Raw genomic sequence first — 56260 nt, 5'->3', positions numbered from 1 at the left:
TTCTTCCCGGTATGGAGCCGCCTGGGCAGGCTCGACGAGGACAAGCTGAAGAACGCCAACATGGGCGCCGTGTTCGGCCAGATGATCGTGGGCAACGTGATCGGCGTGATCGGGCTGGCGTTCCTGATGGCGGCGATCGGCGCCTCGGGCGTGCTGTCAGGACTGGTGCTCGGCCTCATCGTCGGGCTCGCGTTCCGTGCCGGCGCGCACATGGTGCACAACGGCTTCGCGCAGCGGGCGGGAGGGATCACCCTGATCGACTCCGCCCACGACACGATCGCGCTGATGATCGCAGGCCTGGTGCTCGGCCTGTTCATGTGACGATCGCACGGCACCGCGACCATGCGGGTCGTGCGGAAATGTTCATCGCTCGCCGACTGTTGACGCCGTCATGACAGTCAACACAGACTCCGCGATGACGCTCGGCTCCTTGGACCTCTCGAACGCGCCCCTGGCACTCGGCGGCAACGTCTTCGGCTGGACGTCGGACCGGGCGGACTCGTTCGCCGTGCTCGACGGCTTCGTCGGCGGGGGAGGCGTGCTCATCGACACCGCCGACTCGTACTCGGCCTGGGTGCCGGGCCACAGCGGCGGCGAGTCCGAGACGATGATCGGGGAATGGCTCGCGGCTCGAGGCCGTCGGGACGATGTCCTGATCGCCACCAAGGTGTCCCAGCATCCCGAGTTCACGGGCCTCGCAGCGGCGAACGTGCGCGCCGCGGCGGAGGCGTCGCTCCGCCGCCTGGGCGTCGACACGATCGACCTCTACTACGCCCACTTCGACCATGGCGACCCGATCGAGGAGACCGCGGAGGCATTCTCCGCCCTCGTCGACGACGGCCTGGTGCGCGAGATCGCCATCTCGAACCTCACCGCCGAGCGCATCGACGCATGGATGGCCGTCGCTGACGCCGAGGGCCTCCACGAGCCTGTGGCGCTGCAGCCGCACTACAACCTCATGGAGCGCACCTTCGAGGGCGACCTCCGCGACGCTGCGACCAGGCACGGGCTGGGAGTGCTCCCGTACTGGGGCCTGGCCAAGGGCTTCCTGACCGGCAAGTACCGCGAGGCCGACGGTGCCGTGGACAGCCCGCGCGCGTCCCAGGCCCTCGCATACCTGGACGACCGTGGCCGCCGAGTGTTGTCCGCACTGGACCGTGTAGCGATCGAGCACGAGGCAGACGTGGCCGCCGTCGCGCTCGCATGGCTCAAGGCGCAGCCGACCGTGGTGGCGCCCATCGCGTCGGCACGCAACGCGGCCCAGCTGGAGACCCTGCTCGCGTCCATGCGGCTCGAGCTCAACCCGAGCGACCTCCAGGCGCTCACGGAGGCATCCGCTCTCTGACCGCGGCTCGTCGACGAAGGGCCTTGCACCCATGGTGCGAGGCCCTTCTGCGTGGGACGATGCGTGCACCATGGGTGACACTCACTTCGCCGCCTGGAACGAGGCGACCGCCGCACGGATCGCGCGAGACATGTTCGGCATCGACGTGGCCTCGGTGCGTCTGCTCGGCTCGAACGAGGACCTCAACGCACGCATCGAGATGGCCGACAGCGTGCCGCTCGTGCTGAAGGTCACCCATCCAGGGATCTCACGCGACGCGCTCGAGGCGCAGGTGGCCGCCGCCGATCACCTGACGGCGGCCGGCCTCGGGCTCGTGGTCCCGCGCACGCACCCGACAGTCCAGGGTGACCCGATCGGCGCCGTCGAGTGGTCGGACGGCACGCGCCTGGTGCGCCTGCTCGACTTCGTCCCTGGCGGCAGCCCCACGGAGGCGGCGAGGCCTCCCGCAGGAGCCGCCGATCGCCTCGGCGCTGCCGCCGGCGCTCTCACCGCCGCGCTCACCGGCTTCACGCATCCCGGCCTGCTGGGCGGCGGCGACTGGGACCTGCGCGAGGCAGGTCGGATCGTCGCCGCGTCGCGCCTTCACCTCGACCCCGACGTCGTGACCCAGGTGGACCTGGCCATGCGCCTGGCAGAGGAGCGCCTCGGCCCGTTGCGGGACACGCTTCGAGTACAGGCGACCCACGGGGACCTCACCGGCGACAACCTGCTGTGCGACGCCTCCGGCGCGATCGTCGGCGTCATCGACTTCGGTGATCTAGGACTCGGGTGGGTCGCGGCAGAGGCCGCGGTGACCGCATCGTCCCTCCTCCAGCACGATGGTGACGCGCTCGCGCTCGCGTTCGACGCGATCGCCGCCTTCGATGCGCGGCTGCCGCTGACCGAGCCCGAGATCGCGGCGCTGTGGCCCGCGATCCTGATGCGCGCAGCGGTGCTCGTCGCCTCCGCGGGTCGGGTGCTCGCGGCCGATCCCAGCAACGAGTACGCGGCCGCGCGCATGCCGCTCGAGAGGCGCATCCTCGCGCGTGCGCTCGAGCTCGAGCTGGACGAGGCCGAAGCGTTGCTCCGGCACGCGCTCGGTCGCGTGCCCGCCCTGCCGTCCGTCCTCGGGCTCATGGTCGACGGGCTCGCCGACGCCCCCTGCCTGGACCTCACGGTGACGTCGCAGGTCCACGACTCAGGCTCCTGGACCGATCCCGACGCGTCCGTCCAGGCCCTGCTGGCGCTCGCGCGCGCCTCCGGCTCCGCCGTGACGGCCTACGGTGAGCGACGCCTCACGGCGTCGGCTGCCGCGGGCGATCCGCCGCGCTCGCTGGCGCTCGGCATCGACCTCGCTGTCCCGGTCGGCACCCGCGTCGTCGCTCCCGCCGCGGGCACCGTCGCCGTCGGCGAGGTGCTTACGCTCGCATTCGACGAGGGCGGCGCCGTCCTGGTGCACGGCACTTCCGCGTCGGTCACGCACGGGGAGCGGGTCGTTGCGGGTCAGGAGCTCGGCGTCGCCGTCCGTCCCGACGACATGGCCGTCCTGCACGTCCAGCTGGCGGCCTGCGCATCCCTCACGCCGCCGCCGCTCGCCCGCCCCGCGCAGGAGCGGGCCTGGCGCGAGCTCTGCCCCGACCCGTCGTCCCTGATCGGGCGGACCTCCGTGGCCGTGCAGGACGCCGACGCCGACAGGCTCGCGCGGCGACGTGACGACGTGGTCGCACGGGTCCAGGAGCACTACTACGCGCAGCCGCCCCGGATCGAGCGCGGCTGGCGGCATCACCTGATCGACGTCGACGGTCGCGCCTACCTGGACATGGTCAACAACGTCGCGATCCTGGGCCACGGAGAACCGCGCCTGGCCCACGCCGTCGACGCGCAGATGCGAAGGCTCAACACCAACTCCCGCTTCCATTACGGCGCCATCGTGGAGCTGTCCGAGCGGTTGGCCTCGCTCGCGCCCGACGGGCTCGACACCGTCATGCTCGTCAACTCCGGCTCCGAGGCGGTGGACCTTGCGCTCCGCATCGTGCGCGCCGTCACCGGGCGGGAGGACGTGCTCGCCCTCACCGAGGCGTATCACGGCTGGACCGTCGGCGCCGACGCCGTCTCCACGTCGCTGGGCGACAACCCTCGCGCTCTCGACACCCGTCCGTCATGGGTGCACCTGCTGGACGCGCCCAACACCTATCGCGGCACGCATCGCGGCGACGACGCGCACCGATACCTTCCGGACGCCCTTGATCGCATCGCAGCCCTGGACGACGCAGGCGTGTCGCTCGCAGGCTTCATCGCCGAGCCGCTGTTCGGCAACGGGGGAGGCATCGCGCTTCCCGACGGCTACCTGGCGGGAGTCTGGGCCGCGATCCGCGCCCGGGGAGGGCTGTGCATCTCCGACGAGGTCCAGGTCAGCTACGGCCGCCTGGGGCACCACTTCTGGGGCTTCGAGCAGCAGGGAGCGGTGCCTGACGTGATCACTGTCGCGAAGGCGATGGGCAACGGGCATCCGCTCGGAGCCGTCATCACCTCCCGCGAGGTCGCCGACGCGTTCGCCGTCGAAGGGTCGTTCTTCTCGTCCGCCGGCGGCAGCCCCGTGAGCTGCGTGGTCGGAACCGCCGTGCTCGACATCCTGGAGTCGGACGGTCTGCAGGACAACGCGCGCGTCGTCGGCGACCGGCTGGCGGACGGGCTGCGCGCGCTCGCAGGTGCCCACCCCGCGCTCGGAGCCGTCCACGGCATGGGCCTGTACCTGGGAGTCGAGGTCGTCGCGGGCGGCCCCGACGCACCCGACCCTGCCGGCGCGCGCGAGATCTGCGACGCGCTGCTCGACCAGGGCGTGATCGTCCAACCCACGGGCGACCACAAGAACGTGCTCAAGATCAAGCCGCCCATGACCATCGACGAGGCCGCCGTTGACCGGTTCCTCGCTGCGCTCGACCGCGTGCTCACCTGGCGTGAGGCGCGCAGGGCGCTCTGAGCGGTCAGTCCGAGGACAAGCCCCAGATCACCGACGTGTTGCGGCCCGACCGCTTCGCCTGAAGCATCGCGACGTCGGCGCGGGCCGCGGCGGACTCGACGGTGTCATCGCGATGTCCGTGCGTGGCACCCACCGACGCGGTGACACGGAACGGCCGCCCGTCCGCGCGGTGTCGCGTCTGGCGGATCGCGCTGCGAATCCGCATCGCAAGGTCCGCGAGCTCCTGCGCATCGAGCGCTCCGGTGAGGATCACGAACTCGTCGCCGCCCAGCCGGACCACGTCGTCATCGGCGCGCACCACATGGCGAAGCGTCTCGGCCACCGTGCGGAGAGCGTCGTCGCCCGCCTTGTGCCCAGCCGAGTCGTTGATGTACTTGAACTCGTCCAGGTCCATCATGAGCAGCGAGAAGTCGCCCCGGTCGTCCATGGCGGCGCGCCTCTCTGCGAGACGGTGCTCGAGGAACCGGCGGTTGCCCAGGCCTGTGAGCGGATCGGTCATGGCGAGCCGCTCAGCGACCTGCAGGCGCTCCTCCGCAGCGGCGGTCTGCGAGTCGTCGGTGAAGGTCTCCACCGCACCCGTGATGGCGCCGTCCGCGTCCCGCAGGGCGCTCGCGGTCACGCGCACGGGAACCATGTGGCCCGCCGCGTGATGCAGGAGCACGCGTTCGGTGCGTGTGCGACCGTCGACCATGGTGGCGAGCAGCGGGCACCCCGAACCGCAGATCGACCTGCCCTCCGCATTGACGTGGTTGAGCAGCCCATCACCGCACAGGTGCCCGAGAGTCTGCTCGCGGGTGTAGCCGGAGATCCGCTCGGCCGAAGCGTTCCAGAACGTGATGCGCCTGTCGTGGTCGACCGCGTAGACGCCGTTCGCCATCGCATCGAGAAGATGCGAGTGGTCGACTCCGGCGGGGTCGTCGGTCATGCGGGGGCTCCCGGGACTCATGCAAGGAGTCCGCGGCCGCGACCTCCAGAGTCAGAGGATCGACGGTGATTCGGGTCCGGTGATGGGACGTTGGGCCCGACAGGCCGTGAGTGGAGCGGGTGACGGGAATCGAACCCGCACCATCAGTTTGGAAGACTGAGGCTCTACCATTGAGCTACACCCGCAATGCCTGATCGTGACCTGCCTGTGGCCTGCCATGACGTCGGCGCGTACTAGAGTAGCCGAGCCTGGCGGGTGCTGGGTACCGCGCGACGCGCGGACGGGGTGTAGCGCAGCTTGGTAGCGCATCTGCTTTGGGAGCAGAGGGTCGCAGGTTCGAATCCTGTCACCCCGACGGTAAAAGTCCTGGAAACTCACGAGTTCCCAGGACTTTTCTCTTGGTGGAAACTTGACCATGTCATCGAAGTGTCATCTTTGTAACGATCAGGGTGTTTCGCCCCGGGATTCGTGCAGACCGTGGCGTGACGGGCGCCGATGATGCACTGTCGTGGTCGCCTGCATCGCCTGCATCGCCTGCATCGCCGCGAGCGGCATCTCGGTCGATTGCGCGTCGAAGCGGAGGTGCCGGCGGTTCAGGGGTCGAGGTGCCCACGCTCTTGATCGACGGAAACAGGTACAGGTATGCTTTATCTGTTCACTTTTTCGTCGGCGTGGCTGGGAGGGCGCGGGCATGGCTTCATCTGCAGATCCCACGATGCTCCACTACGAGTCGCTCGCGGATCATGGCCTGACCAGGCACCGACTCCGAGCCTTGCTAGGCGCGGGGGAGTACGAGCGCATCGCGCCCGGCCTGTTCCTGCGCGCCGGCGAGGCTGACGACACGACGGCGGCGTGGATGGCGATCGCCGTCAAGCGTCCGCAAGCGACGCTGTGCCTGCTCTCGGCGCTCGCCTTGCATGAGCTGACCGACGAGATCCCTACGCGCTCCCACATCGCTATCCCGCGCGGGATGCAGCCGATCGAGGCGCCGACGGCTCCGATCGCATGGCACCGATTCGACGCAGCGACATTCGACATCGGGCGCGGCAAGCATGAGCTTCCCGGCGGGCTGTCGATCGGGCTGTACTCGCCGGAGCGGACGATCATCGACCTGTTCCGACTGCGGCACGACTGGGGGGGCGACCTCGCTATCGACGCACTCAAGCGATGGCTGCGCACGCGAGGAAACGGCCCTGCCTCGCTGCTGAAGATGGCCGCATCGTTCCCCAAGGCACAGCCTGCAATTCGAAACGCATTGGAGATCCTGCTGTGAGCCCGAACCCTCAGCGCGGCACGCCCGACGGGGACGCAGTCCTCGCTATCCGCAGCCTGGCGCGGGCAACGGCTGGCGACGTCCAAGAGCTCCAGACGCTGTACGTGCTTGAGGCGTTCCTCGCCCGTATCGCTGCGAGCGAGCATCGCGACGACTTCGTGCTCAAGGGTGGAGTCCTGCTCGCGGCATTCGCCCTCAGACGGCCGACGAAGGACATCGACCTGCAGGCCACGGGTCTCGCGAACGAGGCGTACGACGTCGCCGAGCGGGTCCGCGCGATCGCATCGATCGACATTGCGGACGGTGTTGTCTTCGACGCCGCGAGCGTGACAGCGACCGCGATCCGCGACGAGGACGAGTACGCAGGAGTCCGAGTCCGCCTCGTCGGACATCTCGGCCGTTCGCGAGTGACCATCGGTATCGACGTCAACTTCGGCGATCCGATCTGGCCCGCGCCCACGGTCGTGGAGGTTCCCCGGCTGCTCCAGCTCGGGCAGACCGACATCAGGCTGCTCGGCTATCCGCTGACGATGGTGCTTGCCGAGAAGATCATCACCATGCTCGACCGCGGCGAGGCGAACACCCGCTGGCGGGATTTCGCCGACGTCTACACGCTCACGCGCTCCAGAGACGTGGACGCGAGCGAGCTTCGCGCATCGTTCGAAACTGTCGCTCGCCACCGCGGCGTCGAACTGGGGCCGATCCGGCCCGCGCTCGCCGAAATGCCACCACTCGCGCAAGCCAAGTGGGCCGCCTGGCGAAAGCGCACCGGAAGGCTCGATGACCTCCCTGAAGCATTCGACCACGTGCTCGACGCCGTCTCCGAGTTCGCCGACCCAGTCCTCGGATCCCAGCGCGTGCGTGACTGGGATCCCGTGGCGCGGCGCTGGGGCTGAGTTCAACCCGCGGCGTCTACTCGAACGATCTACTCGAACGTTCTGTTGAGACTAGTTCGAGTTCTTGGTTGCCAGGACGAGGCTGGTGTCGACCGGCCTCACCGGGGCCGGCTGAGCTTCGCGAACCTGCGGGCCTTGCTCTCCTCGGAACCAAGCCGGTGCTTCCACGCGTTGCGTCGGGTCCGTGCACGACCTCCGACGACGTGGTCCTCGCCCTCGAAGAGAGCCTCGACGCCGAGCCGTGCGACGAGCGCGGGGTCGGTCTTGCGGGAGTTGTCGCCGAAGGCGGTGTTCTGCATGCCCGCTCGGTCGTGGAACTCGGTCGCGGTCGCGCCGGGCAGGAGGGCGGTGACGTTGACGCCGTGTTCGCGCATCTCTTCGCGCAGGCCTTGCGCGAAGGAGTACATGAATGCGCGGGTGGGTCCGTAGATGGACTCGTACGGTGTCGGCGTCAGCGCGGATAGGGACGAGGTGATGAGGATGTTGCCGGAGTGGTTGTCGGCCATGTGGCGGGCGGCGTGCTTGGCTAGTTGTAGTGCCCAGGCAGGTTGTTCAACCTCGTGATGGGTGGGACCTTGCCGATGGCTGAGTGTTGCCGGTGGTGGTTGTAGAAGTGCAGTGAATCGGCCTGAGTTTCGTTCCGCTCAGTTTCCTTGTCCGACAGACGCCGTTTGGGCGGCTGCGAGGTCAGCGTAGTACTCGGCTTCGACCTCCTCGGGAGTGCGCATGCCGAGCTCGCCGTGGAGTCGCTGGTGGTTCCACCACCACACGTACTCGAGGGTCGCGAGCTCGACCTGCTCGACTGTCCGCCACGGTCCTCGCTGGCGGATCAGCTCGGTCTTGTAGAGAGTTGCCCACCGCCTCGGCGAGGGCATTGTCATACGAATCGCCGACGGTTCCCGTCGACGGCTTCGCGCCGAGTTCGACGACGCGGTCTGTGTAGACCATCGACTGATAGTTCGACCCGTGATCGGCGTGATGGATCAGTCCGTCGAGGTCGCCGCCGGCGTCCCAGGCCGCCATGTCGAGAGCCTGCAGCGGCAGGATCTCGGCCTTGAGCGTCGAAGCGACGTTCCAGCCCACGATCCTGCGGGAGAACACGTCGGTGAGTGATGAGCGACGTAAGCGAAGCCAGACCACGTCGCGTGCGTCACGTGATGTCGCACACCCACAGCCGGCGAGGGGCGTCTGCCTGGAAGTGGCGTTTCACGAGATCCTTCGGCAGCGCCGCCTTTGGATCGCTCTTCGTCGTGAAGACCCGCTTGGACTTCTTCACCCCGCGCACGCCCGCGAGTCTCATGAGTCGCTCGGTCTGATCACGTCCGATGTCCCAGCCCTGCCGGCGCATCAGCGCATGCATCTTCCGCCGTCCGTAGACGCCGTAGTTCTCCGCATGCAGCCGCGCGACCTCAGGAACGAGCAGGTCATCACGCAGCGCACGAGCCGAGGGTGTTCTGGTCTTCGCAGCGCGATAGCCGCGCGACGTGAGGAATCCCTGGACTGCCGGCCGTAAGACTCGGCAGATGGGCTCGACCCCGAAACGATCCAAGGGACACATCGATGAAGCGAATCATCTCGGTCAGGGCCGGTCGAGCTCCTTGGCGAAAAACACGCTCGCAGCCTTCAATATCTCGTTGGCCTTGCGAAGCTCGGCGTTCTCGCGCTTCAGGCGCTTGATCTCCGCCGTAGCCTCGCTGACGTTCGCGACCTTGCCGCCCGCGTTGGCCTCCATCTGCCGCTGCCACAGGCGAAGGGTCTCCGGGCTCATCCCGAGCATCCCCGCCACGTGCCGCGTCGCGGAGGTCAGGTTCGGGTGATCCGGCAGCGCCTCGGCGAGCATCCGCAGGGCGCGCTCACGCATCTCCGGCGTGTATCGAGTCATGGGTTCCATCCTTGTCGATCAGACGGAACGAAACCCAGGCCGATTCAGACTGACGACTGGCGGGCTTGCCGGCGTGATCGTCACCTGCGGTCGCGGCCGCCATGGACCGCAATCAACCGGTGACACTCGGAGTGGGCGAACCGCCGGGTTCCGTGACAATACGAGTGAGTCCGCGACTTCCCGAGACGGCCGTCAAGGTCGGGGAGTGGATCGGATCCTCCTGAGCGGCAGGTCCACGTCCTGTCATCCCGACTCGTGAGCTGCGTCGCGTCGATGCTCGGCGATGATGGTCCCGTCGAGGTGGCCGCAATGAAGTCAGAAACCGGCAGACTGTCGCCATGGGCATGCTATTCCCCGAGATCGACGTCGTCGCCTTGAACTGCGGACGCGTGAGGGTGAGGCCCAAGAACATCCGCGGCACGGGCACCCCCATGCTGTGGTGGACGCTCACAGCGCGCACGTGGTCCCAGTGGCTGCCGGTGCATGCCTTCCTCGTGTCCCACCCCCAGGGCACGCTCCTGTTCGACACCGGCCAGTCGCCCGCATCGCTCGCCCCGGGCTACTACCCGCGCGGGCTCGTCGGCTGGGTCTTCCGCCGGCAGGCGGAGTTCCAGGTGGAGGCCGAGCATGGTCTGACCGCACAGCTCACGGCGGCAGGCTCGTCGATCGCCGAGGTGGACCTCGTGGCCGTCTCGCATCTGCATCAGGACCATGCGGGCAACGTCGCGCTGTTCGGCGAGAGTCCGGTGCTGCTCTCACGAGCGGAGCACGACCTCCTCTCGGAGAAGGATCCGTCGCTGCACGGCGTGCTGGTCGACCACGTCGGTGCCGCGAACTACCGGCCCGTGGACTTCCCGCCGCCCGCCGACCCCGATCTCGCGATGTTCGAGGGCGCGCACGACGTGTTCGGCGATGGGGCGCTCGTGCTCGTCCCCACGCCCGGTCACACGTCGGGCTCCATGAGCCTGCTGGTGAGAAGGGCCGGCGCGGCACCCCTGCTGCTTGTCGGGGACCTCACCTATGACCCGGCACTGCTGGAGGACGGCATCGTCCCCGATGTCGGAGACCGACGAGCGCAGCGGGAGGCGTCGCGTCGCGTGAGGGAGTTGATCGAGGCGCTGCCGGGACTGGTCGTGCTGGCCGCTCACGATCCCGAGGCCGAGGCCCGGCTCACCTCGGCCTGAGGTGGCAGGGCGCAGCTAGTCCGCGGCGGGCGGGTGCGGAACGGGCCCGTGGTGGACCGCTTCCAGGAGCGTGCGCTCGGCGTCCGCGGGGTCTGCGCCCAGCTGCACCGCTCGGGCCGCGGCGCTGAGCATCCCGCCCACCAGCTGCGCGGCGATGCCTGGCTCGCGCGCGCCGCACTCCCTGATCGCGGTCAGGAGCGGCTCCATCTGCTCGCGGTGAAGTTCGTCGATGCGGGCAAGGGTGTGCCCGGGCAGCGTCGTGAGATCGACGCCGTCGAAGATCGAGTGGGAGTGGCCGGTCGCGAGTGCGAGGCTCGTCCTGAGATAGGCGTCGAGCCTTCCAGTGGGCGAGTCGGCCTCGTAGAGCGCGTCCCGCAGGACTGCGTTCGCCTGCGCGAACGCGTCCTCGACGATCGCGGCCATGAGCTCCGCGGCTGACGGGAAGTACTGGTAGACGCTCGAGCGGGCGATGCCCGCGGCAGCGCCGACGGCCTTCGGCGTGACGGCGTCAGGTCCGTCGTCGGCGAGCAGTGTCCGTCCGGCCTCGAGCAGGGCGGAACGTCGGAGCGCGTGGTGCTCGGCGACTGTGGGTGCATCGATCCGTGGCATTCGCTCCTCCTTCCGCCTTTGCTTACCGACATACGTGTCGATAAGATGCCGACATGACTGTCGACAACGATATCGCGGAGTCCCCGAACCCCGCCCCGCAGCGCCGTTGGTGGGCGCTCGCCGCCGTCGCCCTGGGCGTCTCGCTGATCATCATGGACGCCACGGTCGTCAACGTGGCCCTGCCTGTGGTCATCCAGGACATCGGACTCACCGCCACGCAGGCCGAGTGGATGAACGCCGTCTACTCGCTCATGCTCGCCGCGCTCCTGCTCACCACGGGCCGCGCGGGAGACCTGTGGGGCCGTCGTCGTCTCCTCCTCGTCGGCATGGGCGTCTTCATCCTCGCCAGCGTCGTCGCCGGCTCGGTCGACAGCGGCGGTGCGCTCATCGCGGCCCGCCTGGTGCAGGGCGTCGGCGCAGCGATGATCCTCCCCGCGACGCTGTCCACCGTCAACGCGATCTTCAGCGGTCGTGAGCGGGCCATCGCGTTCGCGGTGTGGGGCTCGACCATCGGCGGCATGGCCGCCGTCGGCCCCCTGGTGGGTGGATGGCTCACCACGGACGTGACCTGGCGCTGGGCGTTCTGGCTCAACGTGCCCGTCGGGCTGCTCGTGCTGGCGCTCGTCGTGTGGGCCGTGCCTGAGACGCGCGAGCTCGGAGAGCACCGCACGCTCGACCTGCGCGGCGCGGCGCTGTCCACGCTCGGCATGGGCGCCATCGTCTTCGCGCTCATCGAGGGTGGCCAGTATGGCTGGTGGGTCCAGGACTCGGGCGCGATCTCGCCCGTGCCGATCGCGATGACAGCGGGCATCCTGCTCATGGTGCTGTTCGTCGTCGACCAGCTCCGACGTCAGCGTGCAGGCAAGCCGGTGCTCGTCGACTTGACGCTGCTCCGCATCCGCTCGTTTCGCTACGGCTCGCTCGCGGCACTCGTCGTCGCGCTCGGCGAGTTCGGCCTGCTCTTCACGCTTCCGCTGCTGTTGCAGAACGCGCTCGGCTACTCCGCGCTCGGCACCGGCTGGCTTGTGCTGTTCCTCGCGATCGGCACCTTCCTCATCTCCGGCGCGACCCCGCAGTTCACAGCGCGGCTCGGTGCCCGTGCCGTCGTGCGCCTCGGCCTGGCGTGCGAGGCCATCGCCGTCGGAGGGTTGGCGATCACGCTCTGCATGTCGATCGGCGGGCCCGCCATCGCCGCCTGGCTGTTCCTGTACGGCGCGGGCGTGGGCATGGCGACCGCGCAGCTGACCAACGTCATCCTGGTCGACGTGCCGGTCGCCGAGTCCGGCCAGGCCTCGGGGCTTCAGAGCACCTTCCGACAGCTCGGATCCGCGCTGGGAGTCGCGATCCTCGGCACGTTGCTGGTCGTGAGCCTCGGCAACTCCACAGATGACCACCTCGCATCCGCCGGAGTGCCGGCCGACAGTCGGCCGGCGGTCGTCGAGTCCGTCCGTCACTCTGCGGGTGCCGTCATCCCGTCCCTCCAGGCCGACCCGAGCACCCAGGTCGCAGGCGACGCCGCCGCGGACGCCATGATCACGGCCTCCCGCATCACCACCGGCGTGGCGGCAGTGATCATCCTCCTGGGCCTCGCCGCAACGCTGGCACTCCCGGCGTCGGTCGGCCGCAAGGAGGACGACGAGGAGCCGTCGCAGTCGAGGTGACGGAGATCTGTACCCGCCCTGACGGGTTCCCGCACGTTCACCGTGCAGGCGTGGGCAGCTCGGTCACCTGAGAACGTCCCGGAGCGACCGAGGCGGCATCACGGGACCGTGTGTCCTGCGGCCCTGAACATCTCGTACCACTCCGCGCGGGAGAGGTGGACGTCGGCCCCCTTGGCCGCCGCCTCGACCCGCGCGGGGGTGGTGGTGCCCAGCACCACCTGCATCTTCGCCGGGTGACGCGTGAGCCACGCGACGGCGATCGCCTCGACCGGCACCTCGTACTTCCACGCGAGACGGTCGATGATCGTGTTGAGCTCGGGGTAGTGCTCGCTCCCCAGGAAGGGGCCGTCGAAGAAGCGCGCCTGGAACGGCGACCACGCCTGAATGGTGATGTCGTTCAGGCGGCAGTAGTCGATCATGCCGTTGTCGCGGTCGATCGACTGGTCCAGGTCGCCCATGTTCGCCGCGATGCCGCTGGCGATCGCCGGCGCGTGGGTCACCGACAGCTGGATCTGGTTGGCGACGATCGGCTGGCGGACGGATCGCTTGAGCAGCGCGATCTGGCCGGGCGTGTGGTTGGAGACGCCGAAGTGCCTGATCTTGCCGCTCGCGTGGAGCTCGTCGAAGGCGCGCGCCACCTCGTCGGGCTCCACGAGCGCGTCGGGCCTGTGCAGCAGCAGGATGTCGAGGTAGTCGGTGCCGAGCGCCTCGAGCGAGCCGTTGACCGAGTCGACGATGTGCTCGTAGGAGAAGTCGAAGTACGGCCCGGGCTGACGGATCCCGCACTTCGTCTGGATGGTCAGGGCCTCACGCTCCGTCGAGGTCAGTCGCATCGCCTCCGAGAAACGTCGCTCGCAGCCGTGCGGCGGCGTGCCGTAGATGTCCGCGTGGTCCAGGAAGTCGATGCCCGCGTCCATCGCGGTCTTGATCAACGTGCGGATCTCGTCGTCCGACTTCTCCATGATGCGCATCAGTCCCAGCACGACTGCGGGGACGGTGAGCTCGGTGCCGGGCATGGTGAAGGTCTTCATCGTCGAACCTCTCGTGTCGTCAAGGGTGCCTCCACCACACTAGGCCCAACCCTGCGCGAGAACCGTGGTGTGGGGCCCGGCCTACCAGGAGCCTCGGAGCCTGCGCCGCGGAGCGTCAGGCCGCCAGTGCGTCGGCGAGCGCTCTCAGGCGAGTGTTCATGAGAGCGCCGAGCGGTTCACCCTCGGACTCCGTCTGGAGCCAGTCGCGCACGGCGGTGGCGAACGCCTGACCGACGGCGCTCGTGACCATCTCCGCGGTCGCGAGGTCCACGCCACGCTCGACGAGCGCTGCGGTGATCGTCGCGACCAGGGTGGCGCGCTTGGCCAGGTCCCGCTCGATGAGGTCCGCGTGGGAGGCGACTACCGCCTCGCGACGACGGACTGCCTCCTTGTTGGCGTCGTGGTGCTCTCGCAGGGGTGCGACGCCGGCGAGTGCCAGGTCGAGCGGTGACGCATCGTGCGGTGCTGCGAGCACCGACGCCCGGATATCGGCGTTGAGCGCTGAGTTGCCGCCGAACAGCACGTCACGCTTGGCGGGGTAGTGGCGGAAGAACGTGCGCTCGGTGAGCCCCGCCCGCTCGGCGATGTCCGCGACGGTGGTCGCGTCGTAGCCGCGCTCGGCGAAAAGCTCGAGCGCGGCGAGGGCCAGCCTGCCTGGCGCGCCCGCTACCCATCTGCCCATGGAGACATCGTAGGGGATGGCAGTTTCTGACATCAGGTGTTACCGTGAGCGATGACAGTTACTGACATCAAGGAGCGATCCATGCACATCCTCGTCACAGGCGCCACCGGCTGGATCGGCAGCCACCTCGTGCCCCTGCTCTCAGCCGACGGCCATCAGGTGACCGGCCTCGCCCGATCCGACGCGTCGGCGGCGGCGCTCACCGGCGCCGGCCACGGCGTCATCCGAGGCGGGCTCGCCGACGTCGACGTGATCGCCGACGCCGCAGCCGCCGCCGATGCCGTAGTCCACCTTGCGTACGTCCACGACTTCTCCGACCCCGCCGCGCAGATCACCTTGGATCGCGGCGCGATCGGAGCCATCGGCGAGACCCTCGCAGGCACGGGCAAGCCGTTCGTCTTCGCCTCCGGCACGCCCGTCGGCCCCGGGCGCCCGTCGAAGGAGACGGACCTCGGGCTCGATGGGGCCCTAGCGGCCCGCGCCGAGAGCGCGCAGATCGCGCTCGCGTTCGCCGACCGCGGCGTCCGCACCTCGGCCGTCCGGCTCCCTCGCTCGGTTCACGGCACGGGCGACCACGGGTTCATCGCGCAGCTCGTCGCGATCGCCCGCAGCGCAGGCGTCGCCGGATACGTAGGAGACGGTGCGCACCGCTGGAACGGCGTGCACGTCGACGACGCCGCGCGGCTGTTCAGGGACGCCCTCTACTCGGCGCCTGGCGGCACCGTCCTGCACGCGATCGGCGACGAGGGTGTGCGCGTCAAGGCGATCGCCGAGTCGATCGGACGCGGGCTCGGACTGCCCACCGCGTCCGTCGAACCTGCGGCGCTCGGGTTCCTCGGAATGCTGCAGACCATGGACCATGCCTCGACCTCGACGGTCGCGCAGGATCTGCTCGGGTGGCAGCCTCAGGGCGCCACGCTGCTCGACGACATCGACGCCGGTCACTACTTCGACTGAGCCCCGGTGCAACGAGGAAGGGTCCCGTCGGCGCGATGCCGACGGGACCCTTCGTTGACGCTCGGGCCTAGCTGATCGCCTCCGTGGCCGCGCGCTCGATCGCGAGGCCCGCGCGATAGTGCGCGAGCCAGGCGTCGTACCCGGCCACGTCGTCGGCGTCGGGGGAGACGGTGTCGAGTGCAGCGTCGGCGAACACGTCGTGGTTCAGGTATTCTCCCAGGCCCGTCGTGGCGCCCTTGCGCAGGTACTCGGCGAGCACGGCGATGCCCCAGGCGCCGCCCTCGCTCGCGGTGTCACCTACGGAGACAGGCGCCGCGATCGCCGCGGCCAGCAGGCGCTGGGCCACGCCGGCGGTGCGGAACATGCCGCCGTGCGCGAACATCGAGTCCAGCCGCACGCCCTCGTCGTGCAGCACCTTCATGCCGATGCTGAGCGTGCCGAACGCGCCGTACAGCTGGGTGCGCATGAAGTTTGCGAGCGTCAGCCGCGAGCCGGGGGTGCGGACGAAGAGCGGGCGGCCCTCGGCCATCCCCGTGATCGGTTCGCCGGACAGGTAGTTGTAGGCCAGCAGGCCGCCGCCGTCGGCCTCACCCTCGAGCGCTGCCTTGAACAGGGTCTCGAACACCGCGTCGGCGCCGCCCTGCACGCCCATCGCCTCCGCGAACTCGGTGAACACCGACGCCCACGTGCCCAGCTCGCTGGCCCCGTTGTTGCAGTGCACCATCGCGACCAGGTCGCCGCCAGGAGTGGTGACGATGTCGAGCTCCTCGTGCACCGAGTCGAGCGGCTGCTCGAGCACCACCATCGCGAAGATCGAGGTGCCGGCGGAGATGTTGCCGGTGCGCGGGGCGACCGCGTTCGTGGCGACCATGCCGGTCCCCGCGTCGCCCTCCGGCGGGCAGACGGGTGCGCCGGCCTCGAGGTCGCCAGTCGGGTCGAGCAGCAGCGCGCCCTCCGCGGTCAGGGTGCCTGCATCCTCGCCCGCGACCAGCACCTGCGGAAGGAGCATGGTCACGTCCAGCTGGGGGCGGCGCTCGGCCACCATGCCCTTGAAGCCTGCGAGCATCGTCGCGTCGTAGTCGTGCGTGGCGGGGTCGATGGGGAACACGCCGGAGGCGTCGCCCACGCCGAGCACCTTGCGACCCGTGAGCCGCCAGTGGACGTACCCGGCGAGCGTCGTGATGAAGTCGAGCTCGGCGACATGCGGCTCGTCGTCCAGGACCGCCTGGTAGACGTGCGACGCGGACCATCGCAGGGGGAAGTTGAAGCCCAGCTCCTCGGTGAGCGCCGCCGCGGCGGCCTCGGTGTTGGTGTTCCGCCAGGTGCGGAAGGGCACGAGCATCGTCCCGTCGGCGTCGAACGCCAGGTAGCCGTGCATCATCGCGGAGAGGCCGAGCGAGCCGACCGAGGTCAGCGCCACTCCGTGCGCCTTCACGACCTCCGCCTTGAGATCCGCGATGCTCGCCTGAAGGCCCTCCCAGATCGCCTCCTCCGAGTACGTCCACAGGCGGTCCACGAACTGGTTCTCCCAGGCGTGGCTGCCGGTCGCGAGAACCTCGTGGTCCGGGCCGATCAGGCAGGCCTTGATGCGGGTCGAGCCCAGCTCGATGCCCAGTGAGGTCTGCCCGGTGGTGATCGCGGTGGTCGCGTCGAGTGCGTGCTTCGGCATCGGTCGCCAACTCCTTTGTCCAGCGTCCGCGACTTTGCGGACGCGACGATGTGAACGTTCGACATCACTGTACGGCCTTCGGCTCCGCGATGGAGCACCGGAGGTCCCGGGACCCCCGCGGCGACGTTCCCGTCAGGCGAGCAAGCCGAGGGTGAGAAGCACGACCGAGAGCAGCGGAAGGGCTCCCTGGATGGCAGCGGATCGAGCCAGACGCGGAGACTTGGCGACCAGCACGACCGCTGCGGCGGCCATCGAGCCGGTGCCCGCGAGCACCAAGGCGGCACCTGCGTCCGACGCGCCTGCCCCCATCAGGACGATTCCGACACCGGTGACGATCGCCAGGAACAGGTTGTAGAAGCCCTGGTTGAACGCCATCAGGCGGGTGTGCTCCGCCTCCTCCTCGGTGGCGACGCCGAAGGTCGCGCGCGTGCGCGGCGCCATCCATGTGAGCGACTCGAGCCGGAAGATGTAGACGTGGACGAGCGCCGCGAGGGCGGCGAGCACGAGCGCGGTGGGGATCATGGGCTCACCGTATCCCCACCGCGCCGCGCGCGTCCGTCAGGCCGCGTCGCCCACGCTGATCGCCTCCGCCTCGACGTCCGCGGGCTCCGCGCCCATGCCGTCGACCTTCGCGAGGAGCGGCCTGCCGGCCAGGATGATCACCGAGGCGGCGAGCACGGCGACTGCGGCCACCGCGTACGGCAGCCAGTCGCCCGCGATCCCTGCGAGCCAGGCGGCGAGCGGGGGAGCGGCCGCGCCGCCCAGGAAGCGGACCGATGAGTACGACGACGACGCCACGGAACGCGGGAGCTCGGTGACCTCCATCACGGACTCCGTCAGCACGGTGTTCAGCACGCCGAGCAGGAGGCCGCCGACCACGATCACGACGACGAGCGCCGCAGGCGTCCCCACCACCAGCGACCCGACCGCCAGGTCGATCGCCAGGAGCGCGAGCGTCGCTGAGAGGACCAGCGTGCGCGGCAGCCGCGACGTGAGCTGCGGGGCGACGAGCACCGACGTGATCGCGAGCGCCACGCCCCAGCCGAAGAACGTCAGGCCAAGCCCGATCTCGTCGAAGCCGAGCGGGAACGGCGAGTAGGCGAGCAGCGTGAAGAAGCCGATGTTGTACAGCAGCGCGGCGAACGCGAGCAGACGCAGGCCCGGGTGCCCGAGCGCGCGGAACGGCGCGGAGAACGGCACCTTCACCCGCGGCGCCGAGTCGCCGCGCAGCAGCACGGCGAGCGCGACGAACGCGATCGCCATGAGTGCCGCGGTGCCGAAGAACGGGGCCCGCCACGACACGGATCCGAGAGCGCCGCCCAGCAGCGGGCCGATCGCGATGCCAAGGCCGAGCGCGGCCTCGTAGAGGATGATCGCGTTCGCGGCGCCTCCGGAGGCGGCGCCGACGATCGTGGCGAGCGCCGTGGAGATGAACAGGGCGTTGCCCAGGCCCCAGCCGGCGCGCAGGCCGATGATGGTTCCCACGGTGTCGGACGACCCGGCGAGCGTCGCGAAGATGACGACCAGGGCGAGGCCGACGAGCAGGGTCGCCCGAGGACCGATGCGGCCGGAGACCCAGCTGGTGAACAGCATCGCGATGCCGGTGACGAGCAGGTAGCTGGTGAACAGCAGCTCCGCCTGCGTGGGGGTGGCGTTCAGGTCCGCGCTGATGGCGGGGAGGATCGGGTCCACGAGGCCGATGCCCATGAAGGCGACGACGCTGGCGAACGCGACGGCCCAGACGGCCGTCGGCTGGTGGACGAGGCTGCGGAAGTCCGATGGACTGCTCAACGGGGGCTCCTGTCGATCGAGGCGAGCAGCGCGGCGGTGCGGGCGATGGCCGCCCAGTCGTCGTCGTCGAGCTCGCCGAGCATGGGGGACAGCGCGTCGGACAGGTCCCGACGCCAGTGGTCGACCGAGGTGCGGCCGGCGGGAGTGATGGAGACGCGGGTGGCGCGGCCGTCGTCCGGGTCTGCGCACCGTTCCACGAGGCCCTCCTCCGCGAGCGCGGTCACCACCTGGGTGGCGCCAGGCTGGGTGAGGCGCAGCTCGGCTGCGATCTCGCCGACCCGGTGGTCGCCGTCGCGGGCGAGCAGGGCGAGCACCGAGCGGTGCGACGACGGCGTGGCGCTCCCTGTTGCCGCGGCGGCGATGCGGGTCACGCGGTGCGACTGCGCGAGCAGCTGCTCGAGGGCGGTGCGTCGTTCCGTTTCCATCATCTATATATATAAACAGATGATGTAAAAGTTGCCAAGCCGGTCGATGGCGCCAGCCGGCGTGCGCACACCTGCCAGGATGGGCGCATGGCCCTCACCTCCCTGCGCCGCGCCGTGCTCGCCGTGGCGCTCATCAACCTGGCGTACGCGGTGATCGAGTTCGCCGTCGCGCGCGTCATCGGCTCCGTTTCGCTCACCGCGGACTCCATCGACTTCCTCGAGGACGCGATCCTCAACCTGCTGATCTTCTTCGCCGCCGCATGGTCCGTGCAGCGCCGCGCACGCATCGGCCATGTGCTCGCGCTCGTGATCCTCGTGCCCGCCATCGCCACCCTCGTCACCGCGGTCATCAAGATCCTCGACCCCACGCGACCCGAGACGATCCCGCTGACCGTCACCGCCGTCGGCGCGCTGGTCGCCAACCTCGCCGCGGCGTCGATCCTGGTGCGGCACCGGCACCTCGGCGGCTCGCTCGCCCGTGCGGCCTGGCTCTCCGCGCGCAACGACGCGCTCGCGAACATCGCCGTGATCGGCACGGCCATGATCGCCCTCGTGTGGGTGTCGGGCTGGCCTGACATCATCGTCGGCCTGGGCATCGGCGCCGTCAACGCCGACGCCGGGCTGAAGGTCTGGCGCGCCGCCTCCAAGGAGCGCCTCGAGGCACGCGCTGCCGAAGCCTGAGCCCTCGCCCCGGCGCGGCCCCGGGGCCCGGCTCCCGCGTCGGCCCCTCCCGCGCAGCGGTCAGCCCGACGCGAAATGCACCCGTCCGATTGGGGTACGGCGGACATCCCTTATAGGATTGGCGGGTTGCCCGCGCGCGGGCCCTACCCGGCACCCGGGCCATATCCCACCCATTCAGGAGTTTTTCTGTGACCAGCGCCCTCGAGAAGATCGACGACACGACCGTCAAGCTGACGGTCACCCTGACCGAGGAGGACCTCAAGCCCTCGCTCGACCACGCCTACCAGCACGTCGGCGAGCAGGTGACCATCCCCGGCTTCCGCAAGGGCAAGGTCCCCCCGCGCATCCTCGAGCAGCGCGTCGGCAAGGGCGCGATCATCGAGCACGCCGTCAACGACGGCCTGCCCGGCTGGTACTCCGCCGCGGTCGAGGAGCAGGGCATCCGTCCCTTCGGCCAGCCCGAGGTCGAGGTCACCAAGATCCCCGGCGCCGTCGAGGGCGACGAGGGTCTCGAGTTCATCGCCACCGTCGAGATCCGCCCCGAGGTCAACCTGCCCGCCGCGGACACCCTGACCGTCACCGTCGAGCCCATCGAGGTCTCCGATGAGGACGTCCAGGCGCGCCTCGACAACCTGCGCGAGCGCTTCGGCTCCCTCAAGACCGTCGACCGTCCCGCTGCCGACCGCGACTTCGTCACGATCGACCTGTCCGCCGTGGTCGACGGCAACGACGTCGACTCCGTCCAGGGCACGTCGTACCAGATCGGCGAGGGCAACATGCTCGAGGGCCTCGACGAGGCCATCACCGGCCTGTCGGCCGGCGAGGAGACCACCTACGAGGGTCCGCTCGCCGCAGGCGACTTCGCCGGGCAGACCGCGACCATCACCGTCAAGGTCACCGCCGTCAAGGAGCGCGAGCTCCCCGAGGCCGACGACGACTTCGCGCAGCTCGCCTCCGAGTTCGACACCATCGACGAGCTCAAGGCCGACCTGGTCGAGCAGACCAAGCGCATCAAGACCAACAACCAGGCCATGGAGGCCCGCGAGAAGCTGCTCCAGGTGCTCACCGAGGCCGTCGGCGAGTTCTCCGTGCCGCAGAAGGTCATCGAGGCCGAGGTCCACCAGCACCTCGAGAACGAGAACCGCCTCGAGGACGACGAGCACCGTGCCGAGGTCACGACCGAGGCCCACACCGCGCTGCGCACCCAGATCCTCCTCGACACCCTCGCGGACGATCTGGACATCCAGGTCGAGCAGCAGGAACTGCTCGACTACCTGCTCAACGCGTCCCGCCAGTACGGCATGGACCCCGGCACCTTCATCCAGCAGATCGAGCAGGCCGGCCAGATCCCCGCGATCGTCGCCGAGGTCGCCCGTTCCAAGGCCACCGCGTTCGCGCTGCGCCGTGCCACCGTCGTCGACACCGCCGGCGCCGCCGTCGACCTGTCGGCGGTCATCGGCTCGCTCGAGGACGAGAGCGCCGAGCCGGAGATTGACGCCGACGCCGCCGCGGCCATGGTGGCCGAGGCCGCCGGCGAGGCAGACGCGAAGTAACCTCGCTCACGCTCGACGGCCCCCGCCCTCCTTGAGGAGGACGGGGGCCGTCGCCGTTCAGGGGACCCGGTCAGGCGCTCCACGAGTACGAGCTGTCCGGCGTGCACCAGCTCGCAGGGTTGTCGCCACCGCATTGCGTGCCGATCCACCCGATGAAGACGAGGAACGCGATGGTGGCCAGGATGCCGAGGACCGCCACCACGTAGCCGATGATCAGGCCGGTGAGCCCCAGGCCGCGGTTGTTCGCCTCGCCGCGCTTCACCGCGCTGAGGCTCAGGTGCCCGAACACGATGCCGGCGATCGCGGTGATGCCTGTGAACAGCCCCACTAGAGACAGCACCAGCGACGTGATCCCCATCCAGTTCTTCTCCGTGCCCGGCTGGGGACCATACGGCGCCGGCGCATACGGCTGGGCGTACGGCTGCTGCGGGTACGGGGGCTGCGCGTGCTGCGGCTGGGCGTACTGCGGAGTCGGTGGCTGCGCGTACACCGGCTGCCCCTGCTGGGGCTGCGCGTGTTGCGGGGCGGGCGGCTGCGCATACGGCGGCTGCGCCTGCGGGGTGGGCGCGGCCTGCGGATCCGGCGCGGCCTGCGGCGGGTTCGCCTGATCCGGCCTCTGCTCGTACGGGTCCTGCGGCGTGGTGCTCATGGCTTCCTCCTCTGGGCGCGATGTCCCTCCCTGATCGACGCTACCCATGCCCCCCGCCTCTCGCATCGTCCCTGCGCCTGATCGGCGGCGCCCACGTGTCCGGGAAGCCCCCGAACGTGCACGGCCACCCGTTCACCCCGTAGCGAAACGGTGCCGTTTTCGGCATGCGGCGAGGTCCGTCGCCGTTAGGTTTGACGCAAGACGCGAGAAGGAAGGATCGGCGTGAACGAGATCACGGCACGCTCCGAAGGCATGGGGATGGCGCTCAACGACTCCATCTTCAACCGCCTGCTACGAGAGCGGATCATCTGGCTGGGCGACGAGGTGCGCGATGACAACGCGAACGCCATCTGCGCGCAGATGATGCTCCTCGCAGCGGAGGACCCTGACAAGGACATCTACCTGTACATCAACAGCCCCGGCGGCTCCATCACTGCGGGCATGGCGATCTACGACACCATGCAGTACATCAAGCCCGACGTCGCCACCGTCGCGATGGGCATGGCGGCGTCGATGGGGCAGTTCCTGCTGTCGTCCGGCGCTCCCGGCAAGCGGTACGCCACGCCCCATGCGCGAGTCATGATGCACCAGCCGTCGGGCGGCATCTACGGCACCGCGACCGACATCCGCATCAACGCCGAGCTCATCATGCACATGAAGAAGACCCTCGCGGGTCTCACCGCCGAGCAGACCGGCAAGACGCTCGAGCAGATCAACAAGGACGCCGATCGCGACCGCTGGTTCACCGCCGACGAGGCGCTCGAGTACGGCTTCGTCGACAAGGTCATCAAGCACGCCGCCGAGGCGGGCGACAAGTCGCAGGGAGGCAAGGCGTGAGCAGCTCCGAGTACCAGGCCATCCAGGCCGCCGCGCGCACCGCGGGCACCCTTGGCGGCGTAGCCGGCTTCGGCGGCGCCGCACCCCAGGGGCCGGCATCGCGCTACATCCTGCCCCAGTTCGAGGAGCGCACGGCCTACGGATTCAAGCGCCAGGACCCGTACGCCAAGCTGTTCGAGGACCGCATCGTGTTCCTCGGCGTGCAGATCGACGACGCCTCTGCGGACGACGTGATGGCGCAGCTGCTCGTGCTGGAGTCGCAGGACCCCGACCGGGACATCAAGATCTACATCAACTCGCCCGGTGGCTCGCAGACCGCGCTCACCGCGATCTACGACACGATGCAGTACGTGAAGCCGCATATCCAGACAGTGTGCCTGGGACAGGCGGCCTCCGCCGCGGCGGTGCTGCTCGCGGCGGGCCAGCCCGGGCAGCGTCTTGCGCTCCCGAACGCGCGCGTGATGATCCACCAGCCGCGCATCGAGGGCGGCTCGCGCGCCCAGGCGTCGGACATCGAGATCTACGCCGAGGAGATCCTGCGCATGCGCGAGTGGCTGGAGAACACGCTCGCCCTGCACTCCGGCCAGACGCCGGAGAAGGTGCGCGAGGACATCGAGCGAGACACGTTCCTCTCCGCCGCCGAGGCGAAGGAGTACGGACTCGTCGACGAGGTCCTCGAGTCGAGGAAGTCACAGGCGCTCGCCGCGAAGGCGTAGGAGCCGATAGGTCGGACAGGGGAGGGGGATCCCGGGGCGTGCCCTGGGGTCCCCCTTCGCCGTCCTCGATCGGACGCTGCCCCCAACAGGCGGCGCGTCGAGGGTCCGCGTGTCGGACCGGCTGGGTAGCCTAGAGGACGATGGCACGGTTGGAAGGAGACCGTATGTCCCGCCCCACGGACACCGGCGACCTGCTCAAGTGCACCTTCTGCGGCAAGACGCAGAAGCAGGTGCGAAAGCTGATCGCTGGACCCTCCGTTTACATCTGCGATGAGTGCATCGGGCTGTGCAACGAGATCCTCGAGGAGGAGTTCGCTGAGCAGGTCGAGGCGGAGCTCACCGAGCTCCCGCGTCCCCGCGAGATCTACGACTTCCTCGAGCAGTACATCGTGGGGCAGTCGCAGGCCAAGAGGGCGCTCTCCGTCGCGGTGTACAACCACTACAAGCGTGTGCGCGCCCAGGAGACCAAGCCGAAGAACGACGATGGTGTCGACATCGCCAAGTCGAACGTGCTGTTCATCGGGCCCACCGGTACCGGCAAGACGTATCTGGCGCAGACGCTCGCGCGCATGCTCAACGTCCCGTTCGCCATCGCCGACGCGACGGCCCTCACCGAGGCCGGCTACGTCGGCGAGGACGTCGAGAACATCCTCCTCAAGCTTCTGCAGGCCGCAGACTACGACGTCGAGAAGGCGCAGCGAGGCATCATCTACATCGACGAGATCGACAAGGTCGCACGCAAGGCGGAGAATCCTTCGATCACGCGCGATGTGTCGGGCGAAGGCGTGCAGCAGGCGCTGCTGAAGATCCTCGAGGGCTCGGTCGCCTCAGTGCCGCCGCAGGGTGGCCGCAAGCATCCGCACCAGGAGTTCATCCAGATCGACACGACGAACGTGCTGTTCATCCTGGGCGGTGCCTTCGCGGGCCTCGAGGAGATCATCTCGTCCCGCGTGGGCCGCAAGGGGATCGGATTCGGGGCGCAGCTGAAGGAGGCGGACAACTCTGACCTCTTCGCGAACGTCACTCCGGCGGACCTGCACAAGTTCGGGTTGATCCCCGAGTTCATCGGCCGCATGCCGGTGGTCGCCACGGTCTCGCCGCTCGACGTCGACGCCATGGTGAAGATCCTGAGCGAGCCTAAGAACGCGCTGGTCAAGCAGTATCAGCGGATGTTCGAGCTTGACGGCGTCCAGCTGGAGTTCGACGAGGACGCCGTGCACGCGATCGCGGAGCAGGCACTCGAGCGCGGCACCGGCGCGCGAGGCCTCCGGGCGATCATGGAGGAGGTCCTCCAGGAGACCATGTTCGAGGTCCCGGGACGCGACGACATCGAGCGGGTGGTGGTGACCCGCGAGGTCGTGCTCGACCGCGTGGCTCCGGCGTTCCTGTCCCGTCCGGCAGACGAGCACGAGGGCGCCGCGTGATCCTCCCCGCGTCAGCACTCTGAGCCGAGTCACGCACCGCTCCCGCCCGTCGGCGGCCGCGCACCACTCCCGTTCGGGTGAGTGAGTGTCGGTTCTGAGATGTCGCTGCATCTGACGGGTTGCTGAGTGTCAACGGTGCGTCCGTTTCATCGTTCGCGGGCCCGAAGGACCTCGGCCAGAGTCTGCCGGCACCACGCTGGGCGTTGGACGATGTCCGCGAAGGTGAACCGCACCGTCTGGATCCCGATCGACGCCAGCGCTGCGTCCCTTCGGACGTCGCGTTGGCGTGCCTCACTCCCGTCATGGAACTGAGCGCCGTCCAGCTCGATACCGGTCCTGGTGACGGGGTCGTACAGATCCAGCCGGAACGTCTGGTCTCCGCAACGAACGCGATGCTGCGGAAGCAGACCAGCGAACTCCGCCGTGTTGAACACGGAGCGCAAGCCGACCTCTTCGCGGAAGCTCTCGGCTCCAGCCTGCGCCGCAGCGATGCGCGTGCTCAGCTCGCGTCGCGCCGCAACCCGCGGCGCTCTGCGGATCGCATCCGCCAACGCGTCCGGTGACACGAGTCCGCTCCGGACCGCGCGGTACAACGGCTCCGCTCGGGTGTGCGGTGAGAGCCTTCCGTAGCCGGTCACGATCGCGTCTGCGGGCTCCAGCACAGCCAGACCGGCGATGTGTGCCGTCGCCGGCGGCCGCACGCGTCGCCTGACGACCAGCCAGTCCGGCGGGTTCAAGTGAATCGGGTGCGGCAGCAGCACCTCGATGTGGCTGGGCGGTGACTCCACGAGTCCCCAGAGGAACATCGCGGACGTGCCCGATACGGCCGCGGCACTCCCTGCCCACAGCAGTGCCGCGTGTGCCCGTGCCAGAAAGGAGTCGGAGTGCTCTGCGCCGACGTACGCGTCGGGAAGCAGTCGAACGACCCTGCCCGACGAGATGGCGGTCCGCACCTTGCGTGGGCTCGAGAGCCGGATGAGCTCGCCCCTGCTGAACGCGCGCGGCTTCGCTGAGACCACCTGCGCAAGGGGCGGATCAGGTGGTCCTGCAGGGAGCGAGGGCACGTGGGTCATGCCATAGAGGTACCTGCGCAACGGTCGCGTCGACGCCGCCGCTTGCGGCAGATGGGGACAGCGGTCGCGTGATGAGACCCTGTGAACGCCGACGCGCCTCGATGCGCTGCGACACTCACTCACCCGTCAGACGCAGCGACCTCTCAGATCCGACACTCACTCACCCGAACCTGAGGTGGCGAGGTTGAGCGACGCCCCCGGAGCTTGGGCGGGCCGCAGGAGGGGCCAGACGCGGGAGCCAGACGCAGGGACCTCTCAGATCCGACACTCACGCACCCGAACCTGAGGCGGCGAGGTTGCCAGACGCCGGAGGGGCGGTGCCGCAAGGCACCGCCCCTCCGGCGTCGGTCACATCAGATCAGGCGTCGGCGAGGACCGCGTTCTCCGTGCGGACGACAGTGGTGTCCGCGATCTCGTCCGGGGCGCCGTCCTCGGGCGCCTCGCCGTCGACACCCGGCTCCAGCGCAGGGACGGAGTCCACGATCTGCATCTCGCGGACCTTGCCTGCGGACATCAGATCAGCCTTCGCGGCGCGCACCAGCTCCACCTGCGCCTCCGGGACCAGCAGGTCGACGGACACGATCTCGGTGCGCTGAGCCACCTTCGCCTCGGACTTCACCTTGCGCAGCGCGGACAGCGCCGCGCCTGCGGCGGGCAGCATCGCAGCATTGCCGCCGTCGGCGACCGCTCGCAGCGGCTCGGCGACGGGCCACGCGGCGTGGTGGACCGAGCCCTCGCGGAACCAGGACCACACCTCCTCCGTGGCGAACGGCAGCACCGGCGCGAACAGGCGCAGGAACGTCTCGAGCGCGAGCGTCAGGGCGGCACGCGCGGAGCCCGCCTCGGCAGAGCAGCCCGCGGCCACGTCGATCGCCTCGCCGGGAGCGGCGCCATCGTACGCGCGGGCCTTGACGAGCTCGAGGTAGTCGTCGCAGAAGGTCCAGAACAACGTCTCTGCGACCTCGAGAGCCTTCGTGTGGTCGTACGCCTCATAGGCGGCGGTCGCCTGATCCACGACCGACGCGAGCGCGGCAAGCATGGCGCTGTCCAGCGGCTCGGTCACGTCGAGCGACATCACCGTGTCGGCGGCGGCCACGCCGGCCTCGAGCGACTGGTCGGCGGCGGTGGCGATGCCGGTGGCGCCCAGCACGAACTTCGAGGCGTTGAGGATCTTCATCGCCAGGCGGCGACCGATCTTCATCTGCCCCTCGTCGAACGCGGCGTCGGTGCCTAGGCGGGCGGAGGCCGCCCAGTACCGCACGGCATCTGAGCCGTGCTGCTCGAGCAGGCCCATCGGCGTGACGACGTTGCCCTTGGACTTGGACATCTTCTTGCGGTCGGGGTCCAGGATCCAGCCGGAGATCGCCGCGTTCTTCCACGGGAGGACGTCGTCCTCGAGGTGGGCGCGCACGACCGTCGAGAACAGCCACGTGCGGATGATGTCCTGGCCCTGAGGGCGCAGGTCCATGGGGAAGACCTTGGCGAACAGCTCGGGGTCGTCGCGCCAGCCGCCGACGATCTGGGGCGTGAGCGACGACGTGGCCCAGGTGTCCATGACGTCCTTCTCGCCCATGAAGCCACCGGCGACGCCGCGCTGCGACTCGTCGAAGCCGGGAGCGGGCTCGGCCGACGGGTCCACGGGCAGCGAGTCCTCGGACGGCACGATCGGCGAGTCCCACACGGGGTTGGCGTCGGCGTCGAGCGGGTACCAGACCGGGATCGGCACACCGAAGAAGCGCTGACGCGAGATGAGCCAGTCGCCGGTGAGGCCGTTGACCCAGTTCTCGTAGCGCTTGCCCATGTGGCCGGGCACGAAGTTGAGCTCCTCGCCGCGGGCGACGAGCTGGGCGCGCAGGGCGTCGTCCTTGCCGCCGTTGGCGATGTACCACTGGCGTGAGGTGACGATCTCGAGCGGCTTGTCGCCCTTCTCGAAGAACTTGACGGGATGGGTGATGGGCTTGGGCTCGCCCTCCATCACGCCTGCCTCACGGAGCAGCTCGACGACGCGGGTCTGGGCGGAGAAGGTGGTCTTGCCCGCGAGCTCGGCGTACGCGGCCAGGCCCTCGGGGGAGTCGATCGCGTCGGGGGCCTCGGAGAGGAAGCGTCCGTCCCAGCCGATGCAGGCGCGGGTGGGGAGCTGGAGCTCGCGCCACCACACGACGTCGGTCACGTCGCCGAAGGTGCAGATCATCGCGATGCCCGAGCCCTTGTCGGGCTGGGCGAGGCGGTGGGGGACGACGGGAACCTCCACGCCGAACAGCGGCGTGCGGACGTGCTTGCCGAACAGCGGCTGGTAGCGCTCGTCGTCGGGGTGCGCGACCAAGGCGACGCAGGCGGGCAGGAGCTCGGGCCGCGTCGTCTCGATGTAGACGGACTCGTAGGAGCCGGTGGCCTCCTCGAGGTCGGCCGCGGGCTCGAAGGCGAGGCGGTGGTAGGCGCCGGGGCGCACCCTGTCCTCGAGCTCGGCCTGGGCGACGGCGGTGCGGAACGTGACGTCCCACAGCGTCGGCGCCTCGGACTGGTACGCCTCTCCGCGGGCGAGCGAGCGCAGGAACGCCTGCTGCGCGACGGCGATGGAGGAGGGGGAGATGGTCTGGTAGGTGCGTGACCAGTCGACGCTGAGCCCGAGGTGACGCCACAGCGCCTCGAACTGCTTCTCGTCCTCCTCGGTGAGGCGCTCGCACAGCTCGACGAAGTTCTTGCGCGAGATCGGCACCTGGTCCGCGGCCTTGATCGACTTGCCCTCGCCACCGATATGCGGGGGCTCGAAGCCCTCGTCGTACGGCAGCGTGGGGTCGCAGCGCACGCCGTAGTAGTTCTGCACGCGGCGCTCGGTGGGCAGGCCGTTGTCGTCCCAGCCCATCGGGTAGAACACCTCCTTGCCGCGCATGCGCTGGAAGCGCGCGACGGTGTCGGTGTGCGTGTAGCTGAAGACGTGGCCGACGTGGAGCGACCCCGAGACCGTGGGGGGAGGGGTGTCGATCGAGTAGATCTGCTCGCGGGTCCTCGAGGAGTCGAAACGGTACGTGCCCTGGTCCTCCCAGGCGGCGTTCCAGCGGTCCTCGAGCCCGTCGACGGTGGCCTTGTCAGGGATGCGCGACGTCATGGGGGCATTCTTCCAGAGTCGTGGGGGAGCGGGCGAACATCGGCGGCGCGCGGCGGGGTGCTCGTCCGGCGGCCGCGTCCGTGGACGACCTCCTCGCAGATCGTGGTGGCGGCTCTCAGATCGCGGTTGCTAGGGTTCCCGGGTGAACGATGTGCGGCTACGGCCCGAGTTCCTCCGCTCGATGGAGGACTTCGACGGCGAGGTGGGTGAGGGGCTCAAGCCTGGGCTCAAGGCGATGGTCCGCCTGCGCTGCAGCCACATCAACGGCGACGCCTACTCGGTGCGCATGCACTCGGAGGAGCTGGCGCGGCTGGGCGCCAAGCCCCACCTGATCGCCGCGCTGGGCCGGCCGGTGAAGCTGATGCGCGAGGACCTGGTGACCGAGGCGCAGGCTGCGGTCCTGCGCTTCGCGGAGATCCTCACGGATCCGCCGCGCGGCCTGGAGGTCGAGGCTCGCGAGGAGGTGCGGCGGCATCTGTCGGCGAAGGCGGTGGGCGCGCTGGTCGAGGTGATCGCGATCACGAACGCCTGGAACAGGGTCACGCGCGGTACCGAGTAGTCGGGGCGTGGGCGGCGGCAGGGCGCCTGCCAGCCATGACGCAGGAAATCTGTGCGTTCTCGCCGCGCGGGACGTCCGGAACGGGCGTAGTGTCCGAATCATGGTGAGACTCATCGTGAATGCGGCCATCTACCTGGGCTCGGCTGCGCTTGGACTGTTCATCACGTCGCTGATCCTGACCGACTTCAAGGTCACGATCGAGGGGCTGATCATCTCCGCGATCCTGTTCGCGATCTTCCAGACGATCCTGGGGCCGTTCATCTTCAAGATGACCCACAAGTACGCGTCGGCGCTCACGGGAGGCGTGGGCCTGCTGTCCACCTTCGTGGCGCTGCTGTTGACGACCCTGCTGACGTCGGGTCTCACCATCTCCGGGCTGTCGACGTGGATCGCGGGCGTGGTGATCGTGTGGTTGGTGACCGCGTTGGCCACGTGGCTGCTTCCGTTGTTCCTGTTGAAGGAGGCGGTGGAGAAGCGCAAGGAGGGCTAGGTCCGCTGGGGCGCCCGGGTCCGGTTCCGACGCGCGAGGTCGGCGCCAACATCCGGGATTCGCGCCTACCGACTCGGGACGAAGGTCCTAGGACTAATGCCCCAGGGGGTATATTTTCTTCAGAGCCGCAAAGGCGCGGCCCACCAGCAGAAGAAGGTGATCCCCATGGCCCGCGTGGTCGTCCTCGGTGCCGGAGTCTCCGGCCATACCGCCGCCCTCTACCTTCGCAAGCGCCTCCCGCGTGAGCACGAGGTAGTCGTCGTCTCTCCCAACTCCAACTACAACTGGATCCCGTCCAACATCTGGGTCGGCATCGGCAAGATGACCACGGAGGACGTGGTCTTCCCGCTCGCCCCGATCTACGAGAAGAAGGGCATCACGTTCGTCCAGGCCAAGGGTGTGGCCCTGTGGCCCGAGGGCGACTCCGACGTGGAGCCCGGTTCTGACGGTGCCGATGCGTACGGCACCGTCGCCGACGCGTCGGGCGCGCACGCATCCGTCACCGGTCAGATCGGACTCGCCCAGCCCGCGGTCGACGTGGAGCACACGTCCCCTGGACGTGCAGGCGAGGTCGAGCGCCTCCGCTACGACTACGTCATCAACGCCACCGGACCCAAGCTGAACTTCGGTGCGACGGAGGGGCTCGGGCCCGACGCCGGCTTCACCGTATCCGTCTGCACCCCCAGCCACGCCACCCAGGCGCACAGCGAGCTCGACAAGCTCATCGCGGCCGCGAAGACGGGTGAGAAGAAGAAGGTCGTCATCGGCGTCGGCCACGGCACCTGCACCTGCGAGGGAGCCGCGTTCGAGTACACGTTCAACGTGGAGCACCAGCTCCGCGAGGCAGGCGTGCGCGACAATGTGGAGCTCACCTACCTCACCAACGAGAACGAGCTGGGCGACTTCGGCGTGGGCGGCATGCAGTTCGAGCAGAACGGCTTCCGCACCACCAGCCAGCTGTGGACCGAGTCGCTCTACCGTGAGCGCGGCGTCAAGGCCGTCACCGGCGCCGCCGTCACGAGGATCGAGCCGGGCGTCATCCACTACGACCAGCTCGACGGCTCGCACAATGAGATGGCGTACGACTTCGCCATGCTGCTGCCCCCGTTCAAGGGCAACGACTGGAAGGCGTACGACGCGACCGGCGCCGACATCACGGGCACCATCTTCGCGCCGTCGGGCTTCATGAAGGTCGACGCCGACTACACCCCGAAGGAGTACGAGGAGTGGAGCGCGAAGGACTGGCCCCGCACCTACCAGAACCCCACCTACGGGAACATGTTCGCCGTCGGCATCGCGTTCGCACCGCCGCACCAGATATCGAAGCCTCGCGCCACTCCGGACGGCGTCGCCGTGGCGCCGAGCCCGCCCCGCACAGGCATGCCGTCAGGCACCATGGGCAAGGTGGTGGCGCACACCATCGCCGACATGATCCTCAAGGGTGCGACCACGCCGACGCACTCGGCGTCGATGGCTGAGATGGCGGCGGCATGCGTGGCGTCGGCCGGCACGGGCATCAAGACCGGCACCGCTGCGGCGATGACCATGAGTCCCGTGGTCCCCGACTGGGAGAAGTACCCGGAGACCGGCCGCAACCTCAAGGAGACGTTCGGCGAGATCGGCCTCGCGGGCCACTGGGTGAAGCGCATGCTTCACACCCTGTTCATCTACAAGGCCAAGGTGAAGCCGGGCTGGACCTGGATCCCGGAGTAAGGAGGAATCGTCATGGACACGACCAACGAGAGGATCGCGGCCGCGCCGCTTCCCACCCCGGGCGAGCTCAAGCGCCGGCACAACCCGTTCCTCCAGTTCGGGCGCTTCATGCGCATCAACTGGACAATGTGGCGCCTGGCCCGCAAGCACCACTAGACGCGACGGGTCGGCCGCTGCGAGCGGAGGGGGCGTTCCCGCTCGCGGGCCGGCCCGTCGCCTTCGATCGGCCGGTCCGCGGCGCGCGGCGAGGGGATCGTCGCGCGCCGCGGACCGTGCTGCGTCCGCAGGCCGTGCTGGCACGGCGCGTGAGCGGGCGGGAACGTCATCAGCGTCAGTCGCGCGGCTCCTCCGGGTCGGCCGCGGAGGCCACCATGAGGTCCGCGATCTCATGCACGCCCACGTACACCCGGTCGGCGCCCATCTCCGTCAGGTAGTCCACGTCGACCTGTCGGTGACCGCGCGCCACGATCGTCGTGGTCGGTGCGAGCCGGCGGATCTTCGCGACGACGGCTCCCGCCTGGATCGGGTCCGGGATACCCACCAGCACCGTGTGAGCCGTCTCGATGCTCGCGGCGTGCAGCACCTTGGAGCGCACCGCGTTGCCCAGGATCGCCTCGTGCCCCGCCTCGCGGATCTCGCGCACGTGGTCCTCGTCGTCCGAGATCACGACGGCGGGCATGCCGCGCGCCCACAGGCCGGACGCGATCCGCCGTCCGACGCGGCCGAAGGTCACGACCACCGTGTGGTCCTCGCCGACGTAGGCGATCGGACCGGTCTCGCCTGTCGTCCTGTCATCGGTGACCTTCGCGACGTACGAGCGCGAGGCCCACGCGAAGAGGGCAGGGTTGACGACGATCGACAGGATCGCGCCGGCGAGCACCAGGTCCTGGGCGTCGCCGGGCAGGATGTCGTACTCGGCGCCGAGCGCGACCAGGATGAAGGAGAACTCGCCGATCTGTGCGAGCGAGGCGGCGATCACCAGGCTCATCGACTTCGAGTACTTCATCAGTCGTACCAGGGCGTATGCGCCAACGCCCTTGCCGACCACGATCGCGAGGACGGTGGCGATCAGGGCCACGGGACGGTGCACCGCGATCGCGGGGTCCACCAGCATGCCGACGGACACGAAGAACAGCACGGCGAACGTGTCCCTCAGGGGCTGCGAGTCCTCGGCTGCGCGATGCGCCAGCTCGGACTCCTTGAGGATCGTGCCTGCGAAGAACGCGCCGAGCGCGAAGGACACGCCGAACACGGCGGCCGCTCCGACCGCGACGCCCAGGCTGAGCGCCAGGACGCCGAGCGTGAAGAGCTCGCGCGAGCCCGTGTCGGCCGTGCGTGCCAGGATCCACGGGATGACGCGTCGGCCGAACACGATCATGACGGCGACGAACAGGGCGACCTTGAGGATCGTGACGGCGAGCTCGCCTGCGAGGTCGCCGAACGACGTGGTGCCGCTGCCGCCCACGACCGGGATCACGACGAGTGCGACCACCATCGCAAGGTCCTCGACGATCAGCCAGCCGATGGCGATGTGCCCGGCGCGGGTGTCGAGCAGGCCGCGGTCCTCGAGCGCGCGGAGCATGACGACGGTGGACGCGACGGACAGGGCGAGCCCGAACAGCAGGCTGGGTCCCCAACCCCAACCGAGCCAATGCCCCAGGAACGTGCCGAGAGCCGTGGCGAGGGTCATCTGCACGACGGCGCCAGGGATGGCGACCTTCTTGACGCTCAGCAGGTCCTTGAGCGAGAAGTGGAGGCCGACGCCGAACATCAGCAGGATCACGCCGATCTCGGACAGCTGCTGCGCCAGGTCGGGGTCGGCGCGGAATCCAGGGGTGTTCTCGCCGATCAGCAGACCGGCCGCGAGGTAGCCGACGATGGGGGAGAGCTTGATCTTCTGCGCCGCGAATCCGAGCACGAAGGCGGCGACGAGCCCCGCGGAGATGGTGACAAGGAGGGGCGCGTGGTCCAACATCGCATCATTCTACCTGGGGCGATGTGAACGGCTTGTGAACGGGTGCCGGGGCCCTGGACGTCGGTCAGGTGCGCCGATGGCGACACCCGCGCACCCGGTGGCGCTCAGTCGCCGAGCTGCTCCAGGGCCGTGGCCTGCTCCTCCGCGCGAGCCTCCAGCGCATCCGCCAGCCGAGCCGTGTCGGCGTCGGTCCAATCCGGCGGGTTCACCAGGCCCACCCAGGCCTGGAGGTTCGCGGTGTTCGAGTACATGTGGCCGTAGCCCTCGGGCACAGAGCCCGCGGCGGGCATGTCGAGCAGCACCTGCCACATGGTCACCACGGGGAACCAGCTCATCTGGGGTGACACGTCGGGTGCGCGCTCGGAGCCCTGCAGCCAGTCGGGCTTGGTGAACGCCAAGGTGGGGTTGAAGAAGACGACCGGGTCGGACCCGTGCTGAAGGTAGACGACGCGCGTCGTGCCCCACGTGCCTGTCGGCATGCCGAGGCTGTCGGCCTCGCCGGTGAACCTCACGGTGCGTCCGTCGCCGACCACGGGCAGCCACGCGGTCGACCCCGCCTGGCGCGCCGCCGTCAGCTCCGCGTGCAGCGGGTTGACGAAGGGCGGGCCCGACATCAGGGCGCCGTCGATCTGCTCGTTGAGGATGTCGATCGAGCCCAGCACGGCCTCCACGCCGTAGGAGCCGAGCGAGAGCCCGTACAGGTACAGCTGCGGTCGCGAGTCCTCCGGCAGCTGGGACCAGTACTCGTAGACGGTGCGGAACTCGGCGAGCGCCGTGTCGCGCGTGACCTCCTGGTCGGCCAGCAGCGAGATCCAGGACGGCAGGTAGGAGTACTGGATGCCGGCGATCGCGACGTCGCCGTTGAAGAGGTACTCGACGGGATCGACGCCCGCGGGGTCGAGGTAGCCGGTGCCCGTGACGGTGCCCAGGATGATCGCCTTCCTGTCGAACGCGCCGGTGCGGATCAGCTCGCGGAGCAGGAGGTGTGCGCGTTCGTCGAGCGTGTCGGCGGACCGCAGTCCCACGTACACCCGGATCGGCTCCACCGCACCGCCGCCCCAGTAGTCGTCGAGCTCCTGCACGGTGGGTCCGCTCGACACGAAGGAGCGGCCCTGGCGGCCGAGGTCCTCCCATGACACCAGCGAGTCGGCGGAGCCCGACCGCAGGGACGACACGGGCTGCTCGACGCCGGGCTTGTCGCCCTTGTCCCGCACGGAGAAGAGCGCGTTGGACGCCGTGAAGAAGCCCTGGACCAGCAGGCCGGACAGGGCGAGCCACACGACGATGGTCGCGGCGGCCACGCCGATCGTGATGGACAGCCGGCGGGGCAGCCAGCGGTCCAGCAGGTGACCTGCGACGCGGAACAGCTTGCGGAACAGGCGCGCCACGACGAGCACGATGGCGGCGATGAGGGCGCCGACGCCGATGACGATCGGCCATGCGGTCGGGTTGACGTCGGGCATGCCGAAGGTGTGGCGGATCTCGTTCTGCCAGCCGACCCATCGCCAGATGGACAGGGCCAGGGTGACGCCGATGATCCCCATCAGCAGGGCGCCCACCACGAACCGGGGGCGACCGCGCAGGTTCGGGATCTGGAGGTAGTTCCACACGGCGTGGCCGCCGGCGCCGACCGCGTAGCCGACCATGAACGAGACGCCGGACGCGATGCCCTGCACCCAGGACACGCGAGGCAGCAGCGAGGGGCCGAGCGACACGGCGATGAAGAACGCGCCGATCACGAGCCCCACGCCGGAGAAGCTCGGCTCGAGGATCCGGGGGGGCCGCCTGGCGGGTCGGCGCTCCGGGGTGGCCGCCGCCGCGGGCCGGGCGACGTCGGATCCGACCGCCTCGCCTGCGTCCGACGACATCTCTCACCCCCTGGGTCCTTCTTGACCTTAACGCGACGCCGCGCGCGGGCGATGCACCCCGCCGCACACGCCGCGCGGGATCAGAAGGCGAGCGCGTCGCGGCTGAGGGGGCAGGTCATGCAGTGGCCGCCGCCGCGTCCTCGGCCCAGCTCGGCGCCGACGATCTCGAGGACCTCGATGCCCGCCGCCCGCAGCAGGTCGTTCGTGTGCGTGTTGCGGTCGTAGGCGATCACCACGCCGGGCTCGAGCGCCACGAGGTTGTTGCCCGAGTCCCACTGCTGGCGCTCCGCCGCATAGCGGTCGCCGCCCGTCTCGATGAGGTTCAGCCCGCCCAGCCCGAGCGCATGGGCGACCACGTCCACGAAGGGCCGGTCCTCGCGTACCACGTCGAGCGTCAGCGGAGGGTCCGCGGGGTACAGCGAGAACGTCTCGATGTCGTCGACGATGCCGGGGAACATGGTCGCGACGTCCCGGTCCGCGAAGGTGAAGACGGTGTCGAGGTGCATCGCCGAGCGCATGCGAGGCATCTTGGCGACGATCACCCTGTCCGCGGCGTCGGCGGCGAACAGCTCGAAGGCGACCTGGGTGATCGCCTGGCGGCTGGACCGCTCGGACATCCCGATGACGACGGCGCCGTTGCCGATCGGCATGACGTCCCCGCCTTCGAGCGACGCAAGGCCGTGGCTCGCCTCGGGGTCGCCCCACCATACGGTCACCTCTCCCTTGAACCGCGGGTGATGGTCGTACACGGACTTCATGATGAGCGTCTCGGCATGACGCGCGGGGTAGTACAGGGGGTTCAGCGTGACGCCCTCGTAGATCCAGCTGGTCGTGTCGCGCGTGTAGAGCGTGTTGGGCAGGGGAGGGACCAGGTAGTCGCGCATGCCTGACTCCTCGCGCACCAGCTGGACGGCGGGCGGCGCGAGCTCGCGAGGCAGGTCTGCGACGGCGAGGCCGCCGATGAGGTGCTGCGCGAGCGCGAACGGCTCCAGGTCGTCGAGGAAGGCGCGTACGTCCGACTCGAGGCCCACTCCCAGGTCGTCGCGCGTGAGCTTGCGGTCCAGCAGCCACGCACGCGCCTTGGGGTCGGCCATGGTCTCGCCCAGCAGGGTGGGAAGGTCGAGCACCTCGATCTCGTGGTCGCGCATGAGCTCCACGAACTCGGCGTGGTCGCGGATCGCGTTGTCCACCCACATCACGTCGTCGAACAGCAGGTCTGCGCAGTTGGACGGCGTCAGGCGGTGGTGCGCGAGTCCTGGCGCGCAGGTGAGCACGGTGTTCAGGACTCCTACCTCGGAGTACACGCCGAGCGGCGTCACGAGGTCGTTCTTGGTCACGGCTGTGTCCGACACGGCGCCTCCCTCTTTCCCGACGCTAGCACCAGGGGCCTAGGCTGAGCCTGTCAAGGGGAACCGCAGGCGACTCCTGCGGTGTTGCGGGAAGGCGAGGGAGCCATGGCGGAGCATCGTCATGTGACGCTGGCTGCGGTCGCGAAGGCCGCAGGGGTCGCGAAGTCGACAGCGTCTCATGTGTTCACGGGCAAGCGCGTGGTCGCGCCCGAGACCGCGGAGCGCGTGCGGCACGCGGCGGCCGCGATGGGGTACACAGGGCCGTCCGCGCTCGGCCGCGCGCTCGCGTCAGGGCGCACCCAGCTGATCGCGGTGGTGACGCATGCGCTGCTGGAGGACCCGGACACCGATCCGCTGTCTCTCGCGATCCTGGACGGCCTGCAGCGCGAGTTCGCGCAGGCGGGATATGGGACGGTGCTGATCCCGCCGATCACGGACGATGCGTCGCGAGACCTTGCGCATGCGGTCCTCTACGACGGTGTGGTCTCGGTGCGTCGCATGGTGGGCTTCGAGGAGACGAACCCGTACCTGGAGTCGCGGCACGTGCCGTGGATCGCGTTGGACGGCTACATGACGGAGGAGGCTGCCGTCGTCATGGACGACGCGAAGGCGACCGAGGAGCTGGCGCGGCGCGTCCTTGAGGCGGGTCACGAGCGGATCGCGATCGCGGGGTACACGTTCTCGGTCGAGGAGCTGCCTGACGGTCTCACCACGTTCGACGAGCTGTACGAGGCGGCGCCCACGAACGTGCGGCGTCGGCTCGACGGGTTCGTGCGTGCGGGCGTGGAGCCGGTGGCGGTGTTCCGGTGCGGGACCGTCGCACGTTCGAGCGGTGAGGCGGCGGCGCGCGCGCTGCTGGAGATGGAGGAGCCCCCGACGTGCATCCTCACGACCGCGGACGTGCATGCCGCGGGGATCATCGACTATGCGCGAAGGGTGGGGCTGCGGATCCCTGAGGATCTGTCCGTCACGGGCTTCGACGCGGTGACGCTCGGTGGGCTCGGCGGTATCGAGCTGTGCACCGTGGTGCAGGACGGCATGCAGAAGGGGCGCATCGTCGCGCGCAGGCTGCTGCGGATGCTCGAGGCGGAGCGTGAGGGGCGCGGCGGGGTGGAGCTCGGGGATCCGGAGGAGCTGCCGCTGCCCGTCCGCTGGGGTGACTCGGTGGCGGTGCTGACGCGCTGAGCCTGGACGCAGATCGACGGGCCGACCCTAGGGAAGGTCGACCCGTCGAGGTCTGTGCTGAGCGTCGGGTCGATCAGCGGCCGAACATGCGGCCGAAGATGCCGTTGGCGGAGGCGCCGTTACCGGAGGCGGCTGAGTCGCAGGAGCAGCGCTGCGCGGCGGGAACGCCGGCCAGGGCCTGCTCGATGTGGTTGCCGCAGCCGGTCCAGGTGGTCTTGCCGCAGCGCGGGCAGGTGGCGGGAGAGCACATGTGTGCATTCCTTTCCTCGTTGGTCTTGACGTGACAAAGATACCCTAGGGGGTATGTGTTCGCAAGTGAGTCGAACCGTGCCCACGAGGCTACGTCCGGCGTTCGAGCCGCGTGGGCTGCATGACGCATCCACGGCGTGCTCCCACCATGAGGGCGCTCCGTCGCCGGATCGTGACCGGAGCGAGACCTCCGCAGGCCTGGATTCCCGGGAGCTCTGCGGTTAGGGTGCATGGAGCGTCGCATCGAGGCATGCCCCGTGTCGAGGGGCGAGGCCCGATCTCCGCACATGCCTGAGGGGGCACGAGTGATCCACGGGAGCACCACCGTCATGCCTGCGCGCCTGCGCGTGCGCGTGTGGCTGGTACTCGCGCTGACGGCGCTCGCCGCACTGGCGCCCGCCACCGGGGCCTACGCCGACACGCCGTCCACAGGCGGCGACTCGACCTCCGCGAGCGGTGAGGCGGCGTCGGTGACCGGCTTCGACGCGTTCGAGCGCGACGGTTACCTGGGCGAGCTCCTCATCGGGTCCGCGGCGGCGCTCGCCGTCCTCCTGGTGGGCGGGCTGCTGATGCGTGGCGGCGCCGACGAGCGGCGCAAGGACTGACTCCGCACGGTCCACGCCTGAACACGCGGCGAGCGCCTCGCTCACCCGTTGCGCATCCGCCCTGGATCTGCACACCATGGCCGCATGGCTCAGCATCGTCGACGCGCGCCCAAGGTGCGCCCTGAGGTCACCGCCCTGCTGGACGATCCGACCACGGACGTGCTCGTGATCGGCGCCGGCATCAACGGCGTCGCGATCGCGCGCGACCTGGCGCTCAACGGCGTCGACGTGACGCTGGTGGACCGTGGCGACATCGCATCGGGCACGTCGGCCGCCAGCTCGCGCATGGTGCACGGCGGGCTGCGCTACCTGGAGAACGGCGAGTTCCGGCTGGTGCGCGAAGGTGTGGAGGAACGCAACCGCCTGCTGGCGAACGCCCCGCATCAGGTGAGGCCGCTTCCCACCACGATCCCGCTGAGGACTGTCCTCACGGGTCTCGCGCAGGCTCCCGCGCGGTTCCTGACCGGCAAGCAGATCGGCCCGCAGAAGGCGCGCGGCGCGCTGCTGGTGAAGGCGGGCCTGTGGCTGTACGACGCCTATTCGCATGCGGGGCGCGCGGCGGACGGCACCTCCGTGCCGCGGCACCGCTTCGTCGGCCGGCGGCGCTCGCTCGAGGAGCTGCCGGACCTGGACCCTGCCACCATCGCGACCGCCACCTACTACGACGCGATGGTGGGAAGCCCTGAGCGACTGGCGCTCGAGATGGCCGACGACGCGGCGGAGGCGGGTGGCGCGCGCGTCGCCACCTACGTCTCCGCAGCAGGTCATGAGGGCGATGCCGTGGTCCTTCGTGACGAGGTGACCGGCGACACCCTGAGGATGCGTCCGCGCGTCATCGTGAACGCGTGCGGTCCGTGGACTGACCTTGCGAACGGCGTGCTCGGGGAGCCGACGTCGTTCATGGGCGGCACCAAGGGCTCGCACATCGTCGTCGACAGCCCTGCGCTGCTGCACGCCTGCCGGGGGCGCGAGATCTTCTTCGAGAACTCCGACGGCCGCATCGTGCTCGTCTACCCGATGCACGGCAAGGTGATCCTCGGCACCACCGACATCCCTGCGGACCCCCGTGAACCGGCACGCTGCACGGAGGAGGAGGTCGACTACTTCATCGAGCTCGCGGCGCGTGTGTTCCCCGAGATCCCTGTGAGCCGTGCGCAGATCGTGTTCCGATACGCCGGGATCCGGCCGCTGCCCGCAGCCGACGCCAGCGAGCCCGGGCGCATCAGCCGCGACTACCGCGTCGAGGAGGGCGCGCTGCCGGACGCACCCGATGTCCCCGTCCTGTCGGTGGTCGGCGGCAAGTGGACCACGCATCGGGCGTTGGGGGAGCGGGTCGCCGACGACGTGCTGGACCGGTTGGGGGTGCAGCGGTTCGCCTCCACAGTCGCGGCCCAGGTGGGTGGCGCTCGCGGGCTGCCCAGGCTGGACGACCGCGACGAGTGGATCGTGACGAACCTGCCGGGGCTCAGCATCGGCAGGGGGCAGACGCTGCTCGCGCGCTACGGCTCGCGCTCCGCGGGCGTGGGCGTCGCGGAGACGTACGACCCTGCCGCGGCCTCGCGCCTCGCGACCCTGCCCGACTACAGCGTCGGCGAGATCTCGTGGATCGCCACCCGCGAGCATGTGGTGCGGCTCGAGGACCTGGTGCTGCGGCGCACCACCCTGGCGTTCGAAGGTCGCCTGGGCGTGAGCGTGCTGCGCGAGCTGGCCGACGTGGTCGGCGACGCGGTCGGGTGGTCGTGGCGGCGCCGGCGCGCGGAGGTGGACGCGACGGTCGCCCTCCTGGCCGACGCTCACGGCGTGGATCTGGCAGGTCCGGCGCGCGCGCATCGTCCCTGGTCGCTACCCTGAATCAACGGCCGACGGCGGGCGCGGCGACCCGTCGTCAGAGGTGTGCGTGAGGAGGCGGGATCGTCCATGGGTCGCTACGTGATCGCGATCGACCAAGGCACCACTTCCACACGTGCCATGGTGTTCGACCACTCGGGGTCGATCGTGTCCACCGGCCAGCTGGAGCACCGCCAGCACACGCCGCGACCAGGCTGGGTGGAGCACGATCCGCTGGAGATCTGGGCCAACACGCGCCGCGTCATCGCGGAGGCGCTCGCCAAGGCGGACATCACGCGCCAGGACCTGGTGGCCGTCGGCATCACGAATCAGCGTGAGACCACCGTCGTCTGGGATCGCCGCACGGGCGAGCCCATCTATCCCGCGATCGTGTGGCAGGACACCCGCACCCAGCCCATGGTCGATGCGCTCGCCGCCGTCGAGGGCGTGGGAAGGTTCCGTGCCACCACGGGCCTGCCGCTCGCGACCTACTTCTCCGCCACCAAGATCCTGTGGATCCTGGACCACGTGCCCGGCGCGAGGGAGAAGGCGGAGGCGGGGCATCTGCTGTTCGGCACCACCGACTCGTGGCTCGTCTGGAACCTCACCGGCGGCGTCGACGGCGGTCTGCACGTGACCGACGTGACCAACGCGTCCCGCACGCTGCTGATGGATCTGGCCACGCTCGACTGGTGCGACGAGATCGTCGACGCGCTCGGCATCCCCAGGGCGATGCTGCCCCGCATCTGCTCGTCGTCGGAGGTGTACGGCCACGTCGGGGGTCATTCGTTGCTGCGGGAGGTGCCGATCGCAGGGATCCTGGGCGACCAGCAGGCGGCGACGTTCGGCCAGGCAGCCTTCGAGGTCGGGGAGTCGAAGGGCACCTACGGCACGGGCAACTTCATCCTGGTAGGCACGGGCACGGAGATCGTCCTCAGCGAGCACGGCCTGTTGACGACGGTGGCGTACCGGCTGGGCGACGACGCTCCGCGCTACGCTCTCGAGGGCTCCGTGGCCGTCACCGGTGCGCTGGTGCAGTGGGTGCGCGACGGCCTCGGCATGATCCAGACCGCCGCGGACATCGAGCGCGATGCCGCGTCGGTGCCCGACAACGGCGGCGCGTATATCGTCCCCGCCTTCTCCGGGCTGTTCGCGCCCTACTGGAGGCCCGACGCGCGCGGTGTCATCGTCGGGCTCACCAGCTACGTCACACGTCACCACCTGGCGCGCGCCGTGCTCGAGGCGACCGCCTACCAGACGCGCGACGTCATCGAGGCGGTCGAGGCGGACATGGGTGCGCACGTCCACACGCTCGCGGTCGACGGCGGCATGACGGTCAACGGCCTGCTCATGCAGTTCCAGGCGGACATCCTGGGGATCGACGTGGTCCGGCCCCGGGTGGCGGAGACCACGGCGCTCGGCGCCGCCTACGCCGCGGGGCTTGCCGTGGGCTACTGGGGCTCGCTCGACGAGCTGCGCGCCAACTGGCAGGAGGACGCCCGCTGGGAGCCCGCGATGTCACGCACCCAGGCGGAGCGGCTCTACCGGAACTGGCGCAAGGCGGTCGCGAGGACCTTGGACTGGGTGGACGACGACGTCGACTGAGCCCGCGTCGCGCGGATCGGGACGGGCGGCTCGCGACGAACGGCTCAGCCGATCCCGACGGCACGCTGGGCGTTGACCGTGCGCACCTGGCTGGGGATCGTGAACAGATCGACGATCAGCATGATCCCGAACACGCCCGCGGTGAACAGGTACAGCAGACCGCGGCCCACCTTGCCCAGGTAGAACTGGTGGATCCCGAGCACGCCCAGGAAGAACCAGAGGATGTACGTGACCGCGGTGTCCTTGGGCGGCAATGCGGGTGCCGGATAGCTCATCTGTGTCTCCGTTCGTCCAGGCAGGGCCTTCGCCGATCGTACGTCGGCTGGTCGCCGCCGGGCGCGCTGTGCACAGTCTCGGTTTCCGCGTGATCCTGAGGGAGCCCGCCTAGCTCGCCGGCGCGTCGTCCCTCGAGGCGTCGTCCGTCGGGGCCGGGTTGCGGATGCCGATCCAGCTGACGACCCCTCCTGCTGCGAGGAGCGCTGCCGTCACGACGGCCGTCCGGTGGAATCCGGCGAGGTCCAGGGTGCCGCCCACGATGGTCCCGATCAGCGCCACCGTCACCAGGCCGGCGATGCGGGCGACGGCGTTGTTCACCGCGGACGCGATGCCTGAGCGGGCGGGATCCACGGCGCCGAGGATGGCGCTCGTCAGCGGTGACACGGTGAGCGCGAGACCCGCGCCGAAGAGGATCACCCCTGGCAGCACCTGGGTCCAGTAGGTGAAGTCGTTCCCCACTCTCAGCAGCAGCATCGCGCCGGCGGCCATGGTGATGGGGCCGATCGTCATGAACATGCGCGGGCCGAGCCGGCCGGACAGCGCGCCCACCCGCGAGGAGGCGAGCATGAGGATCACCGTGACCGGCAGGCTCGCCATGCCGGCGGCTGTGGCGGGCAGGCCTGCCCCTTCCTGCAGGTACACGCCCAGCACGAAGCCGTTGAGGCTCAGCGCGCCGTAGATGAGGAACGTGGCCGCGTTGCCCCACGCCACGTTGCCGGTGCGGAACAGCGGCAGCGGCAGCATCGGGTCCGGCACTCGCGACTGGCGTACGAGGAACGCCGCGAGCAGGGCTGCTCCCAACACAAGGAGCGCGACGATCAGGGGATCGCTCCAGCCCAGGTTCGGCTGCTCGATGAGCGCGGCGACCACCCCGCCCAGGCCCAATGCGGCGAGTGCGGCGCTCACCACGTCCACTCGCGCGTCGGCCCTGCGCACGTCGTGCGCGTCGTCCCGATGCGAGAGCCGCGCCAGCAGCCACAGCGTGACGGCGATCGGGATCACGTTGATGAGGAAGGCGAACCGCCAGCTCGCGAGGTCCACGAACAGTCCGCCTACCAGGGGACCCACGACCATGGCGGCCGACGTGGCGCCCGTCCAGGTGCCGATCGCGCGGCCTTGCGCCGGGCCACGGAAGTGGCTCATGATCAGCGCCAGGCTGGACGGCACCAGCAGCGCGCCGGCCGCACCCTGGGCGAAGCGCGCTGCGATCAGCACGGGCGCGGTGGGGGCGAGCGCGATGATCAGCGAGGTGATCCCGAAGCCGATCAGCCCCGCGCGCAGCACCCGCAGCCGGCCGAAGCTGTCCGAGATCGAGCCGGCGACGAGGATCAGCGACCCGAGCGTCAGCATGTACGCGTCGACCGTCCACTGCTGGGTGGTGATGCCGCCGCCGAGCTCGCGCATGATCGCGGGCAGAGCGACCGTGACGATGGTGCCGTCCAGGAAAGACACGAATGAGCCCAGGATCGCGATCCACAGCACCAGCGACTGCGTGGCGGTGCGCGGGACGGTCGTGGGCCGGGGTGGCGGCGCGGGGGAGTCGGCCATGGCCTCAGGCTACGGCCGACCGCCCGGCGTCAGACGAGCGGCGCGAGGATCTCCTTGACCTGCGCGGCGGTCGGGACGCGGCCGGACAGCACCAGCTGCTCGTCGATGACCAGGCCGGGCGTCTTCATGACCCCGTAGCCGGCGATCGCGCCGTAGTCGGTGACCTTCTCGAACTCGGCGTCGAGGCCGAGCTCTGCGGCGGCGGCGCGCGCGGCCTTCTCCAGGTTGATGCAGTTGGCGCATCCGGAGCCGAGGATCTTGATGTTCATGGCGGGAGTCCTTTCGGGTGGGTGAGTGTCGGTTCTGAGGTGTCTGGGACTCTGGCGGGTGGGTGAGTGTCGCTAGGTGGGGATGACAGCGTTGAACAGGTAGCCGACGGCGATGATGCCGACGGTGACGACGCCGATGAACAGTCCGATGAGCTGAGGCTTGAGCACGCGGCGCAGCAGGATCATCTCCGGCAGGCTGAGCGCGACGGTCGCCATCATGAAGGCGAGCAGGGTGCCCATGGGCAGACCCTTGTCGAACAGCGCCTCGACCATGGGCAGGATGCCCGCGGCATTGGAGTACAGGGGCACGCCCATCAGCACCGCGAGCGGCACGGCCAGCAGGTTGTCCGGTCCGGCGTGGTCGGCGAACCACTGCTCCGGTGCCCAGCCGTGGATCGCGGCGCCGAGCCCGATGCCGATGAGCAGGTAGGGCCAGATCTTTCGGAGGATCTCGCCGACCTCCTCGAGGCCCATCTGGATACGGTCGTTCCACGTGAGCGACATGCCGGGGTCGATCGCGTGGCCGCCGATCTTCGTCTCGAACACGAACGGCTCGATCCATCGCTCGGGGTGCATGCGGCCCAGGACCATGCCCGCGACGATCGCGATGGCCAGGCCGGCACCCACGTACAGCAGCGTCGGCCCCCAGCCGAAGAGGCCGAGCAGCAGCGCGATCGCCACCTCGTTGACCAACGGGCTTGCGATCAGGAAGCTCAGCGTGACGCCCACGGGCACGCCTGCGGCGACGAAGCCGATGAACGCGGGCACCGCCGAGCAGGAGCAGAACGGGGTGATCACGCCCAGCCCTGCGGCGACGACGTTGCCGACGCCCTCGGCCTTGCCTCCCAGGATCGCGCGCGTGCGCTCCACGGACATGAAGGACCGCAGCACGGTGACCACGAAGATGATGCCGGCCAGCAGCAGCAGGATCTTGACGGTGTCGTAGAAGAAGAAGTGGACGCCCGACCCGAGCCGCGTGCTCAGGTCCAGGCCGACGACGTCGCCGATCATCCAGTTCCAGAACGGCAGGTTGACGCTGTAGAGCGCCCACCAGGCGACGGTCGCGGCGCCGACGCCGACCCACCGCTGCGTGGGACTCGCCTTGTGGACGTGGTCGATCACGGTCATGACGTCACTGGTCCGGCTGGTCGGGCAAGGTGGCGACCGTCGTCGTCCCGGAGCCCGGGAGGGCCGACGCGATACGGGCCGATGAGTCGGGTGCCAGGGAGTAGTCGATCCAGCGGCCGCGACGGGAGGTGGTGACGAGTCCGGCGTCTCGCAGGATCCGCAGGTGGTAGCTGAGGAGCGTGGCGGAGACGTCCACATGCTCCTGCAGGTCGCAGACGCAGCGCGTGCCGACGCTGAGGCGATCCAGGACGGTCCAGCGGACAGGGTCGGCGATGGCCTGGAGGAGCTCGACGGCGGGCGCGGGGTCGTGCGGGGACTCGGTCGCGGGCGCGGCGCATGGGGAGGTCTGCTCCGCGGGGCGGGGGATCAGGTCGATCGAGGACAGTTGAGTCACATTTGAATAGTCCGCCCGCGATCCGGACGACGGTGGGGACGTTGGTCCCGAGGTCGACTTCGGTGCGCGGGCAGGACATGGGTGTCGAAAGCGGCGCGTTGGCGAGCCTGCGTGCGCGCTGGCAGGACATGAGCGTCGAAAGCGGCGCGGGTCCTGCACCCATGTCCTGCTGGGGCGCTGGGGCGCGGAGGTGCGGGGGCGGCGGGGCGTGTCGGCGGGCGCTCGTAGACTCGGGCGCATGGCTGAGCAGACGGGTTCCGACGACCTCCTGGGGTCGCTCAACCCGGGTCAGCGTGAGGCGGTGGTGACCGGTGCGAGCCACAACCTGGTGCTCGCAGGCGCTGGCACGGGCAAGACGACCACGATCGTCGCGCGCATCCGCCACCTGATCCGCCAGGGGACGGCCCCCAACCGGATCCTTGCGATCACGTTCACACGCCGCGCGGCAGCAGAGATCCGTTCGCGGGTGCAGACGGAGAGCCGAGCGATGGAGGGCGTCGGCGCCATGACCTTCCATGCGTGGGCCATGCGGGAGGTGCGCGCCAACCCGGACGTGTTCGGCTACGAGGGCTGGAGCGTGCTCGACGCGGACGACCAGGCGCAGGTGATGCGAGGCGTGCTGGGCCGTGGCAAGCGTGTCGAGGGGCTGAAGGCCTCGCAGATCATCGACGTCGTCTCCTTCGCACGCAACACGCGCGTCACCCTGGCCGACGCGATCCGCGCCAAGTTCCCTGATCAGACCATCGATCCCAAGGCGATCGGCGCCGTCGTCCGCGCGTACGAGGAACGGAAGAAGGAGCGCCGCTACCTCAACTACGACGATCTGCTGCTGATCTTCGCCGCCCGGCTCGCGGACCCGCAGGTCGCGGCGTGGGTGGGCAGCCACTACGACGAGATCCTGATCGATGAGATGCAGGACACGAACCCGCTGCAGTGGACCATCATCGATCCGCTGGTGCCGCACACGCGCTTCTACTGCGTGGGGGACGATGCGCAGTCGATCTATGGGTTCAGAGGCGCCGACTTCGCGTCGATCCACTCGTTCTCCGAGCGGGTGCCCGGTGCTCGCGTGATGCGACTCGAGGACAACTACCGGTCCACGCAGGAGATCCTCAACCTGTCCAACTGGCTGTTGTCGGCGAGCCCGCTCGAGTACGGCAAGCATCTGCGGGCGGTGCGAGGCAGCGGCGCCAAGCCCGAGCTGCACAGCTTCGAGACCCCGCACGACGAGGCGGGCTGGATCGCAGGCGAGCTGCGCCGAGCGCACGAGGATGGTCTCCCGTGGAACACGCACCTGATCCTGGTGCGCTCCAACTACTCGGGGCGAGCCATCGAGTCGCTGCTCATCGAGAACGACATCCCGTACGTCTTCTTCGGCGGTACCAAGCTGCTGGAGAGTGCGCACGTGCGCGACGTGCTGTCCGCGCTGCGCGTCGTCGCCAACCCGGACGACGAGGTGGCGTGGCTTCGCCTGTTGACGCTCGTGCCTCGCGTGGGGGACAGGACCGCGGTCCGCGCGTTCGACGCCCTACTGGCCGCGCGCGAGCAAGGCGCGTCGGCCAGGGACGCCCGCGCGTCGGCGCTCGCGTCCATGCCGGAGTGGCTGCGCGCGGGACTCGACGCGATCGAGGACGCCGCGAACCGGGTGGACGACGCGGTGGGCAGGGCAGCCGCGATGCTCACGCCGGTCCTCGCGACCAAGTACCGCAATGAGAACTGGGACGCGCGACAGCGTGACCTGGTGCACGTGGAGCGGCTGGCGGCGTCGCGCCGCTCGATCCTGGAGTTCATCGAGGAGTACCTGCTCTCTCCGGTGTTCACATCGGAGCTGACGGCGGCGCCCAAGGACGATGATCACGTGGTGCTGTCCACCGTGCACTCGGCCAAGGGGCTCGAGGCGGACTGGGCGTTCTGCGCGGGTGTGAGTCCGGGTGCGTACCCGTCGTCCAGGGCGTTGGGCGATGCCGACGCGGTCGAGGAGGAGCGCCGGGTGCTGTACGTGGCGCTCACGCGAGCTCGGGATCGGCTGTGCGTGACCCGGGCGCTGTTCCACACGCCGGTGCGCGCATGGGTGGGCGGACCGTATGCGATGGATGTGCTGGAGGACGCCTACTTCCTGTCGACCCTGCCGGAGGGGCTGGTCGCGGAGACCGTGCACGTCCCGCAGCGTGCGCCGCGACCGGGGCCTCCGCCGGGGCTGGCTGCGCCGCCGGAGATCGACCTGGGCGTGGACCTCGGGGACCTCGACGCGTAGCCGCGGGCGCTGACCAGTAGTCACGTGCTCGCGCTATCTGCCCAGGTAGTCGACGATAAGCGTGCGGATGTGAGGACGATCTTCTTCGAGGGTGGCTATCACGACCGGTGCCTCAACCTGTGCGTAAGTGTGTGCGATCCGGTTCCGCATGCCCCACATTGCGGCCCAGGTCGAACCGAACAGCTCGGTTCGAATCTCTTCAGGAAGCCGGCTTAGGGACTCGAGCCCAGATGCGAGCCGCATGCAGATCGCGTCGATCTCCAGTTCCGTGGCCACGCCGTTCGCACCGTAGGCGGTCGCGCGGTCAAAATGGAGGAGGGCATCCGCGAGCCGCTCATGAGGCTCGCGGCTCACAAGGGCACGGCCTCGTTGACGATACCTTCGCGCAGGTCGGGACGCAGCGAGGACTCAGCGACCAGGTCGACCTGCAGCCCCAGGAGGCGTGAGAGCTCGTTCTCCACGGCGGAGAGTCGCATCAGGCTGAGCGGCTCGCGCGTCTCGAACAGCAGGTCCACATCGGAGTCGGGCCTCTCGGCGCCGCGGGCGGTCGAGCCGAAGACGCGGACGTTTCGACCTCCAACCGCGCGGAGTCGAGAGCGGATCTCTGCTCGATGCTGTCGCAGGGCTCGGGCGTGCGGTGTGGAGCCGTGGAAGCGCAGAAGGCGATTCACCTCAGGTTGGCTACGGCCGATCTGCTCCGCGATCTGCTGCTGAGTCATGCCGGCTCGCGTTGCGTCTCGAACAGCCTCGACGAGTCGTGCGCGCGCCGCCTCCACAGCGGCGTCCGACTCGCGGGCGATGTGTGCGAGATCTGGCTCCATGTGGCAAATATAGCAACACATATTGTGGCGCGTACGGGTCCGCGCGCGGTTGTGGATTCCGGGCGCTGACCGGTGGTCACGTGCCCGTCACCTGCGAGGGGTAGGGTGCTGAACCATTCGCCCGCGACCGTGAGGAACAGATGCCTGCCTACGATCTCCACGACCGACTCGTGGTGGGAGTGGCGTCCAGCGCGCTGTTCGACCTGACGGAGTCCGACGCGTACTTCAGGGAGCATGGCGAGGCTGCGTATGCGGACTACCAGGACCGTCACGTAGACGATCTGCTTGCGCCGGGGCCGGCGTTCCCGTTCATCAAGCGGCTGCTCACGCTCAACGACCTGCGCCCGCGCGACCCGCTGGTGGAGGTCATCGTGCTGTCGCGCAACGATGCGAGCACGGGGCTTCGGGTGATGCGCTCGGTGGAGAAGCATGCGCTGGGCGTGACGCGTGCCTTCTTCACGCAGGGGCGGTCGCCGCTGGGCTACATCCCGGCGTTGGGCATGAGCCTCTTCCTCAGCCAGAACAGGGACGACGTGGTCGCGGCAGTACGGGCCGGCCACCCGGCGGGCCACGTGCTGCCGAGCACTGCGGCGTACGACGACTCGGACCGGGGCCTCAGGATCGCATTCGACTTCGATGCGGTGCTCGCGACCGACGAGTCGGAGCGGGTCTTCCAGAGCGAGGGCATGGACAGCTTCGTGGCAAACGAGGTCGCGAAGCGGGACATCGCCCACGTGCCCGGTCTGCTGCAGCCGCTGGTGGCTGATCTCAACCGCATCCAGCTGCTCGAGCAGCAGCGGCAGAAGGATGATCCGTCGTACGAGCCTCGCGTGAGGATCGCACTTGTGACGGCCCGGGCCGCGCCCGCGCACGAGCGGGCGGTGCACTCGCTGCGCAGCTGGGGAGTGACGGTGAACGATGCGTTCTTCCTTGGCGGGATCGAGAAGGCGAAGGTGCTGCAGGTGCTGCGTCCGCACATGTTCTTCGACGATCAGCACGGCCATCTGAGCGGCGCGCTGGAGCACGCGGCGGGTGTGCACGTGCCGTGCGGCGTGGCGAACGAGACGCTCTTCTAGAAGGAGCGGCGGGGACGCGTGCTGCGGCGGGGCTGAGCCGTCACGGTGCCGTGCGGGTACACGTCTCCTGCACAGCAGATCGGCAGGCGCACGCGCATGGTGAGGATTCTTGGTCTCGAATCCTTCCGCGATGGCCGGACCGCGCCTATGGTGACGCTATGGGGTTGGAGCGGACGCATCGTGAGGTCATCCGTCTGAGGGCGGAGTATCGGCAGGAGCCACGTGCGGGCGCGCTGCGTCTGGCGCAGCAGCTGTCCTGGTATTCCATGGAACTGGCGCTCGCCAAGCAGTACGACAAGTCTGAGCAGGCGTGGGCGGAGGCGTTCGACGTGGCGCGCCACGTGCTGGACGAGGGTGGTCCCACGCAGTACGAGCGCACGGAGTTGATCCGCATCGGGGTGGGCGCTGCCCGCGCGATGCGCATGGTGGGGCTCGAGGCCGAGGCCACGGCGGTGGTCGAGGAGACGGAGCTGCAGTACGCGAAGCTCGTGGCGACGGCCGAGGATCCCACCATGGTGCTGGCGATCCGCGGCGCGATCCTCGGGGTGCGTGCGGAGGCCTGCCGTGAGCACGGCGACCGTGCAGGGGAGATCGACGTGCTGTGCGAGTCGGTGCTGGAGATGCTCGCGGGCTCGGAGGCGAGCCCGCAGATCATCGGCTCGATGCTGAGGGACCCGCTGCGCCACCTGCACGATCTGCTCACGGAGGATGCCGCGCGCTAGCCTCGGCTGTGCTCAGGACGGGTCGAGTGCCTGTTCCAGCTGGTGCTCGAGCCGTGCCGTGTCGGCGGTGGTGTTGACGTCGGCGAAGATGCCCACCACGTCGGGCCCGAAGATCCGTTGGAGCGCCTCGAGGATGTTGCCGTCCTGGCCCGCGGTGCCGATCACGTAGCGGACGCCCGCGCGTTGTGCTGCGGCGGGGTCGAGTCGGGCGCCGTGCCAGTGCGGGTCGGTGAGGTCGGGCACGTGCAGCAGCAGCTGGTCGAAGTGGGGGAACAGCACCACGTGTGCGGCATCCACGTTGAGGGCGGCGTCCACGAGCGAGTCGACGTCGTCGACGGTGCGCAGCGACAGTCTGAGCCGCGCGCAGACTGCGGCGGTCGCGTTCTTGAGGTGGGGGACTGCCAGGAACGGGTCCTCGTAGGAGACTGCGACGTGCGTCGGCTCGGGTTCGGCCGGACCGGCAGCGGCGCCGGCGGGAGAGGGAGAATCGCTCCCGGTCGTCGTCCCTCGCTGTGGTCTGGCTGCGAACCAGCGCATTCGTGCCCCCTGTGTGCTGTGGTGTGTACGAGGACTCCCGTTCCTGGCGTCCGATATGCACCCTATGGGTGAATCCTCGTGGATCTGCGCACTCGGTGCCGTGTCGTGGGGTGAACGTGGCGAACTGCACACGATCCGGCGGTCGCGTCGGCCGTGCGGCGGCGCGCGCTCTTCCCGGGTGACCTGTCACCTGTCGCGCGGTCCGACTGGGGGCGTCGGTAGCCTGCAAGCGAGGGAGGACGGAGGTCCGGATGCCGGGGGGCGACGGGCAGGTGAGGCGGCCGCGGCTGCCGGATGCGGGCTGGCTGCCGGATCCGAGCCGGTTGGACATGGAGCGCTGGTGGGATGGGCGCCGGTGGACGGACCGGACGCGGGGGCGTGAGGTGCGCACGCGCTGGGGGCTGTCCGATGAGGCGGCGCTCGTCGACCTGGAGCGTGACGTCGGGGGAGCGGTCGGTGGCCTGACTCCCGTGGTGCCGGAACCGAGCCCTGAGGTGCGTGAGGGCTGGTTGCAGGGCTGGCGCGGCGGGTTCGCGCTGCTGGGCGTGCTGGTGCTGTGCATGCTCGTCTATGCGAGCGCCATCTCCGGCAGGCTCGGCTCGGTTTCTTCCTGGGGGCTGCAGGCGCCGGCGGGCCCCGCGGTGGAGTATCCGGTGTTCGCCGTGGACTCGCTGAGCCTGTACCTGGCGCGCAGCCTGATGGTGCAGCAGCAGGAGATCGATCTGAGCTGGTTGTCCCGGGCGGGGGCCGATGAGGAGCAGGTGGTGGCCGACGCGATGCTCGCAGTGGTGATCCAGAACCCGTACGTGTTCGCGGACGGCACCGACTGGACCCTGACGGCGGGCGGGGACTCGTTGGTGCCGACCTACCTGTACGACGCCGATGAGGCGGAGCAGCGGCGGCGGGAGCTGCAGGCGGAGGCGACTGACATCGTCCAATCGGACGCAGTGGCGCAGGCGACGGGCCAGGTGGCGCTCGCGCAGGCCGTGCATGACGCGATCATCGCGCGCGTGACCCTGGATGACGGGTCGCTGGCGGTGTCCGACGGCACGACCGGCACCGCGCAGGTGGCGGCCTTCACGCAGGCCCAGCAGGCATACGGGGCGCTGGTGCAGGGGCGCGCCTCGAGCCTCGGCTATGCGCAGGCGTTCCAGGTGCTGGCGGACGCGGTGGGCCTCACGACCGTCGTGGTGACAGGCTCGGCGTACGACGGCGGGAGCCTCACGACGCATGCCTGGAACAAGGTGCAGATGAGCGGCGTGTGGATGACGGTGGACGTCGCGTGGGACGACGGCGGGGCTGAGGGTGCGCTCGACGACTGGTTCCTGGTGTCCGACGGGGATTCGCGGCTCGACGATCGCGCGCCGGACTCGAGCTGGATGCTTGACGAGCGGCTGATGGCGTACGGGGCCTAGCGTCTGGTGACGCGACCTCAGTAGGGTGGCCCCGGGAGAGGGGGTCCACGTGGAGGGTCAGGGACCGGCCGGCTGGGAGCCTCGGCTGCCTGCGCCCGGGTGGCTCCCGGACCCTGCGCGCACGGACCTCGAGCGCTACTGGGACGGCGCGGGGTGGACGGAGTTCACGCGCCCCAGGGCCGGAGTGCCGGGTTGGACGCCTCAGCCGCAGGCCGCGCAGCCGCCCATGTCATGGCAGGCTTCGGCGCAGACCTCGTCGCTTCAGCATTGGGCTCACACGCCCGACCTGCCGGTGAGCGCCGCGAAGCCTCGCCGCCGCACGTTGGGCCTGGGCGGGCGGCTGCTGCTGTGGGCGCTGCTCGCCGCTCTGATCGTGGTCCCCGCCGGATACCTGGGACGGCTGCCGCTGTGGGTGCCATGGCCCACCATGCTCACCGCGCCCGTGCCGACAGGGCCTGACGTGGCGTACCCGGTGTTCGGCACGGAGGACCTGTCGCTGTACCTGGCGCGCGCCATGGTCGTGCAGGAACGGTCGATCGACGTCACCGGCTACGTGTCCAAGGTGGGCGGGGTGCCTGGCATCCACGACGCGATGTACGAGGCGTTGGCGCAGAACCCGTACGTGTTCGTCAGCGGCTGGTCGGTGTCCTACTCGGCATTCAGGACGACGGTGGTGCCCGACTACATCTACGCGGACTCCGAGGCGGAACGGCGTCGGGTGGCCACGGCCGACGCGGTGGCGACGATCGTCGCATCGCCCGACGTCGCGCGTGCGCAGGGCGACTATGCGCTCGCCAGCGCGATCCACGACGCAGTGGTGGCCGCCAACGACTACGACTATGCGGCGGTCGATGAGGCCGACCGCGGATACGACTCGGGCACGTCCGCAGTGGTGGCGCAGTCCCAGGAGGCGTACGGCGCGCTGGTCGAAGGTTCCTCCGTCTGCACCGGCTATGCGCAGGCGTACGAGCTGCTCGCCGACGCCGTCGGCCTATCCAGCGTGATCGTCACCGGCGATGCGGACAACGGCGAGAGCATCGCTGCGCACGCCTGGAACAAGGTGCTCATCAACGGCGAGTGGGTGCTCGTGGACACCACCTGGGACGACGTGCTCGCCTGGGGGTCCAGCCACTCGTACTTCGCGGTGCCGGACGGCGACCCGTCGCTCACCACGAGGACCGCGGACGACTACTGGGTGATCGACTCGCACGTGGGGGACTACGGGGTGGCTTAGGCCGTGGGGCTGGATACTGGCTGGACTGCGGCACCTCCTACTCGAGAGGCAAGCGGCGAAAGGCTCACCGCGACGGCGACCGCTCCGGAGGCGGTGTCGGTGGACTGCGAGGGGACCGCGCGAGCGCCGTGGCGAGCAGGTAGGTTCGCGATATGGCTGAAGAGCTGATCGGTTACCAGGCCGTCGAGGAGTGGATGGGCGTCGAGTATCTGACGCTTCGCGACGTGATCCCGGAGAAGGCGCGAGCAATGATCGTGGGCCTGAATCCATCGCCGGTGAGCGTGGCCGCCGGCCACTACTACCAGGGACAGGTGGGTCAGCGCCAGCTTCGTAGGCTCGCGTCGGCTGGGTTGTTCGACCTCCCCGAAGGTGTGCGTCAGTTCGAGGCGGTCGCGCTCGCTGCCGGCGTGGGCTTCACGGACATCGTGAAGAGGCCAACCGTGGGGGAGAAAGACCTGGTCGCCGGGGAACTCGAGCATGGGCGTTCTTTGCTGGGCGAGAAGCTTGGCGCCCTTTCAGTGCCGCTCGTGATCTGCGTCTTTCGGCAGCCTGTAGAGGCACTGCTCGGACGCAAGGCTGCGGGAGGATCTGGCGTGCAGGAGGCGCGGACTGCCTGGGGTGCCCAGGTGTTCCGAATGCCGGGACCCTATGACGCGGCTGAGAAGGCCAGTGCTGTGATGGGGGAGTTGCCTGGGCTGCTCAGCAGATCCGGGCGCCGCTAGGCGAGGGGAATGTCGGTCGACTGCGAGTTGCAGCGTGCGCCGTGTCTTCGATGTGGCTGGTGATCGTCGCGCCGACGGGCGCCCGGGAGCTAGACGTGAGAACTAGTCCTTCTTCCACGTCCTGGGCTGGCGCGCCACCGCGTGGATCTCCTCGACCTCCGCATCTGAGAGCACAGGCTCGAGCCTCAGGAGTGCGTTGGAGATGTTCCAGTTGGTGACAACTTTCACGTCGCGGGCGCTGCTTGCCGTCTTCAGTTCCGGCTGGGAGAGCCCGCCGTTGAAGATCGCCACGACGCCAGTGATCCTCACCGGGTGTCCGAGCGCGGCTGCCAGTGCAGCGGTCGCCTTCTTCACCTGTGCCCGTATCTGAGGGAAGTGCTCGGTCTTTCCCCCGTTCACCATGACGCCGTACTTTGTCTCGGTGACCTTCGCCTTCGGGTGGTGCTTGGTGTTGACGAGGAAGACGCCCGGCGGGCCGATGACTAGGTGGTCGATGTCTGTATCGCCTTCGCACGGGATCGAATGCAGAACCTTCCAGCCGCGTTTGCCGACCTTCTTGAGACCCTTGCCGACGGCTTCCTCGCCTTCCGCGCCAAGTTTCCATGCCCTGTAGTCCGTATGGGCGCCAGCGACGCGTCCTGCCCAAGCGATGGTGTTGCCGAGCCGCTTCTCACGTTCCCATGCGAGTCCTTCCTGCTCGCGCGCGTTCTGCCCCGGAACTCGGTTTGCAAGGTCTGTTGCCTCGCGCTCTGGGTCGGGGGCAGGCGCGGTCTTCGAAGTGTCCGTAGCCACGACGGATTGTGCGGCCGCCTCATCCTCCACGTCCGCCAGCATGCTCGGCTCCGCGACCGCGGGTACCTGGGGGAGGGCGCAATGCCACTCGCCGAGCGCAGCTCGCGCTTCGGCATCGTGCTCGGGAGACTCGATGGTGATCGTTCCTGTCGGAACGTCGATCCATCCGACACGGGTGCCGTCGGGCAGGTTGGCGTAGCCACGGTGCTGTCCGTAGCGCTTCCAGTTGTTGACGGTGATCGGTTCGCTCATGTTTCTGGGTCCCAGGTCTCGGGGCGGCGTGCTCGTGAGTAGATGCGGAGAATCTCGGCGCCATCGA

At 69.4% G+C, this 56260-nt stretch carries 53 protein-coding genes, 2 tRNA genes and 1 pseudogene (2 of these 56 cut by a window edge); 28 read left to right on the top strand and 28 right to left on the bottom strand.

Features of this window, described 5'->3' with window-relative positions:
- The 3 genes from RN607_RS09585 to RN607_RS09575 all read left to right on the top strand — a co-directional run.
- On the top strand, positions 1-321 hold the 3' portion of the coding sequence (locus RN607_RS09585; protein ID WP_313496653.1) for a DUF1761 domain-containing protein. The gene continues 99 nt to the left of window position 1, outside the view; the window shows 321 of its 420 coding nt (coding positions 100-420); its start codon lies off the left edge, out of view; its stop codon occupies positions 319-321.
- A gap of 70 nt (positions 322-391) precedes the next feature.
- Positions 392-1345, top strand: a complete 954-nt coding sequence (locus tag RN607_RS09580) for an aldo/keto reductase (RefSeq protein WP_313542257.1) — start codon at positions 392-394, stop codon at positions 1343-1345.
- Positions 1346-1415: 70 nt separating this feature from the next.
- On the top strand, positions 1416-4304 hold the full coding sequence (locus RN607_RS09575; RefSeq protein ID WP_313542254.1) for an aminotransferase: 2889 nt from the start codon (positions 1416-1418) through the stop codon (positions 4302-4304).
- Positions 4305-4308: 4 nt separating this feature from the next.
- Here RN607_RS09575 and RN607_RS09570 read toward each other — a convergent pair whose 3' ends face one another.
- Both RN607_RS09570 and RN607_RS09565 read right to left on the bottom strand, forming a co-directional pair.
- Positions 4309-5229: a sensor domain-containing diguanylate cyclase gene (locus RN607_RS09570; protein WP_313542252.1), complete on the bottom strand. Its 921-nt coding sequence runs from the start codon at positions 5227-5229 to the stop codon at positions 4309-4311.
- Between the two features lie 111 nt (positions 5230-5340).
- Positions 5341-5414: transfer RNA gene (locus tag RN607_RS09565), tRNA-Gly, on the bottom strand.
- Positions 5415-5510: 96 nt separating this feature from the next.
- Here RN607_RS09565 and RN607_RS09560 point away from each other — a divergent pair.
- The 3 genes from RN607_RS09560 (at position 5511) to RN607_RS09550 (ending at position 7398) form a co-directional block, all read left to right on the top strand.
- Positions 5511-5584: transfer RNA gene (locus RN607_RS09560), tRNA-Pro, on the top strand.
- Positions 5585-5920: 336 nt separating this feature from the next.
- Positions 5921-6502 (top strand): type IV toxin-antitoxin system AbiEi family antitoxin domain-containing protein, encoded by a 582-nt coding sequence (locus RN607_RS09555; RefSeq protein ID WP_313542249.1) that lies wholly within the window; start codon positions 5921-5923, stop codon positions 6500-6502.
- Complete coding sequence (locus RN607_RS09550) at positions 6397-7398, top strand: nucleotidyl transferase AbiEii/AbiGii toxin family protein (protein WP_313542246.1); 1002 nt, start codon at positions 6397-6399, stop codon at positions 7396-7398. The genes RN607_RS09555 and RN607_RS09550 overlap by 106 nt, the downstream gene beginning before the upstream one ends.
- Positions 7399-7496: 98 nt before the next feature.
- Here RN607_RS09550 and RN607_RS09545 read toward each other — a convergent pair whose 3' ends face one another.
- Together RN607_RS09545 and RN607_RS14680 are read right to left on the bottom strand one after the other, a co-directional pair.
- The gene (locus RN607_RS09545; RefSeq protein ID WP_313542243.1) at positions 7497-7904 is read right to left on the bottom strand and encodes an SDR family NAD(P)-dependent oxidoreductase; all 408 of its coding nucleotides are present in this window, start codon (positions 7902-7904) and stop codon (positions 7497-7499) included.
- A 138-nt stretch (positions 7905-8042) separates the two neighbouring features.
- Positions 8043-9289, bottom strand: a pseudogene (locus RN607_RS14680) (IS3 family transposase).
- 329 nt (positions 9290-9618) lie between these two features.
- Here RN607_RS14680 and RN607_RS09525 point away from each other — a divergent pair.
- Positions 9619-10464, top strand: coding sequence for an N-acyl homoserine lactonase family protein (locus tag RN607_RS09525; RefSeq protein WP_313542234.1), 846 nt, complete (start codon positions 9619-9621; stop codon positions 10462-10464).
- A 15-nt stretch (positions 10465-10479) separates the two neighbouring features.
- Here RN607_RS09525 and RN607_RS09520 read toward each other — a convergent pair whose 3' ends face one another.
- Positions 10480-11073: a TetR/AcrR family transcriptional regulator gene (locus RN607_RS09520; RefSeq protein WP_313542232.1), complete on the bottom strand. Its 594-nt coding sequence runs from the start codon at positions 11071-11073 to the stop codon at positions 10480-10482.
- Positions 11074-11126: 53 nt separating this feature from the next.
- Here RN607_RS09520 and RN607_RS09515 point away from each other — a divergent pair, with 53 nt between their 5' ends.
- Entirely contained in the window at positions 11127-12734 is a 1608-nt protein-coding gene (locus RN607_RS09515; protein WP_313542229.1) for an MFS transporter, read from the top strand.
- 98 nt (positions 12735-12832) lie between these two features.
- Here RN607_RS09515 and RN607_RS09510 read toward each other — a convergent pair whose 3' ends face one another.
- On the bottom strand, positions 12833-13765 hold the full coding sequence (locus tag RN607_RS09510) for an aldo/keto reductase (protein WP_313542226.1): 933 nt from the start codon (positions 13763-13765) through the stop codon (positions 12833-12835).
- Positions 13766-13880: 115 nt separating this feature from the next.
- Positions 13881-14447 carry a TetR/AcrR family transcriptional regulator gene (locus RN607_RS09505; protein WP_313542223.1) on the bottom strand — a complete coding sequence of 189 codons (567 nt, stop codon included), beginning with the start codon at positions 14445-14447 and terminating at the stop codon, positions 13881-13883.
- 81 nt (positions 14448-14528) lie between these two features.
- On the opposite strand from RN607_RS09505, the gene RN607_RS09500 reads away from it, so the two are divergent.
- Entirely contained in the window at positions 14529-15404 is an 876-nt protein-coding gene (locus RN607_RS09500; protein WP_313542220.1) for an SDR family oxidoreductase, read from the top strand.
- A gap of 67 nt (positions 15405-15471) precedes the next feature.
- Here RN607_RS09500 and RN607_RS09495 read toward each other — a convergent pair whose 3' ends face one another.
- The 4 genes from RN607_RS09495 to RN607_RS09480 form a co-directional block, all read right to left on the bottom strand.
- Positions 15472-17073: a xylulokinase gene (locus RN607_RS09495; protein ID WP_313542217.1), complete on the bottom strand. Its 1602-nt coding sequence runs from the start codon at positions 17071-17073 to the stop codon at positions 15472-15474.
- 132 nt (positions 17074-17205) lie between these two features.
- Positions 17206-17595 carry a DUF1304 domain-containing protein gene (locus tag RN607_RS09490; protein WP_313496572.1) on the bottom strand — a complete coding sequence of 130 codons (390 nt, stop codon included), beginning with the start codon at positions 17593-17595 and terminating at the stop codon, positions 17206-17208.
- Positions 17596-17631: 36 nt separating this feature from the next.
- Complete coding sequence (locus tag RN607_RS09485) at positions 17632-18864, bottom strand: MFS transporter (protein ID WP_313542214.1); 1233 nt, start codon at positions 18862-18864, stop codon at positions 17632-17634.
- Positions 18861-19289, bottom strand: coding sequence for a MarR family winged helix-turn-helix transcriptional regulator (locus RN607_RS09480; protein WP_313542211.1), 429 nt, complete (start codon positions 19287-19289; stop codon positions 18861-18863). Before RN607_RS09480 ends, RN607_RS09485 begins: the two co-directional genes overlap by 4 nt.
- 87 nt (positions 19290-19376) lie before the next feature.
- On the opposite strand from RN607_RS09480, the gene RN607_RS09475 reads away from it, so the two are divergent.
- Entirely contained in the window at positions 19377-19970 is a 594-nt protein-coding gene (locus tag RN607_RS09475; RefSeq protein WP_313496566.1) for a cation efflux transmembrane domain-containing protein, read from the top strand.
- Positions 19971-20158: 188 nt separating this feature from the next.
- Positions 20159-21523, top strand: a complete 1365-nt coding sequence (gene tig, locus RN607_RS09470; RefSeq protein ID WP_313542208.1) for a trigger factor — start codon at positions 20159-20161, stop codon at positions 21521-21523.
- A gap of 70 nt (positions 21524-21593) precedes the next feature.
- Here the strand turns inward: tig and RN607_RS09465 are convergent, their stop codons facing one another.
- On the bottom strand, positions 21594-22172 hold the full coding sequence (locus RN607_RS09465; RefSeq protein WP_313542205.1) for a DUF4190 domain-containing protein: 579 nt from the start codon (positions 22170-22172) through the stop codon (positions 21594-21596).
- 252 nt (positions 22173-22424) lie between these two features.
- Here RN607_RS09465 and RN607_RS09460 point away from each other — a divergent pair, with 252 nt between their 5' ends.
- The 3 genes from RN607_RS09460 (at position 22425) to clpX (ending at position 25149) form a co-directional block, all read left to right on the top strand.
- Positions 22425-23009 (top strand): ATP-dependent Clp protease proteolytic subunit, encoded by a 585-nt coding sequence (locus RN607_RS09460; protein ID WP_313501711.1) that lies wholly within the window; start codon positions 22425-22427, stop codon positions 23007-23009.
- A complete protein-coding gene (locus tag RN607_RS09455) occupies positions 23006-23725 on the top strand; it encodes an ATP-dependent Clp protease proteolytic subunit (protein ID WP_376784150.1) in 720 nt (239 codons plus the stop codon). Before RN607_RS09460 ends, RN607_RS09455 begins: the two co-directional genes overlap by 4 nt.
- A gap of 164 nt (positions 23726-23889) precedes the next feature.
- A complete protein-coding gene (gene clpX / locus RN607_RS09450) occupies positions 23890-25149 on the top strand; it encodes an ATP-dependent Clp protease ATP-binding subunit ClpX (RefSeq protein ID WP_313542202.1) in 1260 nt (419 codons plus the stop codon).
- A 146-nt stretch (positions 25150-25295) separates the two neighbouring features.
- Here clpX and RN607_RS09445 read toward each other — a convergent pair whose 3' ends face one another.
- Both RN607_RS09445 and valS read right to left on the bottom strand, forming a co-directional pair.
- Positions 25296-26222 (bottom strand): endonuclease domain-containing protein, encoded by a 927-nt coding sequence (locus RN607_RS09445; RefSeq protein ID WP_313542199.1) that lies wholly within the window; start codon positions 26220-26222, stop codon positions 25296-25298.
- A 358-nt stretch (positions 26223-26580) separates the two neighbouring features.
- Complete coding sequence (gene valS, locus RN607_RS09440; RefSeq protein WP_313542196.1) at positions 26581-29328, bottom strand: valine--tRNA ligase; 2748 nt, start codon at positions 29326-29328, stop codon at positions 26581-26583.
- 142 nt (positions 29329-29470) lie between these two features.
- Between valS and RN607_RS09435 the strand changes: the two genes are divergently transcribed.
- The 4 genes from RN607_RS09435 (at position 29471) to RN607_RS09420 (ending at position 32246) form a co-directional block, all read left to right on the top strand.
- Positions 29471-29887: a carboxymuconolactone decarboxylase family protein gene (locus tag RN607_RS09435; protein WP_313496555.1), complete on the top strand. Its 417-nt coding sequence runs from the start codon at positions 29471-29473 to the stop codon at positions 29885-29887.
- 100 nt (positions 29888-29987) lie between these two features.
- Positions 29988-30377: a phage holin family protein gene (locus RN607_RS09430; RefSeq protein ID WP_313496553.1), complete on the top strand. Its 390-nt coding sequence runs from the start codon at positions 29988-29990 to the stop codon at positions 30375-30377.
- 165 nt (positions 30378-30542) lie between these two features.
- Positions 30543-32090, top strand: coding sequence for an NAD(P)/FAD-dependent oxidoreductase (locus tag RN607_RS09425; RefSeq protein WP_313542193.1), 1548 nt, complete (start codon positions 30543-30545; stop codon positions 32088-32090).
- A gap of 12 nt (positions 32091-32102) precedes the next feature.
- Positions 32103-32246 carry a hypothetical protein gene (locus RN607_RS09420; RefSeq protein WP_313496549.1) on the top strand — a complete coding sequence of 48 codons (144 nt, stop codon included), beginning with the start codon at positions 32103-32105 and terminating at the stop codon, positions 32244-32246.
- Positions 32247-32421: 175 nt separating this feature from the next.
- On the opposite strand, the gene RN607_RS09415 is transcribed toward RN607_RS09420, so the two are convergent.
- The 3 genes from RN607_RS09415 to RN607_RS09405 form a co-directional block, all read right to left on the bottom strand.
- Positions 32422-34065, bottom strand: coding sequence for a cation:proton antiporter domain-containing protein (locus RN607_RS09415; RefSeq protein ID WP_313542190.1), 1644 nt, complete (start codon positions 34063-34065; stop codon positions 32422-32424).
- A gap of 104 nt (positions 34066-34169) precedes the next feature.
- The gene (locus tag RN607_RS09410) at positions 34170-35933 is read right to left on the bottom strand and encodes an alpha/beta hydrolase (protein ID WP_313542187.1); all 1764 of its coding nucleotides are present in this window, start codon (positions 35931-35933) and stop codon (positions 34170-34172) included.
- Between the two features lie 80 nt (positions 35934-36013).
- Entirely contained in the window at positions 36014-37285 is a 1272-nt protein-coding gene (locus RN607_RS09405; RefSeq protein ID WP_313542184.1) for an arginine deiminase, read from the bottom strand.
- A gap of 102 nt (positions 37286-37387) precedes the next feature.
- Between RN607_RS09405 and RN607_RS09400 the strand changes: the two genes are divergently transcribed.
- Entirely contained in the window at positions 37388-38467 is a 1080-nt protein-coding gene (locus RN607_RS09400; protein ID WP_313542181.1) for a LacI family DNA-binding transcriptional regulator, read from the top strand.
- A 73-nt stretch (positions 38468-38540) separates the two neighbouring features.
- Here the strand turns inward: RN607_RS09400 and RN607_RS09395 are convergent, their stop codons facing one another.
- Positions 38541-38717, bottom strand: coding sequence for a DUF8730 family Cys-rich protein (locus RN607_RS09395; RefSeq protein ID WP_313496542.1), 177 nt, complete (start codon positions 38715-38717; stop codon positions 38541-38543).
- A gap of 304 nt (positions 38718-39021) precedes the next feature.
- On the opposite strand from RN607_RS09395, the gene RN607_RS09390 reads away from it, so the two are divergent.
- The 3 genes from RN607_RS09390 (at position 39022) to glpK (ending at position 42753) form a co-directional block, all read left to right on the top strand.
- Positions 39022-39321 carry a hypothetical protein gene (locus tag RN607_RS09390; protein WP_313542178.1) on the top strand — a complete coding sequence of 100 codons (300 nt, stop codon included), beginning with the start codon at positions 39022-39024 and terminating at the stop codon, positions 39319-39321.
- 84 nt (positions 39322-39405) lie between these two features.
- On the top strand, positions 39406-41172 hold the full coding sequence (locus tag RN607_RS09385; RefSeq protein ID WP_313542175.1) for a glycerol-3-phosphate dehydrogenase/oxidase: 1767 nt from the start codon (positions 39406-39408) through the stop codon (positions 41170-41172).
- A gap of 66 nt (positions 41173-41238) precedes the next feature.
- Positions 41239-42753, top strand: coding sequence for a glycerol kinase GlpK (gene glpK / locus RN607_RS09380; protein WP_313542172.1), 1515 nt, complete (start codon positions 41239-41241; stop codon positions 42751-42753).
- A gap of 44 nt (positions 42754-42797) precedes the next feature.
- Here glpK and RN607_RS09375 read toward each other — a convergent pair whose 3' ends face one another.
- The 5 genes from RN607_RS09375 to RN607_RS09355 form a co-directional block, all read right to left on the bottom strand.
- Positions 42798-43028 (bottom strand): TM2 domain-containing protein, encoded by a 231-nt coding sequence (locus RN607_RS09375; protein ID WP_313496536.1) that lies wholly within the window; start codon positions 43026-43028, stop codon positions 42798-42800.
- 109 nt (positions 43029-43137) lie between these two features.
- Entirely contained in the window at positions 43138-44577 is a 1440-nt protein-coding gene (locus RN607_RS09370) for an MFS transporter (RefSeq protein ID WP_313542169.1), read from the bottom strand.
- A 29-nt stretch (positions 44578-44606) separates the two neighbouring features.
- Positions 44607-44846 carry a thioredoxin family protein gene (locus RN607_RS09365; RefSeq protein WP_313496533.1) on the bottom strand — a complete coding sequence of 80 codons (240 nt, stop codon included), beginning with the start codon at positions 44844-44846 and terminating at the stop codon, positions 44607-44609.
- Between the two features lie 72 nt (positions 44847-44918).
- Complete coding sequence (locus RN607_RS09360; protein ID WP_313542166.1) at positions 44919-45974, bottom strand: permease; 1056 nt, start codon at positions 45972-45974, stop codon at positions 44919-44921.
- Between the two features lie 4 nt (positions 45975-45978).
- On the bottom strand, positions 45979-46368 hold the full coding sequence (locus RN607_RS09355) for an ArsR/SmtB family transcription factor (protein ID WP_313542163.1): 390 nt from the start codon (positions 46366-46368) through the stop codon (positions 45979-45981).
- A gap of 238 nt (positions 46369-46606) precedes the next feature.
- Here RN607_RS09355 and RN607_RS09350 point away from each other — a divergent pair, with 238 nt between their 5' ends.
- Positions 46607-48622, top strand: a complete 2016-nt coding sequence (locus tag RN607_RS09350) for an ATP-dependent helicase (RefSeq protein WP_313542160.1) — start codon at positions 46607-46609, stop codon at positions 48620-48622.
- Between the two features lie 33 nt (positions 48623-48655).
- Here RN607_RS09350 and RN607_RS09345 read toward each other — a convergent pair whose 3' ends face one another.
- Positions 48656-48976: a HepT-like ribonuclease domain-containing protein gene (locus RN607_RS09345; RefSeq protein WP_313542157.1), complete on the bottom strand. Its 321-nt coding sequence runs from the start codon at positions 48974-48976 to the stop codon at positions 48656-48658.
- Positions 48973-49443, bottom strand: coding sequence for a nucleotidyltransferase domain-containing protein (locus RN607_RS09340; RefSeq protein WP_313542154.1), 471 nt, complete (start codon positions 49441-49443; stop codon positions 48973-48975). Before RN607_RS09340 ends, RN607_RS09345 begins: the two co-directional genes overlap by 4 nt.
- A 140-nt stretch (positions 49444-49583) precedes the next feature.
- Between RN607_RS09340 and RN607_RS09335 the strand changes: the two genes are divergently transcribed.
- Together RN607_RS09335 and RN607_RS09330 are read left to right on the top strand one after the other, a co-directional pair.
- A complete protein-coding gene (locus RN607_RS09335; RefSeq protein WP_313542151.1) occupies positions 49584-50519 on the top strand; it encodes a 5'-nucleotidase in 936 nt (311 codons plus the stop codon).
- A gap of 158 nt (positions 50520-50677) precedes the next feature.
- Positions 50678-51241, top strand: coding sequence for a hypothetical protein (locus tag RN607_RS09330; protein ID WP_313542148.1), 564 nt, complete (start codon positions 50678-50680; stop codon positions 51239-51241).
- A gap of 12 nt (positions 51242-51253) precedes the next feature.
- On the opposite strand, the gene RN607_RS09325 is transcribed toward RN607_RS09330, so the two are convergent.
- On the bottom strand, positions 51254-51778 hold the full coding sequence (locus RN607_RS09325; RefSeq protein WP_313542145.1) for a hypothetical protein: 525 nt from the start codon (positions 51776-51778) through the stop codon (positions 51254-51256).
- A 251-nt stretch (positions 51779-52029) separates the two neighbouring features.
- Between RN607_RS09325 and RN607_RS09320 the strand changes: the two genes are divergently transcribed.
- The 3 genes from RN607_RS09320 (at position 52030) to RN607_RS09310 (ending at position 55149) form a co-directional block, all read left to right on the top strand.
- Positions 52030-53193, top strand: a complete 1164-nt coding sequence (locus tag RN607_RS09320; protein WP_313542142.1) for a DUF2510 domain-containing protein — start codon at positions 52030-52032, stop codon at positions 53191-53193.
- 49 nt (positions 53194-53242) lie between these two features.
- Complete coding sequence (locus RN607_RS09315; protein ID WP_313542139.1) at positions 53243-54427, top strand: transglutaminase domain-containing protein; 1185 nt, start codon at positions 53243-53245, stop codon at positions 54425-54427.
- Positions 54428-54579: 152 nt separating this feature from the next.
- Positions 54580-55149: a uracil-DNA glycosylase family protein gene (locus tag RN607_RS09310; protein ID WP_313542136.1), complete on the top strand. Its 570-nt coding sequence runs from the start codon at positions 54580-54582 to the stop codon at positions 55147-55149.
- A gap of 102 nt (positions 55150-55251) precedes the next feature.
- Here the strand turns inward: RN607_RS09310 and RN607_RS09305 are convergent, their stop codons facing one another.
- Together RN607_RS09305 and RN607_RS09300 are read right to left on the bottom strand one after the other, a co-directional pair.
- Entirely contained in the window at positions 55252-56193 is a 942-nt protein-coding gene (locus tag RN607_RS09305) for a nuclease-related domain-containing protein (protein WP_313542133.1), read from the bottom strand.
- Positions 56190-56260, bottom strand: partial view of a nuclease-related domain-containing protein gene (locus RN607_RS09300; protein ID WP_313542130.1) — the 3' portion only. 748 nt of this gene lie beyond the right edge of the window; the window shows 71 of its 819 coding nt (coding positions 749-819); its start codon lies off the right edge, out of view; it ends in the stop codon at positions 56190-56192. Before RN607_RS09300 ends, RN607_RS09305 begins: the two co-directional genes overlap by 4 nt.

The sequence above is a fragment of the Demequina capsici genome, assembly GCF_032102965.1.
GTDB lineage: Bacteria > Actinomycetota > Actinomycetes > Actinomycetales > Demequinaceae > Demequina > Demequina capsici.
This window is presented reverse-complemented; position numbering and strand designations above follow the sequence as displayed.

Bases quoted from the DNA above. Each gene is read 5' to 3' on its own strand.
- RN607_RS09580 (WP_313542257.1), top strand. From the start codon at position 392: ATGACAGTCAACACAGACTCCGCGATGACGCTCGGCTCCTTGGACCTC.
- RN607_RS09575 (WP_313542254.1), top strand. From the start codon at position 1,416: ATGGGTGACACTCACTTCGCCGCCTGGAACGAGGCGACCGCCGCACGG.
- RN607_RS09570 (WP_313542252.1), bottom strand. From the start codon at position 5,229: ATGACCGACGACCCCGCCGGAGTCGACCACTCGCATCTTCTCGATGCG.
- RN607_RS09555 (WP_313542249.1), top strand. From the start codon at position 5,921: ATGGCTTCATCTGCAGATCCCACGATGCTCCACTACGAGTCGCTCGCG.
- RN607_RS09550 (WP_313542246.1), top strand. From the start codon at position 6,397: ATGGCTGCGCACGCGAGGAAACGGCCCTGCCTCGCTGCTGAAGATGGC.
- RN607_RS09545 (WP_313542243.1), bottom strand. From the start codon at position 7,904: ATGGCCGACAACCACTCCGGCAACATCCTCATCACCTCGTCCCTATCC.
- RN607_RS09525 (WP_313542234.1), top strand. From the start codon at position 9,619: ATGGGCATGCTATTCCCCGAGATCGACGTCGTCGCCTTGAACTGCGGA.
- RN607_RS09520 (WP_313542232.1), bottom strand. From the start codon at position 11,073: ATGCCACGGATCGATGCACCCACAGTCGCCGAGCACCACGCGCTCCGA.
- RN607_RS09515 (WP_313542229.1), top strand. From the start codon at position 11,127: ATGACTGTCGACAACGATATCGCGGAGTCCCCGAACCCCGCCCCGCAG.
- RN607_RS09510 (WP_313542226.1), bottom strand. From the start codon at position 13,765: ATGAAGACCTTCACCATGCCCGGCACCGAGCTCACCGTCCCCGCAGTC.
- RN607_RS09505 (WP_313542223.1), bottom strand. From the start codon at position 14,447: ATGGGCAGATGGGTAGCGGGCGCGCCAGGCAGGCTGGCCCTCGCCGCG.
- RN607_RS09500 (WP_313542220.1), top strand. From the start codon at position 14,529: ATGCACATCCTCGTCACAGGCGCCACCGGCTGGATCGGCAGCCACCTC.
- RN607_RS09495 (WP_313542217.1), bottom strand. From the start codon at position 17,073: ATGCCGAAGCACGCACTCGACGCGACCACCGCGATCACCACCGGGCAG.
- RN607_RS09490 (WP_313496572.1), bottom strand. From the start codon at position 17,595: ATGATCCCCACCGCGCTCGTGCTCGCCGCCCTCGCGGCGCTCGTCCAC.
- RN607_RS09480 (WP_313542211.1), bottom strand. From the start codon at position 19,289: ATGGAAACGGAACGACGCACCGCCCTCGAGCAGCTGCTCGCGCAGTCG.
- RN607_RS09475 (WP_313496566.1), top strand. From the start codon at position 19,377: ATGGCCCTCACCTCCCTGCGCCGCGCCGTGCTCGCCGTGGCGCTCATC.
- RN607_RS09465 (WP_313542205.1), bottom strand. From the start codon at position 22,172: ATGAGCACCACGCCGCAGGACCCGTACGAGCAGAGGCCGGATCAGGCG.
- RN607_RS09460 (WP_313501711.1), top strand. From the start codon at position 22,425: ATGGGGATGGCGCTCAACGACTCCATCTTCAACCGCCTGCTACGAGAG.
- clpX (WP_313542202.1), top strand. From the start codon at position 23,890: ATGTCCCGCCCCACGGACACCGGCGACCTGCTCAAGTGCACCTTCTGC.
- RN607_RS09445 (WP_313542199.1), bottom strand. From the start codon at position 26,222: ATGACCCACGTGCCCTCGCTCCCTGCAGGACCACCTGATCCGCCCCTT.
- valS (WP_313542196.1), bottom strand. From the start codon at position 29,328: ATGACGTCGCGCATCCCTGACAAGGCCACCGTCGACGGGCTCGAGGAC.
- RN607_RS09430 (WP_313496553.1), top strand. From the start codon at position 29,988: ATGGTGAGACTCATCGTGAATGCGGCCATCTACCTGGGCTCGGCTGCG.
- RN607_RS09425 (WP_313542193.1), top strand. From the start codon at position 30,543: ATGGCCCGCGTGGTCGTCCTCGGTGCCGGAGTCTCCGGCCATACCGCC.
- RN607_RS09420 (WP_313496549.1), top strand. From the start codon at position 32,103: ATGGACACGACCAACGAGAGGATCGCGGCCGCGCCGCTTCCCACCCCG.
- RN607_RS09415 (WP_313542190.1), bottom strand. From the start codon at position 34,065: ATGTTGGACCACGCGCCCCTCCTTGTCACCATCTCCGCGGGGCTCGTC.
- RN607_RS09410 (WP_313542187.1), bottom strand. From the start codon at position 35,933: ATGTCGTCGGACGCAGGCGAGGCGGTCGGATCCGACGTCGCCCGGCCC.
- RN607_RS09400 (WP_313542181.1), top strand. From the start codon at position 37,388: ATGGCGGAGCATCGTCATGTGACGCTGGCTGCGGTCGCGAAGGCCGCA.
- RN607_RS09395 (WP_313496542.1), bottom strand. From the start codon at position 38,717: ATGTGCTCTCCCGCCACCTGCCCGCGCTGCGGCAAGACCACCTGGACC.
- RN607_RS09385 (WP_313542175.1), top strand. From the start codon at position 39,406: ATGGCTCAGCATCGTCGACGCGCGCCCAAGGTGCGCCCTGAGGTCACC.
- glpK (WP_313542172.1), top strand. From the start codon at position 41,239: ATGGGTCGCTACGTGATCGCGATCGACCAAGGCACCACTTCCACACGT.
- RN607_RS09375 (WP_313496536.1), bottom strand. From the start codon at position 43,028: ATGAGCTATCCGGCACCCGCATTGCCGCCCAAGGACACCGCGGTCACG.
- RN607_RS09370 (WP_313542169.1), bottom strand. From the start codon at position 44,577: ATGGCCGACTCCCCCGCGCCGCCACCCCGGCCCACGACCGTCCCGCGC.
- RN607_RS09365 (WP_313496533.1), bottom strand. From the start codon at position 44,846: ATGAACATCAAGATCCTCGGCTCCGGATGCGCCAACTGCATCAACCTG.
- RN607_RS09360 (WP_313542166.1), bottom strand. From the start codon at position 45,974: ATGACCGTGATCGACCACGTCCACAAGGCGAGTCCCACGCAGCGGTGG.
- RN607_RS09350 (WP_313542160.1), top strand. From the start codon at position 46,607: ATGGCTGAGCAGACGGGTTCCGACGACCTCCTGGGGTCGCTCAACCCG.
- RN607_RS09340 (WP_313542154.1), bottom strand. From the start codon at position 49,443: ATGGAGCCAGATCTCGCACACATCGCCCGCGAGTCGGACGCCGCTGTG.
- RN607_RS09335 (WP_313542151.1), top strand. From the start codon at position 49,584: ATGCCTGCCTACGATCTCCACGACCGACTCGTGGTGGGAGTGGCGTCC.
- RN607_RS09330 (WP_313542148.1), top strand. From the start codon at position 50,678: ATGGGGTTGGAGCGGACGCATCGTGAGGTCATCCGTCTGAGGGCGGAG.
- RN607_RS09325 (WP_313542145.1), bottom strand. From the start codon at position 51,778: ATGCGCTGGTTCGCAGCCAGACCACAGCGAGGGACGACGACCGGGAGC.
- RN607_RS09320 (WP_313542142.1), top strand. From the start codon at position 52,030: ATGCCGGGGGGCGACGGGCAGGTGAGGCGGCCGCGGCTGCCGGATGCG.
- RN607_RS09310 (WP_313542136.1), top strand. From the start codon at position 54,580: ATGGCTGAAGAGCTGATCGGTTACCAGGCCGTCGAGGAGTGGATGGGC.
- RN607_RS09305 (WP_313542133.1), bottom strand. From the start codon at position 56,193: ATGAGCGAACCGATCACCGTCAACAACTGGAAGCGCTACGGACAGCAC.